Below are 42,719 nucleotides of genomic sequence, written 5' to 3'. Positions count from 1 at the left end.
TATGCAGCGGCAAGCCGCTGCATAGAGTGCGAATTGCGCAGGCGCAATTCGAATTCCCGCGTAAACGCGGGAATGAATTCCGTAAACGGAATTCTAAAAGAGCGTCAATTCGCGCAAGCGCGAATTGTGGGGAGCCTCGCAAGCGAGACTCCTTGGGCTGGCTACGAGGGGACGGTGCATCAGGTGCGGCACTGTGTAGCTCCTGGGGTTTCAGGCTACCACCCCCGCAATGAAGGTGACGGGCCATCGGCCTGACGGAGTGTGCCGGCCTCACGCAGTGACGGGCTCCGCTGCGCTCCACCCGAACCCCTCCCCCGCTCTCGAAACCGTCCGCTCACGTTCACCAATGCCCTGCCAGCATACAGGACAACCGACCGCTTCGGGGTAAGATTCGGCCATGCATCACTCTGGGGGTGAAAGTTGGTGCGTGGGTGATGCATCACGTGTCATGGCTGTGTACCGTATGGGACCAGACACCACATCCTCCGGGCCACACCATCGCGCCGGGACTTCCTTTCTTATTACGCGCGACATTCCGCGAAAAGGAGAACACGGGAAATGGCCGTGAAGTTGCGTGACCACCAGATCGAGGCCGTTGCCGCCATTGTGCGCGGCTTCGATATCCCGCCGGGCGGCATTCCCTTCAATGGCCTGCGTGGGCAGATCCACGCCGCGTGCGGGACGGGAAAGACCATCATTGCGGCGGCGTCGGCAAAGCGCATTGTTCCCAAGGGCCGGACTTTGGTTCTGGTGCCGACGCTGGACCTTCTGACCCAGACGGTGCAGGCGTGGCGCGCGGCTGGGCACATGGGGCCGGCGGTCGCCGTGTGCAGCCTCCAGGACGACCCGGAGCTGTGGAGCCTCAAGGTCCGCTCCACCACGAACCCCGTGCAGCTGGCTCTGTGGCACGGCTCCGGGCCCGTGACCATCTACGCGACGTACGCCAGCCTCGGTGTCCTCGCGGAGGCGTTCGAAGGCGTCTATGGCCAGCAGCTGGCCCCGGTAGACCTCGCCGTGGTCGATGAGGCCCACAGGACAAGTGGCTCGATGGGCAAGGCGTGGGCGGACATCCACGACCAGACCGTCATCCCGGCGCACCGCCGGCTGTACCTGACGGCGACGCCGCGGATCTGGCAGGAGCGGCCGAACTGGGAGGTCGCCGAAGGGGTGCGGGAGGCGCTGTCGAAGGAGATGGCGGCCAGCATGGACGACGAACGAGTCTTCGGGCCCGTTCTCTACAAGCTCAGCTTGGCGTCGGCTGTCTCCCGCGGCTTGCTTGCGCGCTACCAGATCATCGTGCTGGAGCTCCAGGACCCGGTGGTCACCCCGGAGCGGCTGATGGGCGAGGAGCGACGTAGCGAGGAAGTACGCGGGCAGCGGCTCGGCGCCCTCCAGGCCGCGCTCCTGCACACCATGAGCCAGCACAGCCTCCAGACCTGCATCACCTTCCACCACCGGACGATAGAGGCGCAGGCGTACGCGGAGGGCTTGGAGCGTGTGGCGGCGAAGCTGCACGCTGACCAGCCGGAACGGTACCCGTCGAAGATCTGGGCGGACTGGCTGTGTGGCGAGCACGTCCCCGAGCGCCGGCGGGACGTCCTGGGCGAGTTCGGCTCCACCGCGCGGCGTGCCGTGCTCTCGAACTGCCGCGTCCTCGGGGAGGGCGTGGACATCAGGGCCGTGGACTCCGTTGCCCTGCTGGACCCGAAGGGTGCGCCGCACGACATCGTGCAGGCCATCGGGCGCGCTTTGCGGCAGAAGCCGGGACAAGGGAAACTCGCCTCTCTGATCGTGCCGGTTTTCCTCCAGCCTGGAGAAAAGCCCGAGGATATGTTCACCTCCGGATCGTACCGGCCTTTGGTAAAGGTTCTTGAAGGTCTTCGGGCTCACGATGAAGAGGCCATCGAATTGCTGGCCATTCCGCAGGAGCCGCAGAAGGACGTCGCGCAGCCGTCCGAGTACATCGGTCCGCCGCCCGAGGAAGGCGAGGAAGAATCCCGCCTGCTGCTGCGTTTTGCGGCTCCGCGTGACCCGGTGATGGTCGCAGACTGGGTTTCCTTCAACGTGATCGACACGGAGAAGCAGGACTGGGCGCGCGGCTGGGCGGCCCTCAAGCGGTTCACCGAACGTGAGCTTCATGCCCGGGTCCCGTACGGGCACAAAGAGGGTGCGTACCCCCTTGGGCAGTGGGTGGCAGAACAGCGACGGGCCTACGGGGCCAGGCAGATGACCGGGCTTCGGGCGAAGCGGCTGGAGAAGCTGGGCATGGTCTGGTCGCTGGCGGATGAGCGGTTTCAGGAGAACCTGGAGGCCGCGAAGGCGTACTTCGAGGAGCACTGGACGCTGTGCGCGCCCCGGACAGCGACCGCTTTGGACAGGCCACTCGGGCAATGGCTGTCCAACCTCCGCCGCCCCGGCGCGCTGGACGAACACCCCGAGTGGGAGGCGGCGCTGCGGGAGGTCGATGAGGACTGGAACCCGCAGTGGCCGGCGGACTGGCAGCGCCACTACGCCGCACTGCGGGAAATGTTCGTAGAGGAGAGCGCCCTCACCTACGTGGAGCCAGGGGTCACCGTGCACGGGATGGACATCGGCCGTTGGTACCACAAGCAGCGTGAATACGCGGTCTGGCATGGGCTGATCCCTGGGCAGCGCGAGCGCCTGGAACGGCTCGGCATGGAGCCGTCGCCCCCTGAGACGCCCACGAAGCCCAAGGCGGCCTCTGGAGCGTTCGAGCGGGGCGTGGCGGCCCTGGCGCAGTACAAGGCGCGTACGGGCTCTGTGACGGTCCCCAGGGCCCATGTGGAGCGGCTGGAGGACGGGAGCGAGGTGAAGCTGGGGGTGTTCCTGTCGAACAGCAAGAGCCGCCGCGCCAAGCTCACCGCCGACAAGCTCCAGGCGCTGGCCGCCCTCGGGCTGGAGTGGGCGGCCTGACGGGAACAACGACGGCGCCCGCCCCGGGGATGTGCCCGGGGCGGGCGCCGTATTCGTTTCTACGGCCACGGGACGGCGGGAGATCTCTCTGCTGATGGGCGTACGTCACCAAGATCACCTGTAGCCGTGGTTTGTCTGCTGGTGCACTCCCCTGTCAACTTTCAGTACCACTTCAAGTTGCACTTGAAGTGGTACTGAAAGTTGACTATGTTGGGACTGCACCGACCGCACAGGGACAAGCCCTGCGGCATCGCCTCGGAAGGATCCGCGAAATGGCCGTGACCACGCTCCCGATGCCCGTATCTGAGGCACTGTCGACCAACGCCCCCCACAACCTGGGGACGCTCGCCGCCGCGGCGACGGACCGAGGCTGGGACGCCGTGGCCGAACGGAACGAGGAGCGCGACGCGTGGACGCTGGTCGTATCGGTGCCGTCCGACTCCCGTACGGGCCGGTACACGTGGTGCATGGGTAAATGGGCGACGGCCGGCCGCGGCTACCGGGAGACCGTGGCTTGGTACCGGTCCGCCACGGATGCCGCGCCCGGTGCGGTGGACGTTGCCCCGGTGGTCGATGCCGAGATGTCTGCACTCGCCCTACTGAATGACGCGTCCCACAAGATCACGGACGCGGTTGCCGACGCTCGTAAAGCCGTGGAAGAGGTGAAGGGGTGCCACGCCGAGGCGTGCGCGGCGGGGGAAGCGGCCGAGGCCGCGCGCACGACGTACGAGGCGGAGGAATGGGCCGAGGCGGCCGAGGAAACGGCCGAACGCGCGCCCGAGTGCGTCAAGCGCGCCAAGTCCGCACTGCGTCGGGTTCAGGCGCAGCGTCGCACGATTCAGGCCGCGGTGCGCGCGGTCGAGGAGCTCGGCCTGGACGAAGGATTCCGGCGTACCGCTGTCGAGGCTGAGGACACCGTGCGTGAGCTTCTCGGCGAGGCTGAGGAGGCGGCCGAGGAGGCGCAGAACTGGGCCGAGGCGGCGCGCGGGACGGCCGATCGTGTCTGCCCCATGTGTGGGTGCTTCGTCCGTCGTACGGCGTGCGGCGCGCACGCCCGGGGCGGTGTCGAGTGCGGTGCGTGTGCCGTCGGTCAGTGCGGGTGCCGTGAGGTCATGCTTGCGACGCTCGACCGTGCGGGATCGACCGTGGCGCGTGTGGTCGACGCCGAGGCGGTCCGCGTCGGCTATCTGCTGGACTCCGACGATGCCGCGCGGGTGGTCGCGGGACAGCTCATGTTGGCCGGTGACTGGGACGCGGCCGAGGAGGCGCTCGCCGAGGCGGAGGGACCGGCCGAGGCGGAGGGACCGGCCGAGGCGGAGGAGCGACGGGCCTCGGTGCGTGCTGCTGAGACTGCGATCGAGGCGCAGCGCGCGGCCGAGCGTCCGGCCGAGCGTGAAGCGGCGCGGCGTGCGGCGGAGTGTGCCGAGGCGGCGGAGGCGGCGGAGGAGCACTCCGGACGGGCGGCGGAGGCGTACGAAATCACGCGCGACTTGATGATGTACACGCGTAGTGCGTGGGCGGCGCGGCCGGTCGAGATGCTGCCGCCGGCGGAGGCGGCGGAGGCGCGCGCGTTGCTACGGCGTATCGACCGCCGGTCGCGTGTGGCGCACGACGTCGACTGTGCGGCGCGGTGGGAGTGGTACGACGGTTCCCCGGTGACCGACCCGCAGCGCTCCCGCGATTGTGCCAACCGTGCGCGGGTGTTGGCGGTCGGGTGTGAACGGGACGCGCGGCGGGTTGCCGAACTGTTCGCATGGGCCGAGTGCGCGGAGCGTGCCGAGGCGGAGGCGGCGGAGCGTGCCAAGGCACCGGTCGACGTTCCCCGCGACGCTGCACCGGTAGTCGCGGGGCCGCGGGTTGTGCCGGTTGCTGAGTGCGTCGCACGGGCGGAAGCGGAGGCGGCGCGGCTGGACGTGATCGCGCGGGAGCGGCACGCATGGATGGTTGATATGCAAGCGCTGGTTCTGGACGTGCGCGAGGGCAACGTGCCGGATGTCGATGTCGCGGACGCGCGGAAGTGGTCGGACCACGCGGCGTCGGCTGCAGCGTCGGCCGCAAAGGATGCCGATCGGGCGCGCTGGGAGGCGGAGCGCTGGGTGCGGGAGGCGGAGCGTGCGGCAGCGGACATGGAAGCGATGCGTGCGCGGACGGCGCGGCTGTTCTCCGGGGAGGGGGATGGCCGGTCCCGTTGGGTGTCGACGGACGGCCGTACGGTCGTCGCGCTTGCTCTGCCCGCTGAGGCGGACACCGTGACGGAGACGGACGCGCAGTTTGCTGATGTGCTGGCGGGCGCGGTTGCTGCGAAGGATGCCGGGCGGCCGCTGAAGTCGACCGACATCCCCACCAAGGGCAAGCACGGGCGCGGCCCCGGGGCGGACTTTAAGCAGGCTGTTACCCGTTCCTTGCGCCCGCTGGTACAGCCGTGGAAAGCCCCCCGCATCCCGACGAAGGGTAAGCCGCTGGACGGGGCGGCACTCGCCACCCTGGACGCCGACGAAGTGTGCGCTGAGGTAGAGGCGGCGCCGGGGGTGTGGCTCCCGCGTGCGGCTGTCTACGTGGCCGAGACGGCTGCGGCCAACGGGTGGACTGTCGCAATGGAGCAGCATGGTTCCAACACCGTCATCGTGCGCGTGGCCGGCGTGCTCGCCCGGACGGCCGGGCCAGTGGCCGGTGAAATCGTCGCGGTGTGGACGGATGGCATGTACGACGCGCACCGGTCGGGCGCGTATGTGGGCGGCCGATGGCTGGACAGTCCGGCGGAGCTGTCGCGGGTGCTGACCACGGTCAGTCAGGCCGCGGAAGCCGTGGCGATCGTGACGGCTGGTATGCCCACGGGGACCAGTGCGCTGGCGTCTGCAGTCGCGTCCGACCCGGGCAGCGTCGAGACGTGGGAGAGCGACGGCGGCACGGTTCCGGGCGTCGCCGCTCCGCGGGTGGCAGAACGTGTTTCCGACGCGCCCGTAGTGCCGACACCCGTGGAGGACGACGCAGCTGGAGCTGACGTGCCCCGGTACCGGTTCGGGCGATGTGACGACCGGGGACGCTGCCCGGTGGCGGTCGATGGCGAGTTGGTCGGGCACGTTTACCGAATTCGCGGCACGTGGCATGCCATTGGCCTTTCCGAGGAGCGCGCGACCAGTCACACCAGCCGTGCGGCAGCAGCGGCCCGGCTCGTAGCGTTGATCGACATGCGGGCCGCCGCTGAAGCCGACATGGAGCGCAATATGCGGCGGCGCATAGAGGCGCCCCAGGGATGGCGCTTCACCACGTGGGACGCAGTCGGTCCGGGCGACATCGTCCGAACCCCGGTCCGATGCCAACCCGTACGGGGAGCGTCTTCGGACGGCGGTCCGTTGTATCCGGAATCATGGGGCGCCCCGGTGACCTTGACCGGCGTCGACTATCTGCCCAACGGGGCCGTTGTGGCGCGTGGACAGGAGGAAAGCGCGCCCGCATGGTCCGGAATGGGTGTCCTCCTGTCCACCCCAGAGTTCGCTGAAGTTGGCCTCCTGGTGCCGGAGGCGACCCCGGCGGAAGCGACCCCGGCGGAAGCGACCCGGGAGCGGGCACCGCCGGGGGGTGAGCCGGCGCCCCGGCCGGGGGAAGGGGAAAGGTGCTCTTCCCCTTTGAGGGAAGAGGTGTCGGCGGCTGCGTCACGCTGACCCACCCCCCTGACCTGCAGAAAGGCGCTCCAGCAGATCCACCGTTGGCAACCCGTTGCGCAACCCGCTAAGCAACCAGTCAAGCAACCCGTTACGCAACCTGTTAGGCAACCTGCGGATCCGCTGGGACCTTTCGACTAGCTAGTAGCAATGACGGATCTGCCGCGCGGCGGAAGATCCAGCAGCATGGCGTGGAAGAGCGGCGCGTTCAGGAGGTGCGGGCGCAGGTCGCCCAGTGTCTGCCAGCCCCATGATTCGTACAGTGCCCGGACCTTGGGGTGGTCCTGGAGGACCAGGAGTGTGGCGCGTTGCTCGGGCCGGGCCGCGAGCAGTTCGTCGTGGAGTCGGCGTGCGATGCCGGTCTTGCGCCAGGGGGTGCGGACCATCAGTTCGCTGAGTGCGTAGGTGCGTGTGCCGGTCTCGGTGAGGGTGTCGGCTGGTACGCGGGTGAGCAGTCCGCCCCACCAGCGGGCGCCGGGGGGAAGCGGCGCTCCGTAGGCGTAGCCGACGGGCTTTCCGTGGTCGTATCCGACGACGCAGTTCCAGCCGGGCCGGGCCATCCAGCTGTCGAGTCCTTCGGCGAACCGGTCGATGGCGCAGAACGGGTCGTTCTGCGCCTCCTTCGCGTAGACCTCGGCGTACACGTCAAGCAGGAGCGTGCGTAGGTGGGCGACGTGGTGGTGGGTGTAGTGGCGGAGTTCTATGTCGGCGGTCACTTCGGGTGGTTCTCCTATGCGGCGGCGAGGGTGCGGTGGACGGTGGCGAGTCGGCCGGTGATGCTCTGGCTGCTGACGCGTGTGGTGTCGATGGCTGACGCGGTGGTTCGGGCACCTGCCGTGTTGCCTTGGGCGAGTTGGAGTTCGGCGAGCTGGACGCTGTAGTACGCGCGGCTGCGGCGCAGGCCGGGGTCGAGGAGCGTGAGGGCCTGGGCGGTGACGGTCTCGGCGTCGGCGAGGTGTCCCATCGCCTGGTGGGTGATGGCGGCGAGTCCGCTGATCTCTGCGGCGGTGAGGAAGTTGAGCCATCGCGGTGCGGGTTCGGTGGGGTTGATGCGGTCGTGTGCGGTCTGGGCGGCGAGCAAGGCGCGGGCGGCGGCCGGGCGGTCGCCGGCGCGGGCGTGGCCGATGGCCAGGCGGGATTGGAGCAGGGCGGCGTAGCGGGGGTCTTGGCGGGCTTCGCGGCTGGTGAGGGCGGTCTGGCTGATGCGCAGGGCTTCGCGGTGGTGGCCGCCGCGGCGGGCGTGGACCGCAAGGTCGGACCAGGCGCGGGCCTGGGCCCGGTGGTTGGCTCCGAGGATGGCTCTCTGCAGCGCGGTGGTGCGCCACAGGTGTGCCGCGTCCAGGTTCCCGGCGTCGTCGGCGGCCCATCCGGCGGAGCTGCACAGTGATGCGATGGCGGTGTGGAGTGCCTGCTCGACGCGGGGCCCGTAGGTGCAGTGGTCGGCTGCGGTGGACAGGCGGTCGAGGTAGGCGGTTGCGACGGTCAGGAGGGGTTGGCCTCCGATGGCGCTGAAGTGTGCGTCGAGGCGGTCGATCCGCTCGCGGGCGCGTGCGACGTCGGTCATCGACAGGCGGCCGCTGACGGGGGTTTCGTCGATGTTGAGGGCGAGTGCGACCGCTGCGGCGGCGGGCGCGGTGATGAAGCGGCGGCGGCGCACGGGCGCCTCCTTCGTCGGTGCGGGAGGCCGTGGCGGGGCGGGCAGATTCGCGCTGTGTTTCCCTCTCGGGATGAAGCCGAGCGCCTGCGCCGGACGGTCGAAGAGCTGTTCCAGGGCGTGAAGGTAGCGGGTCCAGGGCCATTGGACTTCGCCGCTGATCCAGCGCCTGACGTGGCGGTCGGTGCACTTGCGGGGGTGGGTCTCTCCGAAGATCTGTGCGGTGATCCGGTTGATCTCCTTGGCCAGGCTCTGGTGCGTGAAGCCGTACTTGGCCATCACGGCTTCGAGTTGAGTGTTTCGCTGTCTGTCCATCGGTTCCCCCGTAGGTGCCGGTCGCGGCGCAGACGGTAGTCCTGCCTCTTTTCTTCCGTTGGTAAAACTGTCCGGTCCCCTGTTCGGTACTTGCCCGGAATCTGGCCTGAGCCCACCCGAACGTGTCGCGGTTGTCTGGGAGTACGCCGACAAACCGTCCCTGGGGAGGCCCCATGCCGAACTCGTCCGGCCACCGCCGCACTGCCCGGCCCTTACCGGCCAGGGTGCGCAGGAAGATCGCGGCTCTCCGGGCCCCGGCAGTGGCAGTGGGCGGGGCCCCCGTCGCGCCGGTGACCGCGGTGGCGCTGTATGCCGTGGTCCCGGTGCCGGGCATGGAGCACCTGGTGACGGCGCCCCTGGCTGCGCACGCGGAGGCGCAGGGCTGGGTCGTTCCGGCCGGCTGCGCGGTGACCGACAGCGGGCCGCTCGACCAGGACACGGAGCTGCGGCCGGGCTGGGCACGGGTCCGCGCAGCGGTGGACGGCGGCCGGGTCGCCGGGGTCGTCGTCCCCGCATTCGCGCACATCGCCTACCGCTGGCACGACTGGAACGCACAGCGGTCCTGGCTGCTGGGCCGGGGGCTGTTCGTCATCGCCACCGATCCGACCGACTTGGTCACGGGCCTGGAACCGGAGGAGTCACAGTCATGAGCGCGGTGTTGTACGACCCCGAGGCTCTCCTGGACCAGGAAATGCCGCTCGACCGCGCGCCCATTACGGCGCTGGTCGATGCGATGCTGGCACGGAAGGACGCGAGCGGTCTGCGGGCGGGCGACTGCGCGCAGATCGCTCTGCTCCTCACCGGGCACGCCCGAATCGTCGCCGCCGAAGTCAGCCGGCACTTCGAGGCCCTGCCCAAGGACAGTGAGCTGCGGCCGGTGACCGACCAGGTCCTTCAGGAAGCGAAGCGCCGCCTGTCGGTGACCTCCCAGACCACCCTCGCGCACGCGCAGCAACGGGCCCGGCTGGTGAAGGCGCTGTACCGGGCGCTGGACCAACTCCTCAAGCCGCAGCCGGCTCCATCCCTCTGACGTCTGTAGCTCGCCCCTCATGAACGCGGGCGGCCGTCAGTCCAGCCATCCGATGTCACGGACTTCCAGGCCGTCGGAGTGGGCCACGCAGGAGATCCAGCACCGGGTCCCGAACTCGTCGACGACTTCCTCGCCGCCGGGCGCCGGCCACCGGTCGGGATGCTTCGCGACTTCGACGAGCAGGTCCTGCACCGCAGCCCGCGCCGCGGCGGACGGCAGACCGGCCATGACGTCCGCAGCGAGCCACTCCAGCCGTACGTACCGCATCCTGCACCCCCGTTGATCGGCAGGGACAGCACGCTACGGCGGAGCGGTCTGGTCCTGCCGTGTCCTGTGGATAACTCGGTGGTACGCCTCGGTGTCATCGGACGGCGGCGATGACACCGAGGCATGCCACCAGGACCGCTGCGGCGCCCGTGGCGACCATCAACGGTGTGGCGAGGACCGGATGCCGGTGCACGACGTAGGCGAGGCCGCCCACGACCAGGAGCGCGACGAGGACCAGGAGGAGCAGGACCAGCAGGCCGAGCGAGGACATGGAGACACCTTTCATTAGGCACACGGGTGCCGTGCGCAGAGTGGAGCGTGGAGTCCGCCCGCCCCTTGCGTCCCGGGGTGGACGTTGGACAGCGCGTCGCCGGGATCCGATGACGGCGAACAGCACGATGGAGGACTCGGGGGTTAGCGGCGCAAGTCCCGTCGGACGCTCTGCAGACTCCCCGACACAGGCGGCCCATTCAACAGATTCAGAGACTGGCGCCAGCTCCCGCGAATCCTTGAATGAACCGCTCGTGACCGCTACAAGGTGCAGCCACTCTAGGGGCACATTCGGGTGACCCCGATGCCCTTTGACCTGGGCTTTTATGGTTTCCTCCGTTTCATCCACGGACAGGACCTGGAAACGGGCAGGTCGGTCCCCACCCGTCGGCCGAGCTTTTCCCCGAGCGAGCGCTGCCGACTGAAGCGTTCATTTCGGGCGCGGGGCGACGCTCGGCCTTGCCGCCCCGGAGAGCCCGGAGCGTTGGTGCCGGCTCTCAGCCCGGCCCTCGCCGCGGTTCAGCACGGCGTACAGCGTGGGTCGGCTTTTGGGCAACCTCCTGACCTGCGCATTCGGGGGTTTGGGTCAGCGATCGGGTCAGGGGCGCTGAGCAGAGTTCACGGCATCACCTGAACGGGGAGCTGTCGTGACTGGACCACGAATCTTTGAGTCGCTGGATGCCGAATGGGCGCTGGCCTGCGCCGAGTCCGGGCGCGCCGAAATGGTGCTCGGCTGGCTGCAGGAGGGCGGGGTCGTCCTCAGCAGCGAGCGTGCGGCAGGTCTTCAGGAAGCGCTGGCCGAACTGGAGCGCCGGGACCGGGCGCAGGGGCGTGCGCACAGTGACCGGTGGATGCGAGTGCTCCTGGAGCGGGCGGCCGGCGAGGGCGCAGGGGCGCAGGTGGCCGCGCGGGTGGTGGTCCAGGCGATGCTGCCGGGTGCGGTGCGGATGACTCAGCGACTGCTGCGGGCCGGCCGGGATTTCGACGAGACAGGGCAGGTCGTCGTCGCGTGCCTGTATCAGGTGGTGCGGCGGTATCCGCTCGGCCGGAAGGGCGGGGTCGCGGCGAACCTTCTCCTGGAGACGCTGCATCTGGCGAGCCGTGAGCTGCAGGCGGACACGGAGACGGACGCGCTGCCGTGGCACCCCGTACTCGAATCCGCGGCCGTACCCGGCGAGCCGGCGGCGGACGATCCGGCGGAGACTGCCTGGCAGACGGCCCTCGGCCAGCAGGCCGTCGAGGCCGGGCTCATCTCGGCCGGTGAGATTCCGGACGGCGCGCGGGGCGAGTTGGTCGAGCTGCTGGTGTGGGCCGTGGCCGCCGGACTGCTCGATGCAGTGCGGGCGCGGGTGATCGCGGACGAGTCGCGGGCCGGGGCGCGGGAGAGCGCGCAGCGGGCCGGTGTGTCCGCTATTGCGTGGCGGCAGCGTCGGAGCCGGACCGTGCGGCAGTTGCGGGCGGTCGCTGACCAGTGGGTGCAGGCCGCGTGATGACGATTTCTCAGATTTCTCGGCTGCGGCTGTCACGTCTGGGGCGTGGGGGCTCCTTGGTCCGGGTGTGTGGCGGAACGGCTGCCGCACCTGGGCTTGGAAGGGGTGAGCAGGACGTGGCGGATCCGGTGCTCGCGACAGGGGACGGTGCAGACTTCGCGCTGCTGATGCAGGCACGTCGGCGGTTGCGTGATCTGGTGGTGCAGCTGGAGATGGCGCCGTTCGCGGACCGGACTGCGGCGTCCATGCGCGCCTATCTCGATGAGGATGCGGGACCGGCGCAGGCGGCGTTTGCCCGCTGGGCGGCGTTGCCGAAGGCGGCGCGGGACACGTTGGCTGCCCGGATGCGGCAGGAGCAGCCGTGAAGCGCCGCAAGGAGCGTACGGAGGATGCGCTGCCGGCCGAGGCGGGCGGTTGGTCGCTGGGTTCCCTGGGCGCTGCGGCGAACACGGTGACGGTGATCCGCCGTACGGCTTGGGTCCTGTTGGTGGCGGGGCCGGTGCTGGCGGGGTGGGCGCTGGTGTCCCGGCCTGCGGTCGCACCGGCTGCAGCCCCGGTCCGTCAGGAGCAGCCTGCGGCCGGGCAGTCTGCGGGGCCGGGCGGGTTCGCCGAGCTGTTCGTGAGCGCGTATCTCGCGGCCGGGGAGGGCACGGAGGAGTCCTTGGCGCCGTTTCTGCCGAATGCCCGTGAGGTGAGTCTGACGGCGGATCCGGGTGTGCAGCGGGCGCAGGAGCTCGCGGCGGTGCGGGTGCGGCTCGTGTCCTCCGGCTACTGGTCGGTGACCGTGGCTGCCCGGGTGGCCCCGGTCGGTACCGCGGACGGGAAGAAGGAGCCGGGGCCGGGCGAGGTCAAGGCCGGGCCGGTGCTGCGGTATTTCCAGGTCCCGGTCAGGACCGGTGCGGGGGGTGCCCTGGCGGCTGCGGCTCTGCCGGCCGAAGTGGGCGCGCCGCTGTCCGGTGAGGCTCCGTCGCTGGCGTACGGGCAGTCGGTCCCGGTCCGCAGTACCGATCCGGCTGCGCAGACGCTCACGGGATTCTTCGCCGCCTATCTCGCCGGCAGCGGTGAGCTCGACCGCTATCTGTCCCCCGGTACGGCCCTGGCGGCGGTGTCGCCCGCGCCGTACACGCAGGTCGAGGTGGCCCGGCTCGCCGAGGTCGGCACGAACGACCCGGGCAGCGTCGGTCCGAAGTCGGACGGGGCGCGCAGGCAGCTCCTCGTCGACATCACCGCGTCCGATACCGGCGGTCAGAAGCGGCCGCTGGCGTACGCGATCACGATCACCGGGCGGGGCGGGCGCTGGGAGATCGCATCCGTGGAAGGCGCCCCCGTGCTGAGCCAGGAGCCGGCCGGGGCCGAGAAGAAGGAGACCGCGCAGTGATGGACATGACGGTACTGGCCGGGGCAATCGACGACGTCGACCAGCTCACCCAGAAGATCACAACTCTGCTGGTCGGCTCGGTGATGGGGCTCATGGTGGTCGCGTCAGTGGCAGCCGCCTGGGCCAAGACGAAGTCGGTGCTGGCCGGCGGTGTGGCATTGATCGGTGCAGTGGCGCTGTGGTTCGCGGTGATGAATGCCACGGTGTTCCGCGACAGCGTGGGTGAGGACATCGCGCCGGGCGGCTCCGCCAAGAGCGCGGGCGCCAATCACGCAGTGGTCCAGGTCATCGAGCCGGCGGACGGTGAGCGGCGATGACCGGCATTCTCGCCGTCGTTGTGATGGCAGTTCTGGTGTTCTTCTCGGTGTCGTATGTATGGGCCAAGATCCGTTCGCTGTTCTCTTCGGTCGCGGTGGTCATCGGCGCAGCGCTGTTCCTGTACGTGATCTTGTCCGCCGTGTTCCACGACGGCGTCGGTATCGAGGTCGGCTTCGGTGGTTCCGCGAAGAGCGCGGGCACGGTTCACGTGGCGGTCCAGGGGATCGACTCGCTGGCAGGTGTGCGGTGGTGAGCGGTGCTGCGGCGTCGTCGCCGGAGGTGCTGGTCGGCCGGTGTTACACCCGGGCGCGCCGTCACCCTTTGATGATCGGGAAGTGGCCTGGTGGGCGGGGGCGGATCTGGGGTGGTCCGTATACGGTGCCGCAGATCGTGGTCCTGGCTGTCTCGCTCGCGGGTCTGGTGCTGACGCGGGGGGTGTGGGCGCATTTCGGGCTGTTCAACTACGTGATCGCGCTCGGTGGGCCCTACGGGCTGTCGCTGCTGGTGCGTCACGTTCAGGTCGACGGCCGTAATCCGCTGGCGGTGGCCGCGAGTTCCGTCTCGCTGGTGACGCGTCCGTCGGGAGGGCGGCTGGGCGGTCGTCCGCTCAAGGCGCTGGGCAGTCACCGGCCGCTGATCGGGGTGTGCAGCGTCACCTGGGCCGCACCGCAGCCCCGAGCAGGGGGCGGGAGCAAGGGCCAACCCGTACTCCGCCCGGTCCGGTCACAGGTTGCGCTCTCCAATGTGATGGCCGTCGGCCGCAGCACCACGGCAAGCGCTTCTGTGCCCGAGAGCCCTGTGGCCGTCGGCCAGGAGGACGTCGGCGCAATCCGTGGAGCGGGTGGCCGGCCGGCGCCGGTCGCGGCGGCGTTGCTCGCCGCCCGGCGTCGCGACATCCGGTCCAGCGCGAGTGATGCGCCGGTGGCGCAGCGAGGGGAGTGATCCGCGATGCGGATGCCGATCCGGCATGTGGCCGGGAACGTGATGTGGACCGTGCACGGTCAGGTCTGGGCCGTCTACCGGGTGGCGGGGGCGGATGCCGCTCATACCTCGCGGCGGGCGAAGGAGCAGCGGCTGGGGCAGCTGGAGGCGCTGGTCAAGGCGCTCAGGGGTGAGTCGATGCTGCTGAGTCTGTGCCCGGCCGTCGACCCGGCAAGCGTGGTCGCGAAGATGACCGAGGGGATCGACCTGGTGGCTTCTCCCCGGTACCGGCAGGCCACCGGTGTGCTGCGGGGGCAGCTGGAGCAGCTGGAGCTGACGGGGCGTACGGACTGGCTCGCGGTTCCGCTGCCCATGACGCGCGGGGAGTCGGCGCGGGAGGTCTTCGCGGCGGCGCGTGCGGACGTTGCCCTGCAGCTGGGGCTGCTGCCGCGGCCGGTGTCGGCGCGCGAGGAGGACGAGCGCCTGGCCCAGGCGCAGCGTTTGTCGTCGGTGTGGCCGTCGGCCATTGCTCTGCGTCCGGCGACGACGGCTGAGGTTCTGTGGATCTACGGGCACAGTGCCCGTCGTGGCGTGCTCGAACCGGTGCTGCCGGTCGGGGCAGGTCCTCGGATGCGGGGGCGGGGGCGGGGTGCGGCGGCGCTCGGTCAGGTGGTGCTCGCCGAGGGCGGCAACCTGCTCGGCGAGCAGGTTTCGAGCGGCGGTGAAGGCGGCTTTGGCCGGGCGGGGAAGCGCGCGGGGCGGCGGAAGGCGGGGCGGCCGAATCCCTTTGCGCGGCGCTGGCTGGAGGTGACCACGGAGTGGGGGCCCTCGTATCAGGTGATGCTCGCCCTTTCCGAGATGCCCGAGGCGTTCGCGTTCCCGGGGTCTGAGTATCTGTCATCCCTGGACGCGTTCTCCTTCCCGGTGGACTGGGTGGTGCGCCTGAGTGTCTCCTCCGGCACCGAGGCGGAGGCGAAGACGAGGCGTCAGGCGCGCGAGCTCGCCAACCAGTACAACGAGTACGACGGTGAGACCGCGGGTGTCCCGGCCAGCGTCGACAAGGCGGTGGGAAGCCTGGACGAGTACCGCGAGCGGCTGACCGCCTCGCAGACGGAGGTCGAGGTCCGTGCCATGACCGCCCTGTGCGTATGGGGCGGCACCCCCGAGGAGGCCGAGCGCCGGGCCGGGGAGCTCACCGGGCACTTCGCCGGCAACGAGTACACCTTCACCCGCCCGCGCGGCGAGCAGGAGAACCTCTGGCACGGGATGCTGCCCGGTACCCGCACCCCACAGGTCATGGCCCAGTACGCGCAGTACCTGGTGGCGCGGGACTTCGCGATGGCCGGCCCGTTCACGGGCAGCGGACTCGGCGATGCCACGGGGCCCTTGTTCGGTCTGCATCTGGCCGGCGGCGGAGTCCGGCCGGTGCTGACGGACTGGACGCGCGGCCCACGGGAGAACACCTCGGCGACCGCAGCGTTCATCGGGGAGCTCGGTGCAGGCAAGACAACCGCGATGAAGTCGGCCGTGTACTCCGTGCTTGCCGCAGGGCGACGGATGCAGGGCGGCACACGGCGCGGCCGGGCCGTGATCGTGGACCGGACACCGCGCCAAGAATGGCTCCGCTACGCGCAGGCGTGCCCGGGTGAGACCGAGTGCATCACCATCGACGACCAGGCCGCCGTCTCCCTCGATCCGCTGCGCACGTTCACCGGGCGGGAAGCGCAGCGGTTCACCGAGAGCTTCTTGACGCTGCTGCTGGGGCTGGCTCCGATGAGTGATGAGGGCATCGCTCTGTCCGAGGCGGTCGAGGCGGTGCTGGCCGAGCCTCATCCCTCGATGCGGGTCCTGGTCGAGGAGCTCACCAACCGCGGTGCGTCCGGTGATACGCATTCGGCGATGGCTGCCCGCCGACTGTCTGCGGTGAGGCGTAAGGACCTGGCCCGCGCGGTGTTCGACGAATCCCTGCCCGTGGTCCGCGGCTCGTCGGCCGACACCCTGGTCTTCTCGGTGTCCTCGCTCGCACTGCCCACCAAGAGCGAACTGCGCGGCGGCGGGGACCGGCTGGACAAGATGGAGTTCGAGAAGATCTTCGGGCGTGCGGTGATGTACCTGATCGCCGCTCTGTCCCGGAAGGTCGCCTACGCGGACCTGGACGAGTTCGCCCTGGTGGTGTGGGACGAATGCTGGTGGCTGACCTCCAGCCCGGAGGGCCTGGCGCTGGCGCTGGAGCTGGTCAAGGACGGGCGCAAGCACAACGCGGGAGCGCTCTTCGGCGCCCACGACGCAGACGACATCGGCCCCGACGCCGACGAGAACGGGCAGATCCTGCGCGGCCTGATCCCCCGCAAGTTCGTGTTCCGGCACACGGATATCAACCTCGCCCGCCGGGCCCTGCGCTTCCTCGGCTGCAACCCCGACGACGAAGACCTCCTCACCCTGGTCACTACCGGGCTGTCCCCCAACAGCCCCGAGCTCAGCGACGAGGAACGCGCCGCGCGGGCCGGCGAGTGCCTGCACCGCGATCTGACCGGGCGGATCGGCGCCATGCAGGTCACGCTGCCCGCCGACGAACAGGCCGTCGCTCACATCCACTCCCAGCCCATGCAGAGCGCAGCAGCATGACCAAGCGGGCCGCCGTACCGGCGGGAACACCGATACCGCGCACCCGGGCCCGGGGCATGCGCGTGCTGCAGGGAGTGAAGCGGTGGCTGCGTCCCGGGCGGTCCATGGCCGTGGGCCTGGCGCTGCTGGCACTGTCGTGCCTGACATCGCTGGTGCTGGCGACCGTGACGGCCAGCGCGGCCCCGACACCGTCGCCGACGCCTTCGGTGGGCCCGACACTGCCCGGCCCGGACAACCCCCTCGACCCGACCCCGATGGTGCCCGATCCGGGAACCTCGGGCAGGCCGGACGACTCCCCGCTGATCCGCAACGGGATCAAGGAGGCCGAGAAGAAGGAGAAGGCCGCCCGCGCCGAGTTCGACAAGCTCGTGGCGAAGTACAAGAAGGACCGGGCCGCGCAGGGCGGGGTGCTGTCCGCGTTCGAGGTGACCGACCGGGACGGGAATCCCGTCAGCTCGTACCGCATCTACTCCGACACCGGGGACTGGAACGACTGGGACCTGAGCGTGGAGGGGTTCCTCGTCGACATGATGTTCCTGGGGAACAAGTGGGCCGTCAGCTTCGCCTGCTTCCTCCTGACCTGGAGTCTGGCGTTCTCCCTGGCCGGGCTGATGCTCAAGCCGGCTCTGCAGGTGTCGACGTCGCTGTACGGCGGGGTCGTCGTGCAGATGGGCCTGCCGGCGCTGTTCCTCACCTTCACGATGGTCGTCGCGTCGTGGCATCTGCTGTTCGGGAACCGGGCCCGCGGCTGGGGCGAGATGGCGGCAGCCCTGGTCATCTCCGCGCTCGCGCTCGGCGCCCTCGCCTCGCCCCCGCAGCTCCTGCTCAGCACCGACACCGGGGTGGTGGGCACCGTGCGGGCCCTGGCCGTCGAGACCGCCGCCCTGGTCCTGGACAAAGAGGCCATCGACACGAACCGGCCGACCACCGACAACGAGTGGGAGAAGAAGCCCTCCGGGTCGACCGTGGGCACGCAGGTCCGTTCCTCGCCGAGCGCGCTGGCCCGGCCCATCACCGATGCCCTCGTGGACGCGTTCGTCGCCCGGCCAGCCATGCTCCTGTCCTACGGGCGGACCTTCGACGGCAGCTGCGGGAAGAAGTTCCGCGATTCACGGATCCAGCAGGCCGTGTTCGACCAGCTCGTCGACTCCAAGATGGAGAAAGGCAAGTCCTTCCTCAAGGACCTGCCGGGCTTCGGGATCGCACTGCCCGACAACGTCAAGAACTGGATCGTCGACACCGCTGTCGATGGCACCGCCTCCCAGATGCTGGAACAGGTCCACGCGTCCGGCCCCATCAAAGCGTTCGAGAAGGCATGCGTGCCGAACGCCGGCACGCTGAAGAAGGCGTCGATGGACAAGGTCGGCGGCGCGCTCTTCATGCTCCTGGCCGCATTCCTCACCTGCGCGTTCGTCATCGTCCTGGACGGTGCGTTCCTCTTCGCCCAGCTGCAGATCGCCATCGAGGCGATGATCGCGAAGGTGGCCCTCGCGGCGGGGATCCTGCCCGGCCCCGGCCGGGCCTGGCTGTGGGACCGGGCCGCGGCCATCGCCCGCGGCCTCGCCCTGATGCTCGCCTCCATCGCCTCCCTGTCCGTCTTCATCGTCGTCGTCAACGCCGTACTGAACACACCGGAAAGCGACCTGCCGGGCGGTGTCACCGTCCGGTTCGTCCTCCTGGACTGCGTCTGCGTCGCCGCGTTCATCTACCGCAAGAAACTCGCCCGCTCCACCCGCGGAGCGGTGGCACGCGCCCGTCACCGCCTCGGCAACTCCCCGCTGGGCGGAGCCGCTTCACCCGCCCCCGCCAGCCCGCCGCGGCGCGGCGGGCTCGGCAAGGGCCTGCTGCTCGGCGGGCTCATGCTCGGCGCAGCCGTCGCCACCGGAGGCACCAGTGCCGCACTCGGCAGCGCCGGACGGATCGGCACCACCCGGCTCGCCACGCGCCTCGGCGGCCGGCTCGCCCACAGCGGCGGCCGTGCCGTGGCCGGGCTGACGAAACTCACCGGCCGCACCATCGAAGCGGGCGCCAAAGGCACCGCGAAGGCCGGGGTGTTCGGCCTCAAGGCCACCGTCGGACTGCCGGTGTACGGGCCGCGCGCCGCCCGCAGAGTCGGCGCCGCCGCGACCGCACTGCCCGGCCAGGCAGCCAGCAGGGTCAGCAGCGCCGTCCAGAACCTCCAGCAGGGCGCCCAGGCTCTCAACCGGAGCTACGTCCAGCCCGCCCAACAGTTCGCCGGGGAGTACCGGCACAACGTGCGCTCCCTCGGCCGGATCGTCCGCGGCCGCCCCGGCCTCGGCCCCTACACCCCGCCAACCGCACCCGTAGCCCGGCGCACACCGGTACGGACACCCCGCCCGGCCCCCAGCACCTCTCCGGCCCGTACTTCGCCCCCCGCACCGGTCGCGCCCGCGGTCCGACGCCGCCTGGCACCCCCGCGGGTGGTTCAACCGCCCTCCAGCCCAGCCCAGGCGATGCTCCAGCAACGCCTCCACCGTGCCCGGCAGCCCCGCACCACCAACACTGCCCCGCCTGCCGCCCCCGGCCCGGCCACGCCCCCACATCCCGCTCCAGCACCTCGTACCCCGCGCCCGCATTCCTCGGGCGGGCCGGGTCGGCCATGAACAGCTCCCGCAAAGCAGTCCTGGCCGGATCGGGGCTCCTGGTCCCGGCGGCGCTTGTGATCGGGGTGCTGATTCTGTTCGTCGCCGCTGTCGCGAACGGCGCGGCCGGGCACGAGGAAGACACCACGGCCCCGACCGGAACCGGTACTGCCCCGGGCGCAGTGGCTGGCATCAGCCCGGTGATGCTGTCCGCCTACACCCGTGCCGCCTCGAACGTCCGCACGCTGCGCCCGAAGTGCAAGGGCATGCGGTGGTCCGTCATCGCCGGAATCGGCAAGGTCGAGTCCAACCACGCCGCCGGGCGGAACATCGCAGCCAACGGCAACATCAGCCCGCACATCCTCGGCGTCCGGCTCAACGGCTCCGGAGCCGGCGGGAACACCAGCTCCTTCTCCGACACCGACCGCGGCCGCCTCGACAGCGACACCGCATACGACCGGGCAGTCGGCCCCATGCAGTTCCTGCCCTCCACCTGGAACGGACCCAGCGGCCAGGACGGAAACGGAGACGGCGCGAAAGACCCGCACAACGCGTTCGACGCAGCGCTCGGGACCGCCGTCTACCTGTGCGGCACGGGCAGCACCGACCTGTCCAGGTCCGCCGACCTCCGCAAGGCGGTCTACCGCTACAACCACTCCGAGACGTACGTGGACGACGTCACTGGCCACATCACCGAATACGACCGCCTCCCCGCCGCGGGAGACAGCACGGGTACGGCGACCGGCCGGGCCGGCGCCGTCGTCAACGCCGCCCTGGCGCAGCGGGGTACCCCCTACGTCTGGGGCGGCGGCAGCACCACAGGCCCCACCAAGGGCGGGTACGACTGCTCCGGCCTCATGCTCTACGCCTTCTACCAAGGCGCAGGGATCACGCTCCCCCGCACCTCCCAGCAGATGCGGCACTCCGGAACCCGAGTCCCCCGCTCCGACATCCAGCCCGGCGACCTCATCGTCATCAACAACGACGGAAACTGGGGCCACGTCGGCCTCTACGCCGGAAACGGCACCATGATCCACGCACCCCGGCCCGGCAAAACCGTGGAAACCACACCCACGGCCGGCTACTGGACCCGGTACGACTGGGACGTACGCCGAGTGCTGTGACGCCCTCGGACCAGTTCCGCGGGCCCATTTCACTGGCAGCTGTACGTCGCGGCTTGCTTCTCCCACATGGCGGCGTATTTGGATCCGTCTGTCGCAAGCAGTGATGCGTGGGTGCCTTGTTCGAGGAGTCGGCCGTCGTCCAGGACGACGATGGGGTCGGCGCTGCGGGTGGAGCCGAGGCGGTGGGTGATGAGGATGACGGTGCGGCCGGAGCTGAGGGCTCGGATGCGGTCGTACATCGCTTCTTCCGCGTGTGGGTCGAGGGCCGAGGTGGGTTCGTCGCAGAAGTCATCTCATTTGGTTGGGTCGGTAGGCTGTCGGCTATGGCGGGGATTGTTGAGCGGCTGGCGCCGGATGAGTTGTGGGAGTTGTTTCAGCGGGTGGTGCCGGAGGCGCCGTCGCGGCCGCAGGGTGGCGGGCGGCGCCGGCATGGTGATCGGGAGGTGCTGGCCGCGATCGTGTTCGTGGCCACGTCGGGTTGCACGTGGCAGCAACTGCCGTCGGGGTCGTTCGGGCCGTCGGGGGCGACGGCTCACCGACGTTTCTCGGAGTGGACCAAGGCCAGGGTGTGGGCCAAGCTGCACCGTTTGGTCCTCGACGAACTCGGCTTCCGCGGTGAGCTGGACTGGTCGCGGTGCGCGATCGACTCGGTGAACATGCGAGCCATGAAAAGGGGGACCTGACAGGTCCGAATCCTGTGGATCGCGGCAAGTACGGGTCGAAGATCCATTTGATCAACGAGCGCACCGGTCTGCCTCTCTCGGTCGGCATTTCCGGGGCGAACATGCATGACAGCCAGGGACTGGAGCCACTCGTACGGGGCATCCCGCCCATCCGCTCCCGTCGCGGCCCGAGGCGGCGAAAGCCCGGCAAGCTGCACGGAGACAAGGGCTACGACTACCGCCACCTGCGGCAATGGCTCCGCAGTCGCGGCATCACCCATCGCATCGCCCGCAAAGGGATCGAGTCCTCCGCCCGTCTGGGCCGCCATCGCTGGGTCGTGGAACGGTCGATGTCCTGGCTCGCGGGATGCCGACGCCTCCACCGCCGCTACGAACGCAAGGCCGAACACTTCCTTGCCTTCACCGCCATCGCCTGCACCCTCATCTGCTACCGCCGCCTCACCAAATGAGATGACTTCTAATACTCCAGCTGTAGATCGTGATCTTGCTGGTCGGGGCCGGTGCGGATACGGGTGCGGGGGCCACCGTTGATCATCGTGAGTTGTGTGGACTGACGATGAGACGGTGGCCGCAGGTCACAGCATAGATCCAGGCCGTTGGCGGGATGCGTTCGAGGTGGCCATGGGCCGTATCGCGGGCCGCTTCGCCCGGGTCGAACCCCGGCTGCGGGCCGGGCGTTTGATGCTGGGGCTGCTGTCGGACCTGCCCCGCAAGAACTGCTGGACGATCGCGGAGTGGGCGGGGGAAAAGTCCCCGCACGGCATGCAGCATCTGCTGTGCAGGGCGTCGTGGGACGCCGATGCGGTGCGTGACGATGTACGCGAGTACGTCGTGGAGCATCTCCACGACGAGGAGGCGATCCTGGTCGTGGACGAGACCGGCGACGTGAAGAAGGGCACCCGCACCGTAGGGGTCCAGCGCCAGTACACCGGAACCGCCGGCCGGATCGAGAACTCCCAGGTCGCCGTCTATCTCGTCTACGCCGGGGCACGGGGACACGCGGCCGTGGACCGGGAGCTGTACGTCCCACGCTCATGGACCTCGGACCCGGACCGCTGTCGGGCGGCCGGGCTGGCCGAGGACACCGCCTTCGCGACCAAGCCGGAGCTGGCCCGCACGATGATCGAACGGTTCCTGGACGCCGGGCACCATATCGACTGGGTGACGGGCGATGAAGTTTACGGCGGCAACCCGAAACTGCGGGCGGCCCTGGAAGAACGCGGTCTGGGCTATGTCCTCGCGGTTGCCTGCTCGGCCGAAGTGGCCACCGGTGCGGGAAGGTTCCGCGCCGACGGGCTGGCCGGCAAGCTCCCGAAGCGGGCCTGGCAGAAGCTGTCCGCCGGCCCCGGCGCGAAGGGGCACCGTTACTACGACTGGGCCGTCATCGACCTCACCGACCCGACGCCGGGCCACCGTCAGCTGCTGATCCGGCGCAACCGCACCACCGGCGAGCTCGCCTACTACCGCTGCCATTCCACCGGTCCGGCTCCGTTGCGCACCCTGGTCAGGACGGCGGGATCCAGGTGGCGGGTGGAGGAAACCTTCCAGGCCGGGAAGGGGTTGGCCGGACTCGATGAACACCAGGTCCGCCGCTACCCGTCCTGGAGCCGCTGGGTCACCCTCGCCATGCTCGCTCACGCCTTCCTCGCCGTCGTCCGCGCAGACGAGCATGCACGGCGCACTGGTTCGGACGACCTGGCCCCGCTGACCTGCAACGAGATCCAGCACCTGTTCCTCACCATCGTCGTCCGGCCACTGAACGACCTCGCTCACCGGATCGGCTGGTCCGACTGGCGACGCCGCCATCAGGCACGATCACAGGCCAGCCATTACCGTCGACAAGCCGCATCCCATAACCGATCTCGGCATGGCGCTCCGCCGGAGTGCACTCGATCATGTGGAGCATGAAGCGCCGGAAGCGTGCTCTCGCGTCACGGCAACGAGCGTGTGAGCCAGACCACTTCACCGTTGTCTTCCGTGGAAACGTGATCCCGCTCGAACCCGAGCTTCTCAAGGACACGGAGCGACGGTGTGTTCCACGCACCGACGGTCGACCAGAGCCGTTTCCGCCCGGTCGCGATAGCGGCATCGAGCACCGCGCTGGCCGCCTCGGTGGCGTAGCCACGCCCATGCGCGCGCTGGAACAGCTCATACGCGATTTCAGGCTCCTCTACGGTGGAGCGGCCGATGATCAGCCCGCAGTAGCCGATGAAGTCGCCTTCGTCACGGCGCTGGATGGGCAACAGGGCGATCCCCGTAGTCGCCGTCGCAGTGAGCAGCTCCGCGATGGACGTCCGGATGTGCTCAACCGTGGGGGTCCCCTTGCCGCGTTCGGAGAGGAGGGCGCAGAACTCAGCGGCGTCCGACTCGGCCCACGGCCGCAGTATCAGCCGCTCGGTCTCAAGGTGGAACGGCATCGTCTCGTACGTAGTCATGCCCCCACTTTGCCCACGGATCATCACGAACTACAGCTGGAGTACTAAACAAACGTTGTGGAGACCCGTGAACAGAGCCAGGTAGTCCCTTCCTCGTGACCAGCACGTCAGAAACCGGTCCCGGTTCCCTTCCCCAGGGCCCGCCTGCCTTTTTGTGCGGCCACGGCCTGGTCATCGGCCGCCGAAAATTCACTCGGGACGATCCGTTCCGCAGGTAACAGCCTCGGAGAATCAACGGTACTCAAGTGCGTCGCGGGGGCGGGACCGGTGCCGAGACGTCGGCGCATCGTGCTCATCCCGACAGTCTGCACGGGAAATCAGGAGCCTGGTTCCTGCTCAGCCGACAACGCATGCGCGCAGACAAGACCAACCAGATCTCTTCCCATTCGCCTGTCACGTTTCGGGCCAGTGGGCTCCTTGCGCAGGTAAGAGACGGCAATGGGCCGTCCCGTGCGGGAGGTGCGTATGGCAGGGCACACCACTGAGTTCCGGAATGAAGCAGGGCGCAGTCGACTGGACGCGGATGTCGAGACGCTGGTCAGTTTGTGCGGGTGGCTGGTCGCGGTGGTGTTCGTGGTCGGGTTCATCCGCGGGTGGTGGTGGGGCGGGGATCTGCACAACCTTCCCTGGGGACTGGGAGACCCGGCTGCGGAGGCGGTCGAGGAGCGGCGGGGGTGGCCGATGGTGCCGGTCCTGGCGGCGGTGCTCGGGGCGGTGTGTGCGCGCTGGGCGTGGCTGGCGCTGGCTGACCTGGTGTGCGGGATAGATCCCCGGATCCGGCGCCGGGGGTGGCGGCTCTGATGGGGTGGCTCCCGGCCGTCGGCCGGTTCGATGCGAGTTGGTTGATCGGCACGCTCTGGGGTGCCCGGTGGTGGGTGATGGGCGCAGCCGCTGCTGCGGTGTGCGTCGGGGTGTGGGCACGGCGGTGGTGGCTGCGGCGGGCTCGGACCATGTTGCGGGATCGGTCTGTGGTTGCCCTGGTTCCGGCTGCGGACTTTGACCCGTCGCTGGAGGAGATCGAGCGGCACGCGGCGCGGCTCGCGAGGGTTCCGGCGGTCGTGGGGTGGGCGCCGGAGCGGGCGGTGGGGGTGCGGGTCCGGCTTTCCAGTGACGACGGCCGGCTGTCGTACCGGCTGGAGGGCCCCGCACGGGCGGCGGCGCTGCTGAGACTTCGGGCCTTTCCCGATGTGGACGTCGTGGATCCCGGGGTCAATCGCGACGAGGTGCCCCGGATCCGGTTCGACGGCGTGGCCCCGCTCGACACGGAAGATCACGATGAAGATGAGGACGCGTGACAGTTCGGCTGGAGAAGGCGCTGCGCGGCGAGGGCGCCGGCGTGGATGACCGTACGGACACAGAGGGTGGGGGCCGGTTGTATGTGGCGCGGGCGGAGTTGGTTCTGGCCCGGCCCGATCACCGTCAGCTGACGGCCGCTGGTCTGGATCCGGATCCTCTGCAGCTGATGGCCGCCGCGTGCGCTCACGCGGACAGTGAGCGCGGTGAGCACGTTGAGCTTGTGGTGGACCTGGTGCCGGTGGCCGGGCGGCGGGTGGCTCGGTGGCGGCGACGGCTGGTAAGGCGTGCGCAGCAGCGGGGCCCGTCGGCGTTTGGAGAGCAGTTGGACGGCGGGGAGCAGGCGGGGGCGGGTGGGTCACTGTGGTCTCAGGTGTTCGCGGGCCTGGATGGTGGTGGTTCGCGTGGCCGTCAGGGCCAGAGGTCGGGGCGGGTTCCCCGGTCGTCGGATCTGGCCGACGGGGTGGGCAAGTTCCTGCCGGGCGTGGATGCCCAGGTGTTCGCGGTGCAGGTGATGGTGCGGACGGTTGCCGCTCATCCGGCGCAGGCACAGGGGTTGCTGCATCAGGTGATGGCAGTGATGGATGCGTGGTCGGGGGAGAACTGGTGGCGCCCGGTGGGGCCGCGGGTGGGTACGTGGCGTCCGTACAGCAGTGTGTGGTGGCGCCGTCGGGGCTTCGAGCGGCGGTTTGCGTCGGGTGAGTTCGCGCCTTCGCGTCGTCAGTGGGTGACCTCGCGGGAGATCGCCGCGTTACTCAAGCCGCCGTCGGTGCGCTGCACGCCGTCGAACGTGGTGCGGACCGGGGGTGTGGTGCCGGCGGCGCCGTCGCGGCTGCCGGAGTGGACCGGGCAGCAGGGTGTGGTGCCGCTGGGGATGGTGACCGGTGCGGACGGGCGGGTGCGGCTGGGTGCTGTCCCGCAGAAGGATGTGTTGTTCGGCGCGAGCTTCGGGCGGTCGGGTTTCGGGAAGTCGGAGCTCGCCTTGCTGCAGGCGTTGACGCTGGCGTATGCGGGGTTCGGGGTGTGGTTCCTGGATCCGCACGGTGCGGCGGTCCAGCGGGCGTTGCCGTATCTGACGCACCCTGCGGTCGCCGGCCGGGTGCAGCTGATCGATCTGAGCGTGAAGGATCCGGCGGCGCGGATCGCGTCGTGGAACCCGTTGTCGATGGAGGGGCGGGACGCCACGCAGGTCCAGGACGTGGTGGGCGCCGTTGTCGGCGGCCTTTCCTCGGCTCAGGGGTGGGGCGATAGGGCGCCGCGGGCGCGGGCGATCCTGTCCCACGCGGTGCAGGTCCTGGCTCATCTGGCGCTGCTGATGTGCGAGCGGGGGCGGCCCGACCTGCAGCCCACACTGTTCTCGATCACGCGGCTGCTGACGGATGAGCTGTGGCGGGTGCAGGTGCTGGAGCAGCTGCCGCGGCGGCTGTCCCGGTTCTGGCGCGAGACGTTCCCGAAGTACGAGGGGAATGCGGTACCGGTCGTGACGCAGATGCTGGAGCAGTTGGAGACGTCCGATTCGCTGCGGGCGTTCCTCGGACAGCCCCGGTCCAGCTACGACGTGCGGCAGGCGATGGATCAGAACAAGGTGGTGCTGCTGCGCTGCTCGGGGACCGGTGGCGGTGACCAGATCATCACGAGCCTGCTGCTGTTCGATCTGTTCCTGGCCGGGCTGTCGCGCGAGGGTGTGCCTCCCGAGGAGCTGGAGACGATGTTCGCTTTCGCGGACGAGCTGACCGCGATCGACGGCGCCTCACGCGGATACGTCGCGGCGATCCTGGAACAGCTGCGGAAGTACGAGGTGCGGCTGATGGGGCTCACACAGATGGTGATGCGGCTGTCCGAGGAGACGCGGCAGGCCCTGATGCAGAACCAGTCCCTGCTGTCCGCCAGCGGGGCGGACAGCGGTGAAGCAGCCTTTGTCACCAAGCGTCTGGCCGGCGTCGCTCCGGCGGTGCTGGAACAGCTCGCGAAGTACCAGTACGTGATGTCGACGATGCTGCACGGGGAGAGAACTTCTCCGTTCCGGGTGCGGGGTGTCGCGGTCCATCAGGTGCTGGCCGACTACCACCGCCCCGACCTCCTGCCCGGCCTGGTCGACGCGATCGACCGCAACCTGAGGCGCCGGCCGGTCGGTGAGATCCTCCGCGTACTCGACGGGGACGACGACCGGTTCCCGGGCCTGGACGACATGCTGCTCACCCATCTCACCGGCCGCATCCCTGCCGGGCCGGCCGAGACCGCCGGACGAAGTGAGGTCGCCTGATGTCCCTCGCCGCTACCGAGGCTCGTACTGCCGGACTGTCTCGCTTCGGGCAGCAGCTGCTGCCGCTCCTCTACCAGCACCGGCTCATCGCCACCGGCCAGCTCCACCGGCTCCTGACTCCGCACACCCGGCGCCCGGTGTATCTGCTGCGCCAGCTCGGCTACCTGCGCGCGATGGGTCTCGCGGAGTCCACCGACCGGCGCACCGGTCGGATGGGACGCTGCGAACAGCTCTGGTACATCACCCCGTTGGGCTGCGAGATCGTGGAGGCCAGCGACGAGGTGACCGCCCGCTCGTACCGCATCAGCCCCAGGGCGGCCGCCTCCCAGCTCCAGGAGCACACCCTCGCCGTCGTCGACACCGGTATCGCGTTCGCCGAGTGGGCCGGCCGTCTCGGTGATGAGTGCGGTCCGCTGGACTGGGAGCCGGAGCTCGCGCACCGTGTCCGCGACGGTGACAGCCGGCTCGGCGACGACGCGTTCCTCGTCCCGGACGCGGTGCTGCGCTACACCCGCACGACCAGGGACGGGCGGCGCCAGCTGTTGACGTTCTTCCTCGAAATCGACCGGTCGACGATGCAGGTGGCCCGGCTGGGCCGGAAGCTGGGTACGTACGCCCGTTACGCCTCCTACACACCGCAGCCGTCGGGACGCCGTCAGCAGGCGAGTACGCGCGAGGCATGGCGCGAGCGGTATCCCGCGTTCCCACGCCTCCTGATCGTCCTCTCAGGAGCACCTGAACGGGTTCTTCAGCGCCGTACCGAGGACCTTCGGGCACTGGCCTCCGCCAACCCCCGCATCGCGCACGGGAGCCAGCTGCGCGCCGGTATCACCACCGCCGAACTCCTCGACAGACACGGGCCTTTCGCGCCCATCGTCACGCCGGTACTGGGTGATGCCGACCCGACCGACGTGTTGCTGGCACCGCATGCCGAGCCGGGAGTGAGCAAGTGAACCGGAATGCCTCACCAATGCCGACGGTTCGACAAAACCGGTTCTCGCATTCGCACCGTTCTGCGTTCAACTTTCACTTCGGATGGCGTGCGGGGCGCGGAATCCCTGACGTCGGGATCCCGTCACGCGGGATTGTGCCGATTTACGGCGCATGCCATACACCTGAACTGGGAGAACAGGCTGGGCTGTTGGCCGGAATTTGCGTAATGTATGGGACCAGACCGCACGGTCGGCTTCCGGACCACGTCGCGCGCATGCTGCCACTCGCAGCGCGCGCCGCAGGTCGGGGCACCGTGGCATATGCATGGGGAGGCACAGTGGCGCAGTCAGTTCGATCGGGACACTCAGACGTTCGCAAACGAAATCGTGCGTGTTCGGCAACCCTGCTCGCCGTCGCCTGCGCGCTCGTGACCGCCACGGGATGCAGTTCCGGCAAAGCAGATGACCCGAAAGAAGCCCCCTCGGCGTCTGCTTCAGAGAAGCAGACGCCGAGCACGCCGGTAGACGCCACCGAAACCTCTAAGAACGAAGTCATCGCCACGTACAAGAAGTACTGGCAGGAAATGGAGCGCTCGTACGCTCACAGCAGTACTGAGGGGACCGACCTCAACAAGTACGCGGCCGGCGTGGCACTTGTCCGGGTCCAGCAGGACACAAAAGACATGAAGAAGGCCGGTCAGGTCTTCACGGGCGGCGTGACGGTGGGCAGCCCGACAGTGACCCGCCTCGATGACACTCGCAAAGTGCCCAGCGCCACCGTCTCCAGCTGCCTCGATGTCTCACGCTGGACCGTGGTCGACGAGAAGACGAAGAAGCCTGCGCCGATGCCCAGCAACCGGCTGACGAAGTACGTCAATATCAGCACCGTCGAGCGCTGGCCCGACGGCTGGAAGGTCATCAAGGACGAGCCTCAGGCGGCCAAACCATGCTGACCTCACGTCGCTTTCTCCTGCCCGCTGTTCTGGTGCCGACGTTCCTCGCGGGGGCAGGCACGGCGCTCGCCTCGGATGGCCCGAGTACGGGCGTGGGCGGGTGCAGGAACCAGTTCGTATGCGTCAGCGCGGAAGACCCCGGAAAGCCGGGTCGCAGGCATGGAACGCGGCCGGCGGGCTCCAAGACCGGCGGACAGACCAAGGGGAAGCCCAAGCCGCCCGAGTGCACACCCCCGAAGAAGCTGGACCCACAGCCTCCAGCGGCCAGCGCACTGTGGGAGGGGCATGACCCCGCCGACGGTGGGGCCGTGTACGTACGCAGCTGCCAGCACTACATGGCCGGCGGCGGGTCGACAATGATGCCCGAGGCAGTCTACGGAGGGCCTGGCGGCCCGCCCGCCCCTGCAGTCGATCCTGCCGTCGTGGCCCAGCAGGCCGTGGACAAGATGCTGCTGAAAGGCCCGCGGATCGGCATCACTCCGAAGCCTGGTGGCAAGGGAGTGGTCGGTATGCCGGTCTATATGTGGACGGGCAAGGGCGCCGAGACGTACGGGCCGAACTCTGCCTCCGCCACGGCTGGAGCTGTGACCGTCACGGCTACCGCGAAGGTCAGCAAGATCGTGTGGACGATGGGAGACGGCGCGACGGTCACCTGTACGACTGCAGGCACGCCGTACAGGGCGGAGTACGGCAAGAAGCCGTCTCCGGACTGCGGCCACCGCTACACCCAGCCCTCCTCCGTCCAGGAGTCCGGGAAGTACCACGTCACTGCGACGTCGACCTGGACGATCGACTGGACCGGCGGCGGCGAGACCGGCCAGCTCACTGAGATCCGTGACAGCGCTGTGGACATCACGGTCGCTGAGGTCCAGGTCCTCAACTAACACCGTTCTCTTCTCTGCAGAATTCCGAGAGGCAACACCGCATGGAGTCCCCCGTCGCCGTGCCGCCGGCGCCCCGCGCCGCCGCCCCGGCCCGCCCTGACATCCCCATCACCACGACGGCACCGGTCAAGCGGGAGCGCCGCTGGTCGGTGGCCGCGCTCTGCATCGTTCTGGCGGCTGTCGCCGGGCTCGGCGCGGCTGCGGCGGTCACGTCGGCCAGCGACCGTACCCGGGTTCTTGCCGTCGCCCGTGATGTCCCGGCCGGGCAGGCGCTGACGGATGACGATCTCACCGTGGCGGAGGTGTCGGCCGATGCGCATCTGACTCCGGTTCCCGCCTCCGATCGGGGCAGCATGGTCGGGAAGCGGCCTGCCGTGGATCTGCGTAAGGGTGGGCTGCTGACGGCCTCCCAGCTGTCCGCGGGGACCGCTCTGGGCGACGACAAGCAGCAGGTGGGTGTGCAGGTCAAGCGGGGCCAGGCCCCGGCCGGCGCTCTGGCCCCCGGTGACAAGGTGCTCGCCGTGACCACCCCGGCCCAGGGGGAGGAGTCCGACGCCAAGGGCGCCGAGGCGCCGCCGTCGTCGATCAACGGTGTCGTGGTCTCCGTGTCCCGCCCGGACGCCTCGGGCACGATCGTGGTCAACCTAGCCGTCTCCCCCACGGACGGGCCGCTGCTCGCGACCCGGGCCTCGACAGGCCGGATCGCTCTGGTCCGCGAACCGCGGAGCAACTGACATGCCCGTGACCGCACTTGTCTCCGCGAAGTCCTGCGGCGTCACCGCCTCCGCGCTCGCCCTGACCCTGGCCTCGAAGCGTCCCTCGCTGCTCGCCGAGTGCGACCCGGCCGGCGGCACCATCCGTGCCGGGCTCCTGGACGGGCGCGCCACCGCGGGATTCGGCCTCTACCACCTCGCCTCCGCCGAACGCACCGGACCCGACGCGCTCGCGAACGCGTTCGCCAATCACCTGTGGCCGCTGGACGAGGCCGGGCACCGCAAACTGTTGCCCGGCCTGACCGATCCCGCCCAGGCGGCGGCACTCGGCCGGACCTGGCCGGCCCTGTCGGATGTCCTGCACGTCCTGGCCGCCGAAGCCGGATACGACGTGTTCATCGACGCCGGGCGCCTCGCGCTGGAGTCCGGGCACCTTCACACCGTGCTGACTCCGGCTCCGCTACTCCACCAGGCCGACCAGGTCCTGCTCGTGGTCCGCAGCACCGAACAGTCCCTCACCCTGGCCCGGCACGTCATCGACCCGCTGCGCACCGAGCTGCAGGAACGGGGCTCGGGCGCCGACGCCCTGGGCCTGCTGCTCATCGAGGGCGGCACCTACCGGGCCCACCAGGTCAGCGACGCCCTCAAGGGGGTACCGGTGCTGGGCGCCCTGCCCTGGGACACGGACACCGCCCACTACCTCACCCTTGGGGGCCGGCCGCCCCGCGGCTACTCCCGCAGCCCCCTGCTCCGCCACGCGCGCACCGCCACCGAGCAGATAGAGGCAGCCACCTCGCGTCGCCGGATCCAGCAGGAGTACCCGGCCCGGCCCGCCAACCCGCAGCTGGCCGGGGTGCTGCAGCGCCTGGCCGAGCAGCGCGGAGGAACCCGTGGCTGATACCCACCAGCGACCCGGCACCAACGGGCATCCGGAGCCGATGGGCCGCCAGGAGCTCGCTTCGCTGCTGTCCGGGCATCTCGGGCAGCGCCGCACGCCCACGCCCGCCCAGTCACCGCAAGCACCTGCCGCTCCCCCGGCGGTGAGTCCGGCCGCTGTGCCACGTCTGGCCGGACTGCCGGGCGAACTCCCGGTGAGCTGGGAGGTGATCGAGGCTCTCCAGAGCGAGGTATCCAAGGCGCTCAGCGAACAGGACCCCGACAAACACCTGGAGGAACCCGACCGCCGGGCCCTGGCGCGGGCCCTGGTCACCACCGCGGTCGCGGACTGGTCGACCAAGCACGCCCACGGCAACACCCCGCTGACCGCCGAGCAGGAAGGCGCGATCGGCACCGCGGTCTTCGATTCCATGTACCGCGGCGGCAGGCTGCAGTCCCTCCTCGACGAGGACGGCGTCGAAGACGTCATGGTCGACGGGCTGCGCGCCCATGTCGAGTACCACGACCGGCCGCGCCGCACCATCGAGAAGGTCGCAGACAGCCATGAAGAGCTGATCACGTGGGTCAACCGCATGGCGAGGCTGTCGGGTCACGGTGAGCGGGCCCTGACGCAGGCCACCCCCATGGTCGGCTTCCGCATGCCCGACGGCTCCCGTGTGACCGCCTCGCTGCTCACCACGCGGCCGTCGGTCGTCATCCGAAAGCACCGCATCCGCCAGCACGGCATCACCGAGCTGGTCCAGTGGGGCTCCATCAACCCCCTGCTGGAGGCGTTCCTCACCTCCTGTGTCCACGCCAAGATGAACATCCTGGTCGTCGGCGACATGGGCGCTGGGAAGACATCGCTGCTGCGTGCGCTGGGCCGGGAGATCCCTGCCGCCGAGCGGCTGGTCACGCTGGAATCCGACCGGGAGCTCTACCTGGACGAACCGGGCCCCAAGCCCGGCCCCATCACCTACGCGTTCGAAGCGCGGCAGTCCAACGGTGAGCGCCACGGCGACAAGCTGGCCGGGGAAGTGACGATCAGCGACATGTTCGCTACGGCTCTGCGGTACAACGCCACCCGGGTCATCGTCGGTGAGGTCCGCAGTACGGAGATCGTGCCGATGCTGCAGGCGATGTCCGCCGGCGGCTCCGGATCCATGTGCACCCTTCACGTCCGTCGGCCGCACGCCGTCATCAGCCGCCTGGTCCAGCTGTGCACCGAGGCCGGCATGGCGACCGAAGCCGCCCACCACCTCATCGCCTCGTCCATCGACGTCGTCGTCTACCTCACCTACCTGGACGAGACGGCGCTCGGCGGCAAAAAGCACCGGTACGTGTCGCACATCTACGAGATCCACGACGTCGTCGGCGAGGGCGGACGGCCCACCACGAGCGAGCTGTTCGCCCCGCACGGCGCCGAGGTCCGGGCGGTGTACAAGAACATGCCGACCTTCATCGGCGAACTCGAGCGCACCGGGAAGTTCGCCCGGCAGTGGCTGACCGAAAACCCGCACAGCTGGTGGGGACCGGCCCTGCAGACAGTGAGCGCACGATGACCCACACCCGCACCGACCGCCCGACGAACACGGCACCCGCCGGGGGGCCGGTATGACCACGTCCCAACTGGCCCTGGTCGCGGCGTGCTGCGCCGTTCTCGCCGTGCTGGCCGTTGTTGCTGCCGTCCGTGAGTTCCGCGGACGAGTGCCTGACCCGGTCAAACCCAACTCCCGCCTGGCCGACCGTATCCAGCGCGCCCGGTCCGACCTGCCGGAGAAGTGGCAAAACCGCTGGCGGCACCTGGTCCTCACGGCCGCCATCGTCACCCTGGTGGTGTGGGCGTGGACGGGGTGGCCCGTGCACGGGCTCCTCGCCGGAGCCGCAGTCCTGGGATTCCCGTTCATCCTGAATCCGGGCACCGCGGCCGTGCACCGCATCGAGCGCCTCGAAGCGCTGGGCCAGTGGCTCAATCATTTGGCCGGTGTCCACACCGCCGGGATCAGCCTGCCGCAGACCATCCGTGCGTCGGCGAAGAACGCCCCAGCGCCAATCGCGGCGAACGTACGGGCCCTGTCGGAGCGGCTGCGCTCCGGCATGGAGGCACACACCGCGTTCGCCCACTTCGCGGACGAGCTCGCCGACGGCGTCTCCGACCACGTCGTGCTGCTCTTCCAGAGTCACGCCGTCTACAAGGGGCCCGGTCTCTCCGACGCGCTGGAAGCCCTGGCGGTCACGATCCATCAGCAGGCCGCCGACGCCCGCGACATCGAGGCCGACCGCGCGAAGGTCCGCAAGTCCTCGCGCATGGTCTCGGTGGTCATCTCGCTCGTCGTCGTCGGCTGCATGCTCAATGAGGGCTGGTCGGGCTGGTATCAGTCACCGGCCGGGCAACTCGTGCTGGCCGTGCTAGGCGCCATGTTCGCCTGGACGCTGTCGTGGCTGCGCCGCATCGCACGCACCAAGCCCGACCCCCGCCTCCTGGCCCCGCTGCCCACCGCCGGCCTGCCGACCACATCCGCAGTCGCAGCACCGCGGCGGCCGGACCTGTCCGCCGATGTCCACACCAGCGGAGGTGTCCGGTGATCCCCCTGCAGGCCGTCCTGCCCGCAGCCGCCGCCGGCGCCCTGATCGGCCTCGCCGTACGGGCCGCATGGCCGGCCAAGCCCGACCTTGCCTCTGCGCTGGACCGGCTCGATGTCAGCAAGACCCAAGCGGCCCTGCCGTCCGCAGCACCAGCCGTCACCAATTCGCTGAGCGAGCGCGTCGGGAACCAATTGCTCGACGGTGGATTCGGCGGCCGGATCCCCCTGCCGCTCAAGGACCTGAACCTGCTGCGGATCAGCCCGGCGGAACACCTAGGCAAACGCGTGCTGTTCTCTCTGTACGGACTACTGCTCCCGCAGCTGATGCAAGCGCTCCTTGCGCTGGCCGGGGCGGCGTTCCCGTTCACGCTCCCCGCCATCGTGTCGCTCGCCCTGGCCGCGCTGTTCTGGTTCCTGCCCGGCCGGGAAGTCGCCCGCAACGCCGCAGCCGCCCGCCTCGTCGTCCGGCACGCCGCAGCCTCCTACCTGGAGCGCGTCGCGCTGGCGAGGATCGCGAACTCGGGCGCCGCCCAGTCCCTGACCGAAACCGCGGAAGTCGGCGACGGCTGGATCTTCGTCAGAATGCGGCAGGTCTTCCACCAGGCCGACCTCGCCGGCGTCACCGTGTGGGACGCACTCAAGCAACTCGGCGAAGAACTCGACATCCCCGAACTCACCCGCCCCGCCGACACCCTGGCCCTCGCCGGTGACGGCGCCGCCGTCTACGCAACCCTGCAGGCCCAGGCGAGGCAGCTGCGAATCGCGATGCTGTCGGACGCAAAAGCACAGGCCAACGAGGCGTCAGCGGCAATGGTCCTGCCCGTGACCTTCGGCGTCGTCCTCATGCTCGTCTTCGTCATGATCCCTCTCACCTTCACCATTCTCGTCAGCTGATCCGGAGGAAAAGAACGATGAACATCGAAGCGCTCACCCTGCTGCTCAAGGCCCACTGGGGACGGCTGAAGACGGCCAGAGACGAGGGCCAGGGCACCACCGAGGTCGCCGTGATCACCGCCGTCGTCATCGTCGTGGCCGCCGGGGTCGCCCTGGCCATCAAGACGAAGGTGGCCGAGAAGGTCGGCATCATCAGCGGCGGCTGACCGAGCACTGCATCCGCCCGCCATCACGTCGATGAAGAGGAAGCGTCAGTGATTCGAGTCCCGCGTTCCCGTACCGCCAGTCTGGCCACATATTCGTCGGTCATCCTGCTGACGGCCGTCTTGGGAAGCGGATGCGGCACCCAGAGCGCCCCTCCGCCCTCGGCAGGGAAGGGAACGACCGCCCCTGGCGAAGGCAAAGCGAGCGCGCCCGCGCCCCGCGTGCTGCTCACCAGTCAGTTGGAAGCGGTCCTGCCGAACCAGTTCAGCATTCCGGCGGACCTGGACGAGTCCCGCACCCGCAAGGCGTGGGACAACTCCGATGCCACGTACTGCCAGTCCGAGGGCTGGCCGGACGAGTGGTGCGGTGAGGCGCTCGCCGTGGGGCTGGCGGCGTTCACGAACCTTGAGGATCAGGAATTGGCGATCCGGCTCATCTCCTTCTCCAACAGCACGACAGCTGCCCGCTTGTTCCATGGCGAAGGCGCGGTCGACGAAGTGGGCGAGAACCCCCCTGGTGACGAGATCGACGGCTTCGAGATCGAGCAGCCGAACGGCGCGCCGACCTGGACCGGCAAGGGAATCAACGTGCGGCAGGGCGCCGTCATCGCGAAGATCGAGTACACGTGGAAGGCTGGCACGGCCATCCCGTCCGACCGGCTTCGGTCTCTCACCGACATGGTCGTCCAGCGTATTCAGCAGGCGCAGGCCGGCAAGCCGCCCACGGCCTCAGCCCGATGAACCACGGACGCGAGGGTCGAAGAGGGGGAGCAGCGGTGAACCGCACGAAAGAGCGCCTAGCTGCACGCTTTCGCCAGGGGCGGCGCGACGACCGCGGGTTCGCCAGCGTCGAATTCGCGGTGCTGGCCCTGGTGGTGCTGGCGCTGGTCTTCACCACCATCCAGGTCGGCCTGTACTTCCATGCCCGCAAGGCCGCCCAGTCCGCAGCACGCCACGGAGTTGAGGCAGGGCGTGCCTTCGGCTCCAGCGAGGGTGACGGCGTCGCCGAGGCGCAGGCCTTCCTCGCCCAGTTCGGGGGCAGCGTCCGCGGCGCGAGCGTCTCTTCGTCGGGCAGCTCCGCCGAAGAGATTCGCATCACCGTGCGCGGCAGCGTCGCCACCCTCGTCCCCGGCCTGGAGCTCCACGTCACCCAGTACGCCGACGCCCCCATCGAACGCTGGACCACCCCATGACCGCCCGCACACAGCGCCGACGACGGACACGCGGCCCTTACCGCGACCGGGGCAGTTACGCGGTGGAAACTGCGGTCCTCGCCCCGGTGATGATCGCGTTGCTGCTCCTGATGGTGGCGTTCGGCCGGGTGATCGACGCCGACGGCGCCGTGGACTCCGCCGCTCGCGCCGCCGCCCGCGCTGCCTCCCTGGAACGCGACGCCGGCAGCGCCCAGAGCAAAGCGCAGAACGCGGCTGCGCGAAGCCTGGAGGGGGAGGGCATCACGTGCCGGACCTCCAGCGTGACGGTGGACACCGCGGGCTACTCGCTCGATATCGGAGCAGAGGCAAACGTCACCGCGACGATCGCGTGCACCGCGGACCTGTCCGACATCGGTCTGCCTGGCCTCCCCGGCAGCAAGACGCTCCGCGCATCGTGGACCAGCCCCATCGACACCTACCGGGGGCGCCAATGATCCGCCGACTCCGCAAGCGGATGGCCGCGCGGTACGCGGCGCTGAAGAGCCGTGACCGCGGCTTCATGTCGGTCTTCTTCGCCCTGACGACGATCGCGATCCTGATGGTGATGGGACTGCTGGTCGACGGAGGCGGCGCCTTGAACGCCGGCAACCGCGCCACCTCGCTCGCCCAGGAAGCCGCCCGCACCGCCGGCCAGCAACTCGACCCCGCGCAGGCGATCGAAGGCACCGCCATCACGATCGACCCGGACGCCGCCGTAGGCGCCGCCCAGGACTACCTCGCCGCCGCCAACGTCCAGGGCGACGTCCGGATCAGCGACAACGGACAGACCCTCAACGTCACCGTCCACGACACCTACACCACCTACTTCGCCCAGTTCATCGGCATGGCAACGATCAGCGTCACCGGCACTGCCAAGGCCCATCTGCAGACCCAAGCTGGAGGCTGATCCCCCATGGCCCACCGCATCCCCGCCCCACTGCGCGCCGTCGGCACCCTGCTGCGGGCGCTGCTCGGCCTGGCCCTCCTGACGGCCCTGGTCGGCGGCGTGCCCTATCTGCTGCTCAAGGTGGGCCACCAGCCGGCCGAACTCTCCGGCAGCCTGGACCTGCTGACCCAGCAGGATGACGGATCACTGTTCCTCGTGGTCCTGACCTGTATCGGCTGGGTGGCGTGGGCGGCGTTCACGTTCTCCGTCCTGGTGGAGCTCGTGGCCGTGCTGCGCCGCCGGTCCGCTCCCCGAATCAGGGGCCTCGGCGGCATGCAGTCCCTCGCCAGCTTCCTGATCGGTGGCATCGTGCTGCTCGCCCCGACCGCCGCCTCCGCAGCCACGGTCACTCCCGCAGTCGCCGCGACCGCGACGCACACCGCCGGGCAGGACACCGGCAGCGCATCGGCGAAGCACGAGAAAACGCGGACGGACGGGGCCGGGCTGCGGCACACCGTCACCTCTGCCACGGAGTCACCGTGGGAGCTCGCCCAGACGTATCTCGGCAGCGGGCTCCGGTGGAAGGACATCGCGGCTCTCAACCCCGATATCCCCGAACTCGCCGCCGGCGACCAGTACCTGCCCAAGGGCGCGATCATCACGCTGCCCGCCGATGCCCGACCCCCAGCTGCAACCAACACCGCTTCCGCTTCTGTCTCTTCCGCCGCCAAGGCAGGCACCACAACCAGCGCGCAGAGCGCACAGGACGAGGCTGCCGGCTCTCAGACGTCGTACACCGTCCAGTCGGGCGACGACCTGACAAAGATCGCTAAGAAAAAGCTCGGTGACGGGGACCGGTGGCCCGAACTGTACGAGGCGAACAAAGGCGAGAAGCAACCGTACGGGCAAGTCTTCGACGATCCCGACCTGATCTATCCAGGCCAGGTAATCGCCCTGCCGGGCAGCGGCCAGGCCGCCGGATCCGACATGGACACGGACTCCCGCCCCGGCTCCGATTCCGGGGAGAAGACCCCCGCCCCCGACGAACACGAGGCCACCACTCCGCCCGAGGCGGGCACTCCCCCGCCGGCGCAATCGACTCCGGATACCGAGTCACCGTCAGCCACCGCCCCCCACCCCGGTCATAGCCGCACGGCGTCGCCCTCCCCCACCGTGACGCCCGCACCCGGCACGGAGACGCTGGCACCGGGCAAACCGACGCCGTCGGCCACCGTCGCCGCAGAGGACCAGCAGACGACGACCGGGATGCGGGCCGGCATGGTCGGCCTGGGAGCCACCGGCGTCCTGGCCGCGGGACTCGTGGGAACCCTGGCCTCCCGGCGCATCCTGCAGCAGCGCCGCCGCCGTCGCGGACGCCGGATCCCCATGCCCTCCGGCCAGGCCGCCCTCACGGAAACCGCGCTGCGCAGCGCGGACGCCGGCGAGGAACTGACCGTGCTGGACCGTGCGCTGCGGACCGCAGCCGCAGCCCTCGCCGAAGAGAACCGGCCGCTTCCCACGCTGGCCGCGGTACAGCTCGGCACCGAAGGGGTCCGGCTGCACCTGGACGCACCCTCCCCAGCGGTCGCCCCGTTCACCACTGATCCGTCGCAGAGCACGGTCTGGTGGTGCCCGGCAGACTCCGGCGAGCTGCTGCCCCTGCCGGAAAGCCGGGAAGTCGACCCGCCCTATCCGGGGCTGATCGCGCTGGGCGAGGACGACCAGGGCGCGATCGTGCTCGTCGACCTGGAGCACATCGGCGCGCTCCACCTCACCGGCGGCCTGCGCAATGAGGTCCTGCGGACCCTCGCGCTGACGCTGGCGCTCTCACCGCTCGCCGAACAGCTCGACATCGCGGTCGCTGGCGAGGACACCGCCCCCGGACTGGCCATGCTGGACAGCGACCGGGTCACCCCGTACCCGGACCTGACCGACGCGGTACAGGCCCTGCAAGCCCATCACGCGGAGCAGCAGCAGGCCCTGGACGGGCTCGGCAACGGGGACGGCCCGCCGCCGATTCTTCCTACGGAGGAGGTGGGCGGCCTGTGGCCGCTGGTCGTCGTGGCGGACCTGGATTCCTGCCCGGCTCCCGAGGGGACGCAGGAATTCCTGTGGGATGTGCTGGGTCAGCAGCCACGGTCAGCGGTGGCCGTGGTCACCAGCAGCACCGCCGTACCGGAGGATGCGGGCGAAGCGTGGTCGGTGGACACCGATCTGCCGTACATCACCGTTCCGGGCACCGCGGTCTGCGTCGCGCTGTCGGTGTGCTCCGATGCCGAGTACGCCGACATCCTGGATGTCGCACTCACCGCGGACGCACCCGGTGACGTGCCCGCACCCGCACAAGAGCTGGCCGCCGCTGCGGAAGTCATGGAGAGCCATAGCTCCCCCTCCGTCTTTCCCCCGGAACTGGAGACGCCTCTCGCACGCGACGATGCCGGGGCTGTCCGCAAGCCGGGGCTGATGGCAGCACTCGCTGACCTGGACGACGACCCCGACAACGCGGAGCACTCGACAGCCCCGCCCGCCGACGAGGAGGGCGCGGCCGGACCGGAGCCGCTGCCCACCGCATCGTCATCGCCCGGAACGCCCGTACTGCCAGCACTGTCCAGCCCCGCCCCCCAGGTCAGCTCAAGGATCCCCGCACCCACCGACCCTGAAGTCGTCACACCCGCTCGCGACACGGCCCTCCCGCTTCCCGAGCAGCCCTGCGAGTCCACCCCTGCCCCGGACCGCCCGCTGGTGCAGGTCCTCGGGACCGTCGATCTTCTCGGGGCCCGAGGCACCATCAAGTCCAACCGCAGGACGCTCGCGCTGGAGATGACGGCCTGGCTGGTGCTTCACCCCGGGGCGAACCATCACCAGCTCGACGAGGTCCTCGCACCCGGCGGACTCGTCACCCGCGACACGCGGAACACCCGCCTCGGAGACGTCCGCAGGTGGCTGGGCGCCGACGCCCAGGGCAACAAGCACCTGCCCCACGTGAGCACCCAGCCCGACAAGCTCTACCGGCTGGCCGGAGTGGACTACGACTGGGACCGGTTCCAGCAGCTGGCCCACTCCAGCCGTGCGGCCGACGGCCCGGCCGGGGAGCAGCTGCTGCGCCAGGCGCTGGAACTCGTGCACGGGCGGCCTTTCTCCGGCATCCCCTCCCGCCGGTACGCGTGGGCGGAATCCCTGGCCCAGGAGATGACTTCCGAGATCGTGGACGCGGCCGACGACCTCGCGGAGCGGTACCTCGCCCGCGGCGACGCACGCAACGCCCTCTGGGCAGCCACCCGCGGCCTGACCGTCGCGCGGGAGATGGAGTGTCTGTGGCGCCACAAGTTCCGGGCGCTGTCTCTACTCGGTGAAGAAGCCGCGCTCGAATCCTCGATCCGGCAGCTCGACGAACTCCTCCTGGAGCTGGGCTCCTCCATGGACGAGGAGACCGAGCAGGTCCTCCGCCTGCTGTAGCAGGCGTTCCGCAGGGGTACCGGGCAGGCGTCGAAGGCCCTGCACTCCCAGGGTGAAGTGCAGGGCCTCGGACGTACTGGCTGGTGCGGGTACGGTGCAGGGCCAGCAGACTGACCCAAATACTGACCCAGTTGGAAAATTGCAGGTCAGCACGTTTTCCAGTTAGAGCATCCCCTGTATCGTCCGTCCGGCGGACCGCCGCCGGTCATGAACCACGCCCCCTGTTCCGGCTACGCCCGGGGCAGGGGGCGGTTTCGTGCGTCCGGGATCAGCTCAGGGCGTCGATGGCCTTCACGATCAGGGCGCGGGCCTCGGCGCCGTACACGGCCATGCCGCGCAGCTGCTCGAAGGCATTGAGGTACAGCGCGATCTCGCTGGGCTGTGTGATGTTCACCTGGGCCGACAGCAGCTCCACGGATGCAAGGGTGTCGTCGTAGACGTGGAACGTCTCTTGTGGCCAGAGCGCTCGTTCCCGCGTGGTCAGCGGGATGATGCCCAGCGAGACCGCGGGGAGAGCCCCCACGGACAGGAGGTGTCCAAGCTGGGCGGCCATGGAGTCCGATTCGCCGAGCTGGAAGTACAGGGCTGATTCCTCAATGAGCAGCAGGCACCGGTGTCCCGGCTCTCGGATGACCTGCGATCGCTCCACTCTGGCGGCGGCTGCCTCTGCTCCATCGTCCGGGATGCCGAGCAGTCGGGCGTTCGTACTGAGCAGCGCGCTGGCGTACCCCTCGGTCTGCACGAGTCCGGGCACGAGGGTTGGCGAGTAGACGCGGAAGACCCGGGTGGACCGGTACAGCTGCACGTAGCTGTCCTGGAGTTGCCGGAGCCCGGTGCGGACCCTGCGCCGCCACTCGGTGTAGAGCGTCTCGGCGTGCCGCGAGGCGGCGATCAGATCGTCCGCTCTGGCTGGGGCCTGGCAGGTCTCGCACCAGTCGCGGATGTCCCGGGCCGAGGGGGGTGTCTTGGCATTCTCGATCCGGGACGTCTTCGCATGGTGCCAGCCGCACCCAGCGGCCAGCTGGGTCACGGTCAGGCCGGCGTCCTGCCGGAGCTCGCGGAGCTGCCGGGCCACGCCTTCGCGGGCGGAGGACGACGGTGAAATGGGCATGCGCCGTCAGAGGGTCACGGTTCAAGCGACGCCGACAGGGAGCAGCCGAGGCAGCTGAGCGCGGCGACCAGCAGGCCGGGACCATCCCCGCGGGTGCGGGGAGCAGCGGCTGAGGGCCTGGCACGTCGCGAAGCCGCTGGGACCATCACCGCGGGTGCGGGGAGCAGCAGACCATGTCGCGGTACTCGTCGGCCATGTCGGGACCATCCCCGCGGGTGCGGGGAGCAGGGTGTGAGTACTGCTGCTTGAGGCGCTTTCCGGGGACCATCCCCGCGGGTGCGGGGAGCAGTCCGACACCGTGTGAGCGATACCGGCGTCCAAGGGACCATCCCCGCGGGTGCGGGGAGCAGCCGCCTGAAGCACGGGGAGGCGTCCGATGCCGGGGACCATCCCCGCGGGTGCGGGGAGCAGTACAGGCCCTTGTCCAACATGAACATGTCCATGGGACCATCCCCGCGGGTGCGGGGAGCAGTCGACGTCACGGCCGCCGCGCTCCTGGTCCTGGGGACCATCCCCGCGGGTGCGGGGAGCAGGCTGCGGCCATGTAGTCGCCGCGCTTGCGCTGCGGACCATCCCCGCGGGTGCGGGGAGCAGCTGGCAAGCCTCTTGGGCGCCCTCATGCTCCTGGGACCATCCCCGCGGGTGCGGGGAGCAGTCGTACTCGATGTCTGCCGCAGTCGGGCGGCCGGGACCATCCCCGCGGGTGCGGGGAGCAGCACTCTAGTTCGGGAAGCTATCCAGTCGCAGAAGGACCATCCCCGCGGGTGC

39 protein-coding genes and 1 CRISPR repeat array (1 of these 40 cut by a window edge) are annotated in these 42,719 nt (G+C 69.7%); of the genes, 32 read left to right on the top strand and 7 right to left on the bottom strand.

Going from position 1 to position 42,719, the window contains the following annotated elements; all coding sequences use genetic code 11:
* Positions 1 to 558 precede the first annotated feature (558 nt).
* Complete coding sequence (locus OG953_RS44590; RefSeq protein WP_331736150.1) at positions 559 to 2,934, top strand: Helicase associated domain protein; 2,376 nt, start codon at positions 559 to 561, stop codon at positions 2,932 to 2,934.
* 380 nt (positions 2,935 to 3,314) lie between these two features.
* The gene (locus OG953_RS44585) at positions 3,315 to 6,596 is read left to right on the top strand and encodes a hypothetical protein (protein WP_405692684.1); all 3,282 of its coding nucleotides are present in this window, start codon (positions 3,315 to 3,317) and stop codon (positions 6,594 to 6,596) included.
* Positions 6,597 to 6,733: 137 nt separating this feature from the next.
* Here OG953_RS44585 and OG953_RS44580 read toward each other — a convergent pair whose 3' ends face one another.
* The gene (locus tag OG953_RS44580) at positions 6,734 to 7,312 is read right to left on the bottom strand and encodes a GNAT family N-acetyltransferase (protein ID WP_331736146.1); all 579 of its coding nucleotides are present in this window, start codon (positions 7,310 to 7,312) and stop codon (positions 6,734 to 6,736) included.
* 14 nt (positions 7,313 to 7,326) lie between these two features.
* The gene (locus OG953_RS44575) at positions 7,327 to 8,565 is read right to left on the bottom strand and encodes a hypothetical protein (protein ID WP_331736143.1); all 1,239 of its coding nucleotides are present in this window, start codon (positions 8,563 to 8,565) and stop codon (positions 7,327 to 7,329) included.
* A gap of 173 nt (positions 8,566 to 8,738) precedes the next feature.
* On the opposite strand from OG953_RS44575, the gene OG953_RS44570 reads away from it, so the two are divergent.
* On the top strand, positions 8,739 to 9,215 hold the full coding sequence (locus tag OG953_RS44570; RefSeq protein ID WP_331736140.1) for a hypothetical protein: 477 nt from the start codon (positions 8,739 to 8,741) through the stop codon (positions 9,213 to 9,215).
* Positions 9,212 to 9,595: a DUF6415 family natural product biosynthesis protein gene (locus OG953_RS44565; protein ID WP_331736138.1), complete on the top strand. Its 384-nt coding sequence runs from the start codon at positions 9,212 to 9,214 to the stop codon at positions 9,593 to 9,595. Before OG953_RS44570 ends, OG953_RS44565 begins: the two co-directional genes overlap by 4 nt.
* 36 nt (positions 9,596 to 9,631) lie before the next feature.
* On the opposite strand, the gene OG953_RS44560 is transcribed toward OG953_RS44565, so the two are convergent.
* A complete protein-coding gene (locus OG953_RS44560) occupies positions 9,632 to 9,862 on the bottom strand; it encodes a hypothetical protein (protein WP_331736136.1) in 231 nt (76 codons plus the stop codon).
* A gap of 94 nt (positions 9,863 to 9,956) precedes the next feature.
* The gene (locus OG953_RS44555) at positions 9,957 to 10,133 is read right to left on the bottom strand and encodes a hypothetical protein (RefSeq protein ID WP_331736134.1); all 177 of its coding nucleotides are present in this window, start codon (positions 10,131 to 10,133) and stop codon (positions 9,957 to 9,959) included.
* 646 nt (positions 10,134 to 10,779) lie between these two features.
* On the opposite strand from OG953_RS44555, the gene OG953_RS44550 reads away from it, so the two are divergent.
* The 9 genes from OG953_RS44550 (at position 10,780) to OG953_RS44510 (ending at position 20,591) form a co-directional block, all read left to right on the top strand.
* The gene (locus tag OG953_RS44550; RefSeq protein ID WP_331736132.1) at positions 10,780 to 11,622 is read left to right on the top strand and encodes a hypothetical protein; all 843 of its coding nucleotides are present in this window, start codon (positions 10,780 to 10,782) and stop codon (positions 11,620 to 11,622) included.
* 116 nt (positions 11,623 to 11,738) lie between these two features.
* Positions 11,739 to 11,987, top strand: a complete 249-nt coding sequence (locus OG953_RS44545) for a hypothetical protein (protein ID WP_189282085.1) — start codon at positions 11,739 to 11,741, stop codon at positions 11,985 to 11,987.
* Positions 11,984 to 13,000, top strand: a complete 1,017-nt coding sequence (locus tag OG953_RS44540; protein WP_331736129.1) for a conjugal transfer protein — start codon at positions 11,984 to 11,986, stop codon at positions 12,998 to 13,000. Before OG953_RS44545 ends, OG953_RS44540 begins: the two co-directional genes overlap by 4 nt.
* Entirely contained in the window at positions 13,000 to 13,317 is a 318-nt protein-coding gene (locus OG953_RS44535; protein WP_331736126.1) for a hypothetical protein, read from the top strand. The genes OG953_RS44540 and OG953_RS44535 overlap by 1 nt, the downstream gene beginning before the upstream one ends.
* A complete protein-coding gene (locus OG953_RS44530) occupies positions 13,314 to 13,571 on the top strand; it encodes a hypothetical protein (protein WP_331736123.1) in 258 nt (85 codons plus the stop codon). Before OG953_RS44535 ends, OG953_RS44530 begins: the two co-directional genes overlap by 4 nt.
* A gap of 125 nt (positions 13,572 to 13,696) precedes the next feature.
* Positions 13,697 to 14,260 carry a hypothetical protein gene (locus OG953_RS44525; protein WP_331736121.1) on the top strand — a complete coding sequence of 188 codons (564 nt, stop codon included), beginning with the start codon at positions 13,697 to 13,699 and terminating at the stop codon, positions 14,258 to 14,260.
* A gap of 6 nt (positions 14,261 to 14,266) precedes the next feature.
* On the top strand, positions 14,267 to 16,864 hold the full coding sequence (locus OG953_RS44520) for an ATP-binding protein (RefSeq protein WP_331736119.1): 2,598 nt from the start codon (positions 14,267 to 14,269) through the stop codon (positions 16,862 to 16,864).
* Positions 16,861 to 19,488, top strand: coding sequence for a hypothetical protein (locus tag OG953_RS44515; protein ID WP_405692679.1), 2,628 nt, complete (start codon positions 16,861 to 16,863; stop codon positions 19,486 to 19,488). Before OG953_RS44520 ends, OG953_RS44515 begins: the two co-directional genes overlap by 4 nt.
* Complete coding sequence (locus OG953_RS44510; protein ID WP_331736115.1) at positions 19,485 to 20,591, top strand: bifunctional lytic transglycosylase/C40 family peptidase; 1,107 nt, start codon at positions 19,485 to 19,487, stop codon at positions 20,589 to 20,591. Before OG953_RS44515 ends, OG953_RS44510 begins: the two co-directional genes overlap by 4 nt.
* 29 nt (positions 20,592 to 20,620) lie before the next feature.
* Here OG953_RS44510 and OG953_RS44505 read toward each other — a convergent pair whose 3' ends face one another.
* A complete protein-coding gene (locus OG953_RS44505; protein ID WP_331736114.1) occupies positions 20,621 to 20,830 on the bottom strand; it encodes a hypothetical protein in 210 nt (69 codons plus the stop codon).
* A gap of 84 nt (positions 20,831 to 20,914) precedes the next feature.
* On the opposite strand from OG953_RS44505, the gene OG953_RS44500 reads away from it, so the two are divergent.
* A protein-coding gene (locus OG953_RS44500; RefSeq protein WP_331736111.1) for an IS5 family transposase occupies positions 20,915 to 21,723 on the top strand; the annotation gives its coding sequence in 2 pieces (ribosomal slippage) (positions 20,915 to 21,256 and positions 21,259 to 21,723; 807 coding nt in all).
* Positions 21,724 to 21,895: 172 nt separating this feature from the next.
* Positions 21,896 to 23,182: an IS701 family transposase gene (locus tag OG953_RS44495; RefSeq protein WP_331736109.1), complete on the top strand. Its 1,287-nt coding sequence runs from the start codon at positions 21,896 to 21,898 to the stop codon at positions 23,180 to 23,182.
* 23 nt (positions 23,183 to 23,205) lie between these two features.
* Here the strand turns inward: OG953_RS44495 and OG953_RS44490 are convergent, their stop codons facing one another.
* On the bottom strand, positions 23,206 to 23,709 hold the full coding sequence (locus OG953_RS44490) for a GNAT family N-acetyltransferase (RefSeq protein ID WP_327388022.1): 504 nt from the start codon (positions 23,707 to 23,709) through the stop codon (positions 23,206 to 23,208).
* A 465-nt stretch (positions 23,710 to 24,174) separates the two neighbouring features.
* Here OG953_RS44490 and OG953_RS44485 point away from each other — a divergent pair, with 465 nt between their 5' ends.
* The 17 genes from OG953_RS44485 (at position 24,175) to OG953_RS44405 (ending at position 40,840) form a co-directional block, all read left to right on the top strand.
* Entirely contained in the window at positions 24,175 to 24,510 is a 336-nt protein-coding gene (locus OG953_RS44485; RefSeq protein ID WP_405692676.1) for a hypothetical protein, read from the top strand.
* A gap of 41 nt (positions 24,511 to 24,551) precedes the next feature.
* Positions 24,552 to 25,004, top strand: a complete 453-nt coding sequence (locus tag OG953_RS44480; protein WP_405692674.1) for a hypothetical protein — start codon at positions 24,552 to 24,554, stop codon at positions 25,002 to 25,004.
* Positions 25,001 to 27,265 carry a hypothetical protein gene (locus OG953_RS44475; RefSeq protein ID WP_331736102.1) on the top strand — a complete coding sequence of 755 codons (2,265 nt, stop codon included), beginning with the start codon at positions 25,001 to 25,003 and terminating at the stop codon, positions 27,263 to 27,265. Before OG953_RS44480 ends, OG953_RS44475 begins: the two co-directional genes overlap by 4 nt.
* Entirely contained in the window at positions 27,265 to 28,218 is a 954-nt protein-coding gene (locus OG953_RS44470; protein ID WP_331736100.1) for a replication-relaxation family protein, read from the top strand. Before OG953_RS44475 ends, OG953_RS44470 begins: the two co-directional genes overlap by 1 nt.
* Before the next feature lie 407 nt (positions 28,219 to 28,625).
* A complete protein-coding gene (locus tag OG953_RS44465; protein ID WP_331736098.1) occupies positions 28,626 to 29,150 on the top strand; it encodes a hypothetical protein in 525 nt (174 codons plus the stop codon).
* Between the two features lie 422 nt (positions 29,151 to 29,572).
* Entirely contained in the window at positions 29,573 to 30,034 is a 462-nt protein-coding gene (locus OG953_RS44460) for an ATP/GTP-binding protein (RefSeq protein WP_405692672.1), read from the top strand.
* 41 nt (positions 30,035 to 30,075) lie between these two features.
* Positions 30,076 to 30,768: an SAF domain-containing protein gene (locus OG953_RS44455; protein ID WP_331736094.1), complete on the top strand. Its 693-nt coding sequence runs from the start codon at positions 30,076 to 30,078 to the stop codon at positions 30,766 to 30,768.
* A 1-nt stretch (position 30,769) separates the two neighbouring features.
* Positions 30,770 to 31,645, top strand: coding sequence for a hypothetical protein (locus OG953_RS44450; protein ID WP_331736092.1), 876 nt, complete (start codon positions 30,770 to 30,772; stop codon positions 31,643 to 31,645).
* Positions 31,638 to 33,185: a CpaF/VirB11 family protein gene (locus OG953_RS44445; RefSeq protein WP_331736090.1), complete on the top strand. Its 1,548-nt coding sequence runs from the start codon at positions 31,638 to 31,640 to the stop codon at positions 33,183 to 33,185. The genes OG953_RS44450 and OG953_RS44445 overlap by 8 nt, the downstream gene beginning before the upstream one ends.
* 52 nt (positions 33,186 to 33,237) lie before the next feature.
* Positions 33,238 to 34,209 carry a type II secretion system F family protein gene (locus OG953_RS44440; protein WP_331736088.1) on the top strand — a complete coding sequence of 324 codons (972 nt, stop codon included), beginning with the start codon at positions 33,238 to 33,240 and terminating at the stop codon, positions 34,207 to 34,209.
* Positions 34,206 to 35,102, top strand: coding sequence for a type II secretion system F family protein (locus tag OG953_RS44435; RefSeq protein ID WP_331736086.1), 897 nt, complete (start codon positions 34,206 to 34,208; stop codon positions 35,100 to 35,102). Before OG953_RS44440 ends, OG953_RS44435 begins: the two co-directional genes overlap by 4 nt.
* 17 nt (positions 35,103 to 35,119) lie before the next feature.
* Positions 35,120 to 35,308 carry a hypothetical protein gene (locus OG953_RS44430; RefSeq protein ID WP_267010000.1) on the top strand — a complete coding sequence of 63 codons (189 nt, stop codon included), beginning with the start codon at positions 35,120 to 35,122 and terminating at the stop codon, positions 35,306 to 35,308.
* A 48-nt stretch (positions 35,309 to 35,356) separates the two neighbouring features.
* A complete protein-coding gene (locus tag OG953_RS44425) occupies positions 35,357 to 36,046 on the top strand; it encodes a hypothetical protein (RefSeq protein ID WP_405692669.1) in 690 nt (229 codons plus the stop codon).
* A 35-nt stretch (positions 36,047 to 36,081) separates the two neighbouring features.
* On the top strand, positions 36,082 to 36,498 hold the full coding sequence (locus OG953_RS44420) for a TadE/TadG family type IV pilus assembly protein (protein ID WP_331736081.1): 417 nt from the start codon (positions 36,082 to 36,084) through the stop codon (positions 36,496 to 36,498).
* Positions 36,495 to 36,953, top strand: coding sequence for a TadE family protein (locus tag OG953_RS44415; protein WP_331736078.1), 459 nt, complete (start codon positions 36,495 to 36,497; stop codon positions 36,951 to 36,953). The genes OG953_RS44420 and OG953_RS44415 overlap by 4 nt, the downstream gene beginning before the upstream one ends.
* On the top strand, positions 36,950 to 37,405 hold the full coding sequence (locus OG953_RS44410; RefSeq protein ID WP_331736075.1) for a pilus assembly protein TadG-related protein: 456 nt from the start codon (positions 36,950 to 36,952) through the stop codon (positions 37,403 to 37,405). The genes OG953_RS44415 and OG953_RS44410 overlap by 4 nt, the downstream gene beginning before the upstream one ends.
* A 6-nt stretch (positions 37,406 to 37,411) precedes the next feature.
* Complete coding sequence (locus OG953_RS44405; protein WP_331736073.1) at positions 37,412 to 40,840, top strand: LysM peptidoglycan-binding domain-containing protein; 3,429 nt, start codon at positions 37,412 to 37,414, stop codon at positions 40,838 to 40,840.
* Positions 40,841 to 41,108: 268 nt separating this feature from the next.
* Here OG953_RS44405 and OG953_RS44400 read toward each other — a convergent pair whose 3' ends face one another.
* Complete coding sequence (locus OG953_RS44400; RefSeq protein ID WP_331736071.1) at positions 41,109 to 41,951, bottom strand: helix-turn-helix transcriptional regulator; 843 nt, start codon at positions 41,949 to 41,951, stop codon at positions 41,109 to 41,111.
* A 77-nt stretch (positions 41,952 to 42,028) separates the two neighbouring features.
* Positions 42,029 to 42,719: direct repeats of the CRISPR family, unit length 29 nt; unit sequence GGGACCATCCCCGCGGGTGCGGGGAGCAG; it runs 985 nt beyond the window's last position.

The sequence above is a fragment of the Streptomyces sp. NBC_00057 genome (assembly GCF_045041165.1).
GTDB lineage: Bacteria > Actinomycetota > Actinomycetes > Streptomycetales > Streptomycetaceae > Streptomyces.
The sequence above is the reverse complement of the archived record's forward strand: the minus strand, read 5'-3'. Positions and strand labels throughout refer to the sequence as shown.

What these genes read in the sequence shown, in the direction of transcription:
- OG953_RS44590 (WP_331736150.1), top strand. Translation starts at nt 559, where the DNA reads ATGGCCGTGAAGTTGCGTGACCACCAGATCGAGGCCGTTGCCGCCATT.
- OG953_RS44575 (WP_331736143.1), bottom strand. Translation starts at nt 8,565, where the DNA reads ATGGACAGACAGCGAAACACTCAACTCGAAGCCGTGATGGCCAAGTAC.
- OG953_RS44570 (WP_331736140.1), top strand. Translation starts at nt 8,739, where the DNA reads ATGCCGAACTCGTCCGGCCACCGCCGCACTGCCCGGCCCTTACCGGCC.
- OG953_RS44565 (WP_331736138.1), top strand. Translation starts at nt 9,212, where the DNA reads ATGAGCGCGGTGTTGTACGACCCCGAGGCTCTCCTGGACCAGGAAATG.
- OG953_RS44560 (WP_331736136.1), bottom strand. Translation starts at nt 9,862, where the DNA reads ATGCGGTACGTACGGCTGGAGTGGCTCGCTGCGGACGTCATGGCCGGT.
- OG953_RS44555 (WP_331736134.1), bottom strand. Translation starts at nt 10,133, where the DNA reads ATGTCCTCGCTCGGCCTGCTGGTCCTGCTCCTCCTGGTCCTCGTCGCG.
- OG953_RS44535 (WP_331736126.1), top strand. Translation starts at nt 13,000, where the DNA reads ATGGACATGACGGTACTGGCCGGGGCAATCGACGACGTCGACCAGCTC.
- OG953_RS44530 (WP_331736123.1), top strand. Translation starts at nt 13,314, where the DNA reads ATGACCGGCATTCTCGCCGTCGTTGTGATGGCAGTTCTGGTGTTCTTC.
- OG953_RS44520 (WP_331736119.1), top strand. Translation starts at nt 14,267, where the DNA reads ATGCGGATGCCGATCCGGCATGTGGCCGGGAACGTGATGTGGACCGTG.
- OG953_RS44515 (WP_405692679.1), top strand. Translation starts at nt 16,861, where the DNA reads ATGACCAAGCGGGCCGCCGTACCGGCGGGAACACCGATACCGCGCACC.
- OG953_RS44510 (WP_331736115.1), top strand. Translation starts at nt 19,485, where the DNA reads ATGAACAGCTCCCGCAAAGCAGTCCTGGCCGGATCGGGGCTCCTGGTC.
- OG953_RS44505 (WP_331736114.1), bottom strand. Translation starts at nt 20,830, where the DNA reads ATGTACGACCGCATCCGAGCCCTCAGCTCCGGCCGCACCGTCATCCTC.
- OG953_RS44495 (WP_331736109.1), top strand. Translation starts at nt 21,896, where the DNA reads ATGGGCCGTATCGCGGGCCGCTTCGCCCGGGTCGAACCCCGGCTGCGG.
- OG953_RS44490 (WP_327388022.1), bottom strand. Translation starts at nt 23,709, where the DNA reads ATGACTACGTACGAGACGATGCCGTTCCACCTTGAGACCGAGCGGCTG.
- OG953_RS44485 (WP_405692676.1), top strand. Translation starts at nt 24,175, where the DNA reads ATGGCAGGGCACACCACTGAGTTCCGGAATGAAGCAGGGCGCAGTCGA.
- OG953_RS44470 (WP_331736100.1), top strand. Translation starts at nt 27,265, where the DNA reads ATGTCCCTCGCCGCTACCGAGGCTCGTACTGCCGGACTGTCTCGCTTC.
- OG953_RS44455 (WP_331736094.1), top strand. Translation starts at nt 30,076, where the DNA reads ATGGAGTCCCCCGTCGCCGTGCCGCCGGCGCCCCGCGCCGCCGCCCCG.
- OG953_RS44450 (WP_331736092.1), top strand. Translation starts at nt 30,770, where the DNA reads ATGCCCGTGACCGCACTTGTCTCCGCGAAGTCCTGCGGCGTCACCGCC.
- OG953_RS44440 (WP_331736088.1), top strand. Translation starts at nt 33,238, where the DNA reads ATGACCACGTCCCAACTGGCCCTGGTCGCGGCGTGCTGCGCCGTTCTC.
- OG953_RS44430 (WP_267010000.1), top strand. Translation starts at nt 35,120, where the DNA reads ATGAACATCGAAGCGCTCACCCTGCTGCTCAAGGCCCACTGGGGACGG.
- OG953_RS44415 (WP_331736078.1), top strand. Translation starts at nt 36,495, where the DNA reads ATGACCGCCCGCACACAGCGCCGACGACGGACACGCGGCCCTTACCGC.
- OG953_RS44410 (WP_331736075.1), top strand. Translation starts at nt 36,950, where the DNA reads ATGATCCGCCGACTCCGCAAGCGGATGGCCGCGCGGTACGCGGCGCTG.
- OG953_RS44405 (WP_331736073.1), top strand. Translation starts at nt 37,412, where the DNA reads ATGGCCCACCGCATCCCCGCCCCACTGCGCGCCGTCGGCACCCTGCTG.
- OG953_RS44400 (WP_331736071.1), bottom strand. Translation starts at nt 41,951, where the DNA reads ATGCCCATTTCACCGTCGTCCTCCGCCCGCGAAGGCGTGGCCCGGCAG.